The sequence below is a fragment of the Anaeromyxobacter sp. SG66 genome, from assembly GCF_022690805.1.
Lineage (GTDB): Bacteria > Myxococcota > Myxococcia > Myxococcales > Anaeromyxobacteraceae > Anaeromyxobacter > Anaeromyxobacter soli.
Genome location: NZ_JALCZC010000033.1, coordinates 1 through 46,347 on the forward strand (window position 1 = coordinate 1; position 46,347 = coordinate 46,347).

A 46,347-nucleotide genomic window follows, 5' to 3' on the forward strand; every position below is an offset into this window, starting at 1 on the left:
TCGAGCCACTCGAACGCGATCCGCAGCTGCGCCTCGACGCCCTCGCCGGCGGCGCGGGCGTAGCGCTCGAACCACTCGCGCGCCCGCGCGAGCTCTCCCGCCTGCGCCGCGAGCCTCCCCATCGCCGCGAGCGTCGCGGCGTCGTCCGGCTCCCGGCTCAGGATCGCGAGCCGGTCGTCGCGCGCCTCGCCCGGGCGGCCGAGGGCGTCGTGCGCCGCCGCGAGCAGGCGGAGGGACTCGAGCTCTCCCGGCTCGAGCTGCGCGGCACGGCGGAGGTGGCGCTCGGCGAGCCCCGCCTGGTCCCGGTCGAGCAGCGTCCGGCCGAGCTCGCGGAAACCCGCGCTCGCCTCCTCCGGCGCGCGCGCCGCGAGATCCTCGAGCGTGCGGGTGGCGGCCGCGTCGTCGCCGGTGTCGAGATACAGATCGGAGAGGACCCGCCACGGCGTCGGATCGACCTGCTCGCCGCGCGCCGCGAGCCCAGTCTCGACGCGGATGGCCTGGCGCAGGGCGAGCGTCGCCTCCTCGAGCCGGTCGCGCTCCACGGCGAGCCGCGCGAGGAGGACGTGCGCCTCGGAGGCGGCCCGGCCGGCGTCCCCTGCGCGCTCGACGGCCGCGCGCGCCTCGGTCTCGGCCGCGTCGAACCGCTCGAGCTCGAAGAGGGCGCCGGCGAGCGACACGCGCAGCTCCGGGCTCGCCGCGTCGTAGGCGACCGCGAGCGCCAGCGCGTCGGCCGCCCCCTGCGCGTCGCCGGCTCGCAGCCGCCGGTGTGCGTCCAGGTAGCAGGCGATGGCGCGCGCGGAGGCCCAGCGGCGCCCGCCGCCGTCGGAGCCCTCCGCTTGCCCGGCGCGGGGTGCCGTTTCGCCCGGGCCGGAGGCGGCGAACGCGGTCCCCGCGGTGCTCGCCAGGACGAGCACAGCGGCGACGAGGGCGGGGCGCGCGGCGGCGTTCATGACCGTGAGCAGGCGAGGGAGCGAGCGCTTCAGGAACGGGATCGAGCATAGCGACCCCCTTCCGGCGCATCAATCCGAGAGGGGGCGGCGCGGGGGGCGCCGGGTGCGGGTGGAGGTGGGCGAGCGCCCGCCATCGGCGCCGCGCTTCCCCGCCGGCGCGAGCGCGCTCGCGACGGCGCCCTCCAGCGCGCCGTCCGCGGGCGGAGCAGCCACGACCTCGGCACAGCCCGCCTCGCGCAGCGGCGCGAGCCAGTCGGGGTGCCCGACCGCCACGATCGGCGTCGCGCCGAGCTCGCGATCGGTGCGCAGGGAGCGCAGCACCTCGCCGCCGTCCGCCGCGGGCGCGTGGATGACGAACACGTCCGGCGTGAACCGCGCCGCGGCCGCGCCGGCGGCGAAGCCCGGCGACGCCTGGTCCACCGCGTAGCCGGCCGCCGCGAGCTGCCGCGCCGCGCCCTCGCGCGCCGGCCCGGGCTCGGCGATGACGAGCGCCTTGCGCCGGGCGTGCGCCGCGTCGTCGAGATCCGCAGGCAGCGGCATGCCGTGGCGGATCATGAACGTCGCGAGATCCTCGCGGGCGATGCGCCGGTGTCCACCCGGAGTGCGGTGCGCCTTGAGCCGGCGCGCCTTGATCCAGTTCACCACCGTGGGCAGCGAGACACCGAGGAGGCGGGCGGCCTCGAACGTCGTGTAGTAGCGGTTCATCGCGCCTCGAACATGGTAAGGACATCGACATGGCGCCGTCCGCTTACCTCATGGGCGCGGTCCAGATGACCTCCACCGCCGACCGGGCGCGGAACCTGGAGGTGGCGCTGCGTCTCGTCGAGGACGCGGCCGATCTGGGCGCGCGGCTCGTCGCCCTGCCAGAGAACTTCTCCTACATGGGCCCCGAAGAGGGGCGGATCGCCGGCGCCGAGCCGCTGGAGGGGCCCACGCTCGGCGCGCTCCGCGAGCTGGCCAGGCGGCGCGGGATCTTCGTCGTCGCCGGCTCCATCTCCGAGAAGGTGGACGACCCGCGACGCACGGCGAACACCTCGGCGCTCATCGCCGACGACGGCCAGATCGTCGCCGCGTACCGCAAGATCCACCTCTTCGACGTGAACATCCCCGACGGCGCACGCTACGCCGAGTCGGAGGGCGTCGTGCCGGGGGACAAGGTCGTCATCGCGCCCACGCCGCTCGGGCGGGTCGGCCTCACCATCTGCTACGACCTGCGCTTCCCGGAGCTGTACCGGAAGCTGGCGAGCCTCGGCGCGGAGGTGATCACCATCCCCGCGGCGTTCACGCTCTTCACCGGCAAGGATCACTGGGAGGTGCTCGTGCGCGCGCGCGCGATCGAGAACCTCGCCTACGTCATCGCGCCGGCGCAGGTGGGCCGCCACTCGGCGAACCGCCAGACCTTCGGGAACGCGATGATCGTCGACCCCTGGGGCGTCGTGCTCGCGCGCTGCCCGGACGGCGAGGGCGTGTGCGTCGCGCCGTTCCGGCGGGACCGGCTGGAGAAGGCGCGCCAGGAGCTGCCGGCGCTCAAGCACCGGAAGCTCTAGGTGCGGCGCACGAGGCCTGCCTGCGCCGGGCAGGCTCAACTTCAAAACACCAGCATCAGGCCGCCCTGCAGCGAGACGCCGTCGGTCGAGAGGTTCCAGCTCTTGCCGCTGCCGAAGTCGTCCACCTGGGCGCGGGTGACGTCGAAGAACAGGTACGTGTGGTTCACGCCCGTGTCGTTGTCGAGCTCGCGCGCGAGCCCGGGGTCGAAGGCGTCGAGGAGCAGCGCGGCGCCGCCCGTGACGGACCAGCCGTTCGTCGCACCCTTCTTGGACCAGTCGCCGGTGCCCCCCGTCACCCACCAGTTGTAGCGCTCGAAGGCCGCGCGCCCGTAGAACGACAGCGGCACGAAGCGGTAGTGCTCGGCGAGCCAGTCGAGGCGGAGCGTCACGGTCGCGCTGGTCGGGACGATGGCGAGGGTGGTCTTGTCCGGCGACGGGACGAGGACCGAGGTGCCGTCGGGGTTCGCCTGCTCGATGAGCCCCTTGCCGTTCTTCTGGAAGTACCCGGTCCGCAGCCCGACCTCGATCGCGCCGAGGTCGTTCGCGAAGATCGCCTTGGAGGCGCCGAGGCGGAACATCCAGCCGCTTCCGCCGCCGAGGATCCGCTCGTACGGCCCTGGCCTGGTCGCGAACTCCGAGTCGAGGTCGGGCGTGTAGGTGCCCGCGCCGATCTCGAACGAGCCCCACTTCGGGGAGCGGTCCTGCGCGGCGGCGGGCAGCGCGAGCGCCGCGAGGGCGAGGGCGAGGAGGAGCTTCGCGTTCACTTGCGCCTCCGGAACGCCAGCGCGAGCGCGGCGCCGAGGATGCCGAGCGCGCCGGCGGGGCCGCTCGCGCAGCCGCCCTGCTCCTGCCCGCCGCTCGAGTGGTAGTACTCCCAGAAGTCCTCCACCGGCTGCGGCGTCCCGGTCTTCGGCTCCGACGGCTGGCTCGCGTTGTCCGCCGAGGAGTAAGCAACCACGGTCACCTGGTACTCGACGAGGTTCGTGAGCCCGTCGATCCGGCCGCTGACCCGGCCGGTCTCGTCGAGGATCTTCCCGGACCAGTGATCCCGGGCGTCCTTCGTCGCGTCGGTCGCCACCGCGTGGATCTTGAAGTAGCTCGCGTCGGCCGCGCCGCCCGTGCCGTGATCCCACGAGACGCGCAACCCCTGCTCTCCCGGCTCGACCGTCACGTTGGCCGGGCTCGCGGGAGCCTTCAGGTCGAGCTTCATCGAGCCGTTCGCCGAGGCGCTCGCGTCGGTCTGGCCGGAGGGGACGAAGTGGACGCAGACGTAGATCGTGCGCGCCGTCGTCTCCGCGCAGGAGTAGCCCGTCGCGAGCACGAAGTCGGCGGTCCGGAAGTCGGCGCTCTGCGGGTTGGCGGTGGCGCTGATGTCCTCGCCGATCTGGGCCGCGCGCACGCTGTCCGCCGGGACGTCGCTCGTGTCGCAGAGCTTGACCGCGTTCGTGGTCGTGGAGGTCGGCGCGCGCGAGGACGCGTAGACGCGATAGGTCCCGCCCGCGACGCCGGTGGCCGCCACCGCCCACGAGAGGCTCACGGTCGTCGTGCTCGCGGGATCGCAGTCCGCGGAGCCGAGGAGGTTGTCGGGCGTGAACGTGACCGTGCCCGCCGTCTGGGCGCGGACCAGCGCGGGCAAGGCCAGCGCTGCGAGGAGGAGTGCTCGGCGCATGATGGGCGCCGATTCTGCAACCGGAGCGCCAGGGGGGCAAGGGAACGATCCCCCCCGACTCCCTCGCGATTTCCGGCTCGCTCGAGCCGCGCGGGCGCCGGCGGGGCGCCAAAATGGCAGCGCCCGCGCGGGCGGGCTGACAATTTGGCAGAGGCTAGAGGTGCTGCTCGGCGAGGACCCGCGCGATCTGCAGGGCGTTCGTGGCGGCGCCCTTGCGCGTGTTCTCGACGACCAGGAACAGGTCGAGCCCGCGCGCCTGCGAGCGGTCCTCGCGCAGGCGGCCCACCAGCACGGCGTCCTCGTTCGCCGCGAGCATCGGCATCGGGTAGATGCCCTCCCCCGGCGTGTCCACGACCTTCACGCCCGGCGCGGCCCGCAAGAGCTCCCGCGCCTCGCTCACCCCGAGCTTCTCGCGCGTCGTGACGTTCACCGCGACGGCCTCGCCGTAGAAGACCGGCACCCGCACCGCGGTCGCGGTCAGGCGCAGCTCGGGCGCGCCGAGGACGCGGCGGGCGTCGCGGACGATCCCCTCCTCCTCGTCGGTCGCGCCGCCCTCGCCGAAGGCGCCCACCTGCGGGATCAGGTTGAACGCGAGGCGGTGCGGGAAGCGCGCCGCGGGGTCCGGCTCCTTGAGGCCGAGCAGGTCCCGCGCCTCGCGCTCGAGCTCTGCGACGCCCGCGCGGCCGGCGCCGGAGGCCGGCTCGTACGTCGAGACGACGACCCGCTCGATCCCCGCGGCGCGGAGCGGCGCGAGCGCCAGCGCCACGGCCGTCGCGGTCGGGCCGGGCGTCGCCACCACGCCGCGTGCGCGGAAGGCGGCGATCGCCTCGGCGTTCAGCTCGGCGACGACGAGCGGCACCTCGCCGTCGGCGCGGAACGCGGGCGAGACGTCCACCACGGCGCAGCCCTCCGCCCACGCCCGCGGCGCCCACTCGCGCGCGACCTCGGCCCCGGCGCAGAAGAGCGCGACGTCGCAGCCGCGGAACGCGCCGTCCGCGAGCGGTGCGACGCGCAGGTCGTCGCCCTGGAACTCGACGAGCTCGCCCGCCGAGCGGGGCGAGGCGAACGGGCGGAGCGCCTTCACGGGGAGGTCGAGCTGGTCGAGCGCGTCGAGCGCGGCGCGCCCGACCTCGCCGGTGGCGCCGACGAGGGCGAGGGTCATGGGGAGCTTGGGCACGGCGGTTCTCCTGGGCGCGAGGTTCGGGATGCGGTCGAGGCGGGCGTCGGTGAGGTCGAGGTCGAGGGGGCTGCCCTCAGCTCCCGAGCAGCTCCCTGAGCGCGGCCTCGAGGGTCGGAAAGCGGAAGCGGTAGCCGAGCTCGAGCGCCTTGCGCGGCACCACCCGCTGGCTCCCGAGGACGGCCTCGGCGGCCTCGCCCACCGCGAGCCGCACGGCGACCTCCGGCGCGGCGAGGAAGCTCGGGCGTCCGAGCACCTTGCCGATCGCGCGCGCGAGGTCACGGTTGCGGACCGGCTCGGGCGCGCAGGCCGCGAGCGGCCCCTCGACGCGCGCGTCCTCGAGCGCGAAGCGCACGATCCCGACCTCGTCGGCGAGGTGGATCCAGGGCATCCAGAAGTCGCCCCTCCCGAGCGGCCCGCCCGCGAAGAGGCGGAACGGCCGGACGAGCTTCGGGAGCGCGCCGCCGGCGGGAGAGAGGACGATCCCGGTGCGCAGGAGCACGAGGCGCGCCCGCGCCGCGGCCGGCGTGGCGGCGGCCTCCCACTCGCGGCAGACGTCGGCGAGGAACCCCTCCCCGCCGGAAGAGCCCTCGTCGAGGAGCTCGTCCCCGCGCGAGCCGTACCACCCGACGGCGCTGCCGGAGACGAGCACCCGCGGCCCGCCCGCGCGCACGACGGCGGCGATGCGCTCCGTCGCGCGCACCCGGCTCTCGCGGATGCGCCGCTTCTTCGCGGCGGTCCAGCGCCCCTCGACGATGGGCTCGCCCGCGAGGTTCACGCAGGCGTCGCACGCCGCGAGCGCCTCCTCCCAGCCGCCTCCCTCCGCCGGATCGCCGGTGAGGACGCGCGTACCCGCCGGCAGGATCCGGTCGGCGCCGCGGCTGCGGGACAGCGCGGTGACCGCGTGCCCGGCCTCGAGGAGCGCGCCGCAGAGGGCGCGCCCGATGAGCCCCGTGGCGCCGGTGACGAAGACGTGCATGGTCAGGACAGGATCTGCGCGGCGACGTTCGCCCCCGGCACGTGCGACATGAAGTGCACGAGGGCGAGCAGCCCCGCCGCGAGCGCGGCGTAGCCGACGCCGAAGAGCGCCATCTCGAGCGGCCGGAGCGGCGCGGCCTTCGCGGCCTGCTCCATCCGCTGGAGGTCGCGCACGAAGAACGCCTCGGACGGCGAGCCGAGCGGCGGCCCCGCCACCGCGCGCAGGTAGCGGAACTGCGCGGGCCCGAAGCGCGCGCGCTCGGGCAGGAGCCGCAGCGCCCGCCCGCCCGCGCGCGCCTGCGCCTCCGCGACGAGCTCGAGCGCGCCGAGGAGCGCGATGATCCAGACGAGCTCGTAGCCGAGCGTCGTCCCCACCGCGACCGCGGCGCCGAGGCCCAGGATCGTGAGCGCGACCCCGAGGGTCGAGGAGAACGAGAACGCGAAGGCCTGCATGACGCGCCCGCCGTCGAGCGGGGCGATGGGGAGCAGGTTGAAGAGGTTGATCACCGCCCACCAGGTGGCCACGGCGGCGAACATGGGATCGCGCGTCCAGAGCCAGAGGGCGGCGGGGAGGAGGGCGAACAGGGAGCCCCACAGCGGCCCGTTCAGCGCGACGTACGCCTGCTGGCGGCGCGAGGTGAACGCGTCGTCGGTGACGGCGATCGCCCCGAGGAACGGCACGAAGTACATGCCGCGCACGCTCATGCCGGTCCTCCGCATCGCGTGGACGTGGCCGTACTCGTGGACGAAGAGCTGGACGAGGAGCGCCACCGCGAACTTCCAGGAGAAGAGGACGCCGTAGGTCGCCGCAGAGGCGGCCGCCCAGCCGAGGTTGGCGGTCTTCGCGGCCTTGGCGACCGTCCCGCCCAGCTTGCCGAGGAGGCCGAGCAGGCCCACCCGAGATCGCCGCTCTCCCGCGGCCGGCGCCCCGGTGGGCGCGGGCGCCGCCTCGACGACGGGCGGAGCGAGCAGGGCCGGCGGCAGGACGTGCCACGCCGGAGCGCGCTGGACCACGAGGGCGAGCAGGAGCGGGGCGTCGCGCAGGTCCTCGATCTCGACGTCGGCGCCGTCGAGCCCGCGCACCGCCTCGCACCCGCGCGCGCCGGCGAGGTCGGCGAACGCGAAGGAGCGGCCGCGCGCGTCCGCCACGATGGCGTAGGGCTGCCAGGAGCCGTCGGGGCGCGGGCTCCTCCCGAACCCGAGCCGCAGCTCCTCCCAGCGCGCCGAGAGCCCCGCGTCGCGGCCCTTCACCGCGAGGCCGCCGGCCGTCGCGACGACGCGCAGGCCGGTGAGCTGGCGGAAGGCGAGCGCGAGGGCGGCGGCGACCGCCCCGAACGCGAGCGAGAGCAGGAACGGCGCACCCGCGACGACGCCGAGGACGACGCCGCCGGCGGCGCCGGCGACGAGGGAGAGGAGGACGTTGCGCAGCGCGGGGCGAAAGACGGCGGCTTCCATGGGGGCGTCGGGCGTTTGGCCTTCGCGGCCTGTCGGGACCGGTCTGGGGCGGAGGTGGGAAGATAGCCGAGTCGGGGCGTCCGCGCTCGGCGCGCCGGCGCACCATAGGTCGCGCGCCGCAGGCGCAAGGAGCGAGGACGCCCGCCGCAGGCCGGGATCGTGCGCCGAGTCAGCGATCCGCGCCGGGGCCGAGCCCCTTCGGAAACTTCAGCTCCGCCTCGCTCGGGCGGACGTAGTGCGGCTCGAGCGCGAAGAGCGCCTGCGGGTCGAAGCTCGCGCCGGCGAGCCTCGGTCCGGCGAGCGCGGCGACCGCCGCGGCGGTGGGCGCCGCGATCGCGGTCTCGAGCCGCGCGAGGTGCCCCTCGAGCGCGGCGGCGTACGCCGCGTAGCCCTCGCCGAACGCGGCGGCGCCGGGCACCGTCGCGACGCGCTCGAGCAGCGCCGCCGGGGGAAGGGCCGCCTCGGGCAGCACCGCCTCCACCGCCCCGCCCGCCGCGCGGTAGAAGCCCGCGTAGACCTCGCCCTTCTTCGCGTCGAGGAGCGGCACGAGCACCTCGCCCGGGCGGGCGTCCGCCTCCGCCGCGAGCGCCATCGCCGCGAGGCTCGACACGCCCGCGATCGGGCGGCGGTTCGCGTAGGCGAGCCCCTTCCACGTGGCGAGGCCGATGCGGAGCCCGGTGAACGAGCCCGGCCCGATGCCGATGGCGAAGCCCTCCACGTCGGCGAGGCGGAGCCCCTCCGCGTCGAGGAGCGCGACGAGCGCCCCGGGGAGCCGCCCGCCGTGCCCGCCGGTCGCGCCGGGGGCGGGGCGCGCCGGCGCGTGCTCGGTGCGCTCGCAGCGGACGCGCGGCGCCGCGCCCGGGAGGACGTCCACGAGCGCGACGGAGAGCGTGAGCGTGGCGGTGTCGAGGGCGGCGACGAGCATGCCGCGCTTCTTACCCCACGAGCCGCACGATGTCGTTCTTGAACACGAAGAGCATGAGCGTGAAGAGCAGGACGATCCCCACGATGTTGGCGATCTCCCGCGCCCGGAGGGACAGCGGCCGCCGCGTGACGGCCTCGACGAGCGCCTGCGCGATGTGCCCGCCGTCGAGGACCGGGATCGGCAGGAGGTTCATGAGGCCGAGGTTCACGCTGATGAGGGCCATCTTGAAGAGGAACGACGCCCAGCCCTCCTGCGCCGCCTCGGAGGCGATGGAGAACAGCATGATCGGCCCGCCCACCGTCTTGAAGCTGATCTGGCCGGTGACGATCCGCTGGATGCCGAGCACGGTGAGGCGCACCACCTCGGAGAGCTGGCGCCACGCGAGCCCCGCCATCTCGACGGGGCCGCGCGAGAGCGGGACCTCGTCCACCACGAGCGCGCGCGCGTCCACGAGCGCCCGGCGATCGGGCTGGAACCCGAGCACGAGCCGCTCCTTCCGCTCCTTCGTGAGCTCGTCGACGTAGCTCTCCTTCGCGGGGACGAGCGTGGGGGTGCGGCCGTCGGCGAGGGTGAGCGCCACCGGCTTGCCCACCTGGAACTCGCGGGCGAGCGCGTTCACGTCGCGCATGAACGAGCGCACCGGCTTCCCGTTGATCGCGGCGATGGCGTCGCCGCGGCGCAGCCCGGCCTTGTCGGCGGGGCTGCCGGGGACCACCGCCGCCACGAACGTCGAGAGCGACGGGTCGGCGGGGAGGAACGCCGGGCGGCCGCCGGCGCAGGTGGGGACCGCGTCGAGCTTCACCGGATCGAAGGACGCGAGCGTCGCCCCGGGGAGCTTCTCCGCCCGCTCGCGGACGACCTCGAGCGACACGGGCTTGCACGCGGCGTCGCGGACCGCGTGCTCGAGCTCGCCGAGGTGGCGGACCTTCGTCCCGTTCACCGCGACCACCAGATCGAACGGCTCGAGCGGGCCGGCGGCGCCGGCCGTCGCGGGCGCCACCACCGCGGGGGCGTAGAACGCCGTCACGCCGATGACCCCGCGGCGCGTGGTCTCGATGGGGTTCGCCTCCTCGTCCGCGGCGGGCACGATGGTGACCGGCCCGACGGGAGCTCCGTCGCGCTCGACGCGGAACGTGAGCGGCTCCCCCGCGTGCGGCGACACGAGGTCGCGCAGGTCGCCGAAGTAGCGCACCGGCGCGGGCGCCGTGCCGGGCGCCTGGACGGAGAGGATCCGGTCCCCGGCGCGCAGCCCTGCCTCCGCGGCGGGCGAGCCGGGGGCCACGGTGCCGACCACCGGGCCCGCGGTGGGCTCGCCGTTCTGCCCGATCATGAGGGCGAAGTAGATGAGGCCGGGGAAGACGAGGTTCATCGCCGGCCCGGCGAACGCGATGAGGAGCCGCTTCCAGGGCGGCTGCTCGAGGAAGCCGCGGCCGCGATCCTCCGGCGCGAGCTCCTCGCTCGGATCGTCGCCCGCCATCTTCACGTAGCCGCCGAGCGGAAGGAGCGAGATGCGGTACTCGGTCTCGCCGCGCCTGAACCCGAACAGGCGGGTCCCGAACCCGATGGAGAAGCGGACGACCTTCACCCCGAGCGCCTTGGCCACGAGGAAGTGGCCCAGCTCGTGGACGAAGATGAGCCCGCCCAGCAGGAGGACGATCGATCCAGCTTTGAGGAGGAGATCCGGCATGTCACTCCCATCGTACCGGGCGGCCGGGCGATTCGCCCGGACCCGTGCCGAAACTTTGGTCGCCTTGATGGAGCCAGGAAGGCGCGGCGGGGGGCGCGGAGACGGCTAACCCCCCGCGCGGGCGACGCGCTTCTCCGCCTCGCGGCGCCCCCAGTCGCTCGCGGCGAGCGCCTGCTCGACGCTCCTGACGGGCTCGACGGCGTGGGCCTCGAGGACGGAGGCGCAGATGTCGGCGATGTCGGGAAAGCGGCACCGTCGGGTGAGGAACGCGGCGACCGCAGCCTCGTCCGCCCCGGACAGCACCGCGGGGGCGGTGCCGCCCAGCTCGAGGGCGCGGTACGCGAGCATGAACGCCGGGAAGCGCGCCGGGTCGGGCTGCTCGAAGGTCAGCTTGCCCAGGCGGGCGAGGTCGAGCGGCGGGAGGTCGAGTGGCAGCCGCTCCGGGTGGGTCATGGCGTAGCTGATGGGGCCGCGCATGTCCGACACGCCGAGCTGCGCGACCATCGAGCCGTCGATGTACTCCACCATCGAGTGCACTATCGACTCGGGGTGAACGACGATGTCGATGCGGCGCGGCTCCACGCCGAACAGCCAGCGCGCCTCGATCACCTCGAGCCCCTTGTTCATCAGGGTCGCCGAGTCGATGGTGATCTTGTCCCCCATCGACCAGTTCGGGTGCTTGAGCGCGCGCTCCGGGCCCACGTCGGCGAGCTCGGCGGCGGGCACCAGGCGGAGCGGACCGCCCGAGGCGGTGAGGATGAGGCGGCGCACCTCGCGCCGGTTGTGGCCGGCGAGCGACTGGTAGATGGCGCTGTGCTCGGAGTCCACCGGCAGGATGGGCACGCCGCGCGCCGCGGCGCGCGCGGTGAGCAGCTCGCCCGCGAGCACGAGCGACTCCTTGTTCGCGAGGCCGACCGGCTTCCCCGCCTCGATGGCCGCGGCGGTGGAGCGGAGGCCCGCGCCGCCGGAGATGGCCGCGAGCACGAAGTCCACGTCCGGGTGCGAGGCGACCGCGACCGCCCCCGCCTCGCCGACGAGCACCTCGGTGCCGGGCGGCGCGAGCTCGCGCACCTCGCGCGCGGCCGCCGCGTCCGCGACGGACACGAGCCGCGGGCGGAAGCGCCGGACCTGCTCGGCGAGCCGGGCCGCGTTGCGCCCCGCGGCGAGGCCGACCACCTGGAAGCGGTCGGGGAAACGGCCGACGACGTCGAGCGCCTGCACGCCGATGGAGCCGGTGGAGCCGAGGATCGCGACGCGCTTCACGGGGCGAATCTCTATCACGGGCAGGCGAGGCGCGACCGGACGGCCCTACCGGAGGTACGCCGCGCAGACGTACACCCACGGCGCGACGAACAGGAGCGCGTCGATGCGGTCGAGCAGCCCGCCGTGGCCTGGGATGATCTTGCCGGAGTCCTTCACCCCCGCCGCGCGCTTCACCATCGACTCGGCCAGGTCGCCGAGCGGTCCGAGCACCGCCCCGCCGATCCCCACCGCGATCGCCAGCCCCACCGGGAGCTCGTCCGACAGGAGGAGCGCGCGCGTGACGAGCGCGCCCACGACGCTGCCCACCGCCCCGCCGGCGAAGCCCTCCCACGTCTTCTTGGGCGAGATCCGCTCGAGCAGCTTGTGCCGGCCGAGCGCGTGCCCGGTGAAGTAGGCGAAGGTGTCGTTGCCCCACGTCACCACGAACGCGAGGATCACCCAGCCCACGTCGAACCGGAGCCGGAGCCCGACGAGCGAGGCGATGAGCACGCCGCAGTAGAGCCAGGAGAGCGTGACGATCGCGATCGCGCGCGGGATCTCCTCGAGCGGCGAGCGCCGGAAGAGGGAGAACACGAACAGGGAGACGGTCGCGCCAGCGAGCGCGAGCCCCGACCACCCGGGCAGCAGGTTGCCGCTCGGCTCCCACGCGGCGACGAACGGGATCGCGCCCGCGATCGCGACGCCGAACAGCTCGGTCGCGCCCACGGTGCCGAACATCACGACGAGCTCGTACGCCGCGATGGCGGCGGCGGCGCCGGCCAGCACCGCGAACGGGAAGCCGCCGACGTAGGTGAGCCACACCGCGAGCGGGAACAGCACCACCGCCGAGGCGACGCGGAGCACGAGGTTCTGCCGGTTCTTCTGGTCGAACGCGGGCATTCGCTAGGTGCGGGGGCCGAGCTGCGCGCCGGTGAGCCCGAAGCGGCGCTCGCGCCCCTGGAAATCCTCGATGGCGCGGAAGAGCTCGCGATCGCGGAAGTCCGGCCAGAGGACGTCCGAGAAGTGGAGCTCCGCGTAGGCGCACTGCCAGAGGAGGAAGTTCGAGATGCGCCGCTCCCCGCTCGTGCGAACGAGCAGATCGAGCTCCGGGAGGCCGGCGGTCCAGAGCGCCGCCTCGATGTCGTCCGCCTCGAGCGCCGCGCCCTTCGCCGCCGCGGCCCGGCGTGCGGCCTGCACGAGCTCCTGCCGGCCGCCGTAGGAGAGCGCGAGCGTGAGGGTCATCGCCGCGTTGCTGGCGGTCTCGGCGCGCACCACCGCGAGCTTCTCGCGCACGACGTCGGGCAGACGGTCCAGCTCGCCGATGGCGTTCAGCCGGATGCCGTTCGCCATCATCTCGCCGCGCTCGGACTCGAGGAACTCGGCGAGCAGCGACATGAGCGCCCCCACCTCCTCGTCCGGGCGCGCCCAGTTCTCGGCGCTGAAGGCGTAGAGGGTGAGCGCCTCGACGCCGATGCGCCGCGCGGCGCGCGTCACCGCCCGCACCGACTCGGAGCCCTCGCGGTGGCCGAGCACGCGCGGGAGTCCCCGCGCCTCCGCCCACCGCCCGTTCCCGTCCATGATGATGGCCACGTGGCGCGGCACGGGTCTCGCCCGCACGCGTGCCTCGAGCTCTTCGACGGGGGTCTCGCCGGTCACGCGCGGCTCATAGCACGGGTCGCCGGGCGGCCGCGAGCCCGAACGTCAGTCAGGGCGCGGGTTTGACCCATTCCGCGAGGGTTGGCGTATGCTCGATTCCCGTGCCCCCCCGCCGCGTCGGCCCGTACGAGATCCTGTCCGTCATCGGGCGCGGTGGGGTCGGGACGGTCTACCGCGGCCGGCACACCGGGACCGGTCACCTCGCCGCGGTCAAGGTGCTCGGCGGCGCCGCCGCGGCCGACCCGACCGCGGCCCGGAGGCTCGCGCGCGAGTACGAGGTGCTCCGCGCGCTCGATCACCCGAACGTCGTGCGGGTGTACGACGCGGGATTCTCCGAGGGGTGCTCGTACCTCGCGATGGAGCTCGTCCTGGGGCTCCACCTGCGCGCGTACCTCTCCCCCGCCCTCGACGCGCCCCCCACTCCGGCGCCGCCCGGCGACTCCGCCTCGGCCGCCGAATCCGACGACGAGACCGAGTCGGGCGCTTCCGGCCCCTTCCCCGACGCGCGCGCCGCCCTGGCCGCCATGCTCGACGAGCCCGCGACGGAGACGGATTGGCCCAACCCGGCCGATCCCTCGTCGAGCGGCGGGTGCGGGCTCGCGCCCCCCTCGCCGGAGCTCCTCGTCGCGCTCAACCGTCCGGGCCGCGTGGAGCGGCTCCGCTCCGCCCTGGCGCAGGTCGCGGACGCCCTCGCGTACGTGCACGGAGAAGGGCTCGTGCACCGGGACCTGAAGCCGACGAACGTCATGATCGACGACGCGCGGGTCGCCCGGCTCATGGACTTCGGGCTCGTGAAGACCGCGGCGGCCGACCCGGAGGAGGCGCTCACCGCGGTGGGCCGCGTGGTCGGCACGTACCGCTACATGTCTCCCGAGCAGGCTCAGGGCGAGCCGGTGGACGCGCGCAGCGACCTCTACAGCCTCGGCGTCATCCTGTTCGAGCTGCTCGCGGGTGTCCCGCCGTTCGTCTCGAGCGATCCCGTCGCGCTCTGGCGCGAGATCCTCCACGCGGCCCCCCCCGCGCTGCTCTGCGTGAACCCCGGCGCCGACCCGCGGCTCGCCCGGCTCGCGGAGCGCCTCCTCGAGAAGGACCCCGGCCGCCGGCCGCCGACGGCGGCAGAGGTCGCGCGGGAGCTCCGGGGTCGCTGACCGCCGGACGGGCCCCCTCGTTACCTCCACGCCCTCCGGGCGACCACTCCGGCGGCGCGCGGGCGGCGCGCGCCGGAGCTAGGGCCTTCGCGGCGGGCACGTGTCCGCGCGGAGATGCGGAGATGACGATGCGTGATCGTTCGCGGGCTGCGGGTGGCTTCGGGAGACGCAGGCTCCTCACGGCCGGGCTCGGCGCGCTCGGCGTGGCGGGCGTGGGCGGGGGACTCGGGGGTGCTGCGCGCGCGGCGGCGCCGCGCGGCGGCCGAGACGTGCTCGCCGCGCCGGTGGGCGGCTCGAGCGAGCCGTCGGCGATCCCGTGGCTCGACAAGAACGGCAGCCACAACCAGTCGCCCGGTCCCGGGATGGACCCGTCGAACATCTTCCACTTCAAGGGTCGCATCGCGCGCGCGAACGACTTCGAGGGCACGGGCAAGGACGGGCAAGGAAACCCGCTCGTGTGGGGCGCCCCCTCCACCGACTTCTCCTTCATCGACGCGACCTACTGGCCCACGACCCGGATCGAGCGCAGAGGCCTCTTCGCGCACCTCTGACTGACGCTGTTCCGGGGGTCGGCGACCCCCGCCAGCAAGGTGCACGACTTCCATCCCGCCATCCGGCCGAACGGGCTCTACTGGATCGCGGACGTCCCGCCCGGCGCGCTCGTCGTCTCCGGGGACGGGCGCAAGGCGACCCTGCGGCTCACCGGGCTCGCCGTCATCGACCAGCCGCGCTGGCCCGAGCCGGACGCCGACGCGCGCCGGGCGCGCCTCGACGTCACCGTCGTCTGGACGGCGACCGACGAGCCCGTCACCATCGACGACCCCGCGAAGCAGTTCCGGTTCAAGGGCTGGAAGGCCACGGCGCAGGCGGAGGCGCGCGTCGAGGTGCCGTCGCTCGGCTTCACCTGGCGCTCGGACCCGCTCGCCACCTCGCGCGCGAAGTTCGGCGTCATCGGCGAGGAGGCGAACGGGCGCTATTACGGCGCGTGATTTCGGCGGCGGGCCGGCGGCCCGTGTCGCACCTCGCGGTTCGCACGGCCGGGCGCCGAAGCGGCGCGGCGGCGCCGGGGAGGACGCCGCGCCCGTCGTACCCGCCGCGTATCCTCCGCTCCGCCGTGTCGGACCTCCCCGCCTCCGCGCTCGACTACGCCGCCGTGGTCTCCGAGTACTTCCTCGGGCTGCGCGGCGCGGGGCTCATGCTGTCGCCGCTCGACGAGGAGCTCGTCTGCGAGTGGGAGCGGCGCGGCATCCCGGTCGCCGTCGTCTGCCGGGGCATCCGCCGCGGGCTCGAGCAGCAGCAGGAGGGCGGCGCCCGGCCGCCTCGCTCGCTGCGGGCGCTCAGGCTCGCCGTCGACGACGAGTGGCGCGACTACCGCAGCGGCCGGGTGGGCGACGCGCCGCCGGGACCGGCGGGAGAGGAGCCGGTCGCCGCGTCACGCCTCCGCGCCGCGCGCACGCTCCTCACCGAGGCCGGACGTTCCGCGCCGCCCGCGCTGCGGGAGGGCTATCGCGCCGCGTGGCGCGCGCTCGAGCCGGCCCTGGCCCTGGCGGCGGCCGGCGAGACGTCCCCGCTCGCGCGGCTCGACGCCGCGCTGGCCGAAGCCGACGCCCGCATCCTCTCCGCCTGGCTCACCTCGCTCGAGCCGCCGGTGCGCGCGGCCCTGGGGCCCCGCGTGCGCCTGCTCGCCGGCCCGCGCACGCGTTCGGCGAGCCGCGCCGCCTATCGCGACGCGCTCCGGGCCCACGTCTCCGACGCGGCGCGGGCGGCGGGGGTCACGTGCCTCCGCGGTTCGGTGTAGACTCCCGCCCCCATGCCAGACCCCGGGACGACCTCCTGCTCCGACTGCGGCGGCGGCGGCTACGTCGTGGAGCAGGTGCTCGGGCAGCCCGCGCGGGCCCGGCGCTGCACGTGCCAGTCCGCCTGCCCTCGCTGCGGCGAGACCGGCTACACCCTCGTGCCGTCGGGCGGGTCGATGGTCGCGCAGGTCTGTTCGTGCCGGCACCTGGACGAGCGGATCGGGGTGTTCAACCAGATCGGCATCCCCGCCGCCGTCGCGAAGGCCTCGTTCGACGGGTTCAAGAGCTGGTCGCCGGACCACGCCAAGGCGAAGGCGGTCGCCGAGGACTTCGCGCGCAAGTTCCGCAAGGACGCGCCGACGAAAGGCTACCTCCTCTACGGTCGCCCGGGCGCGGGCAAGACGCACCTCCTCGTCGCGACGCTCCGCTACCTCGCGCTCGAGAAGGGCGTCGCCGGGCGGTACGTCGAGTTCATGCTGCTGCTCTCCGACATCCGCTCCGGCTTCGACGCGAACCGCGGCCACATGGAGATCCTGCGGCCGCTCCTCTCCGTCCCGGTGCTCGCCATCGACGAGCTCGGCAAGGAGCGCGGCACCGAGTGGGAGCGCTCGATGCTGGACGAGCTCATCAGCCGGCGCTTCAACTCCGGCCTCGCGACGCTGTTCGCGACGAACTACTTCCTCGAGGCGCGCGCCCCCGCCGAGGAGCCGGGGCGCGTCGTGCGCACCCGCTCGCCCGAGTTCCAGCGCGACGCCGAGGCGATGACGCTCGCCCAGCGGGTGGGCGATCGCATCTACTCGCGGCTCAACGAGATGTGCAGCTTCGTGAAGCTCGACCCCGGCCACGACCTCCGCAAGGACCGGCACGGCGCCGGGAGCGGCGGGTTCTGGGGGTCGTGAGGGGCGGAGGAGCCGCCGCGCGGCGCCCGCGCGAGGCCGCGCTCAGCCGATGAGCCGCCGGTGGAGCTCCCGCGCCGCGTCCGGCAGCGCGCGCGCGTCGCAGTAGGCCGTCACGCGCAGCGCGGAGGTGAAGAGCGCGCGGGCGGGCGCGCCGAGGCCGTCGAGCACGCCGGTGACCTCGCGCAGCACGCGATGCCCGGCGGAGAGTCCGGTGCCCACCACCGAGACCGCGCCGAGCCCCTCGTCCGCGATGTCGATCCCGGGCACGTCGGCGCGGAGCGCGCGCGCGAGGAGCTCCCAGTCGTGCACGTTCTCGAGCGCGAGGACGAGCCCGGCGCGCGCGCCCGGCATCGCGATCTCCGCGGCGACGGCGCCGCGCCCCTCGAGCCGCTCCAGCACGGCGGGGAGCGCGGCGGCGGGCAGGCCGAGGAGCGCGAGCTCCTTCTGCGTCGCGACGCCGGCGATCCGCTCCGGGTGCGTCCCGCCACGGACCACGGTCTCCTCCGCGCCGCCGAACGTCGAGCGGGCGTGGATGGCGATGCCCCGCTCCTTCGCGAACTCGACCGCCTGCGCGTTCAGCACCTTGGCGCCGGCCGCCGCGAGCTCCTGCATCTCGTCGTACGAGAGCGCGTCGAGCCGCCGCGCGGCGGGGACGACGCGCGGGTCCGCGGAGAACACCCCCGCGACGTCCGAGTAGATCTCGCAGTCGCCGCCGAGCGCCGCCGCGAGCGCGACCGCGGTCGTGTCCGAGCCGCCGCGGCCGAGCGTCGTCACCTCCTTGCGCGAGGAGACGCCCTGGAACCCGGCGACGATGACGACCTTGCCGCGGGCGAGCTCCTCCTGCACGCGGTAGGGCCGCACCTCGACGATGCGCGCGGAGGCGTGCGCGTCGGTGGTGAGGATGCCGGACTGGCTGCCGGTGAAGCTGATGGCGTCCACGCCCTGGTCCTGCAGCGCCATGGAGAGGAGCGCCATCGAGATGCGCTCGCCGGCCGTGAGGAGCATGTCGAGCTCGCGCCGGGGCGGCGCCGACGAGACCTGCTTCGCGAGCGCGAGGAGCTCGTCGGTCGTGTCGCCCATCGCGGAGACGACGACGCACACGTCCTTGCCCGCGCGCCGGGTCGCGGCGACCTTCGCGGCCACCTTGCGCATCTTCTCGACGTCGGCGACGGACGAGCCGCCGTACTTCTGCACGACCACCGGCATGGGGGACCTCCGGGCGCGAGAGCTTGCCCGCGGAGCGCCCGCCGGTAAAGGGCCGGCAGGGCGCAGGAGCGGCCGCTCGCCCGCCCGGGGCGGGGTGCGATATCTCTCGTGCTTCCGCACCCCCGGAGGCCGCGGGCTCCGGGCGGGCCGCGACGGAGGTTGACCCGACCCGAAGACCCTCTTATCTTCCGCCGTTCCGCCGTAACGGAAAGAAGGAAGAGCTAATGGCCCGCGTCACCGTCGAAGACTGCCTCCCCATGGTCGACAACCGCTTCGCGCTCGTGCTCCTCGCGACCAAGCGGACCCGTCAGCTGATGGCGGGCGCCCGGCCGCTCCAGGGCATGACGAAGAACAAGCCGCCCGTGCTCGCGCTCCGCGAGATCGCGACGGGCAAGGTGCGCTTCGACCGCTCGGTGAAGGACGCGCTCTCCGGCAAGTTCGACAAGGAGAAGTCGACGATCCCGGCCGGCCAGACGCGCACGCTGCGCTAGTCGCCTCCGCTCGCCCTCCGCAAGTCGGGGCGAGCAGGTCGCGGCGATCGCAAGCCGTCGCACCCCGCGGGCGCGCCTCACCGGCGCGCCCCGTTCGTTTCTGTGGCGCGAGGGTCTCGCCGCGCCGCCCCCCTCGTCACTGCGCCGTCCGCGCGCCCAGGTAATCGAGCTTCTCGCGCCCGCCGAGCCTGTAGCTCTGGCGCAGCTCGCGGAGGAGCCCCTCGATGTCGGCGTCCTCGACGAACCGGCCCTCGAGCCAGCGCGCGTAGCCGCCGCCCAGCCGGTTCGCCTCGCGGTAGCGCGCGAGCGCCTCGGGACCGAGGTGGGCGTGGTACCGGACGCGCTCGAAGAGGCGCCGGCGGAGCGCGCCGCTCGTCCGGCGGAGCCCGCGCCGCCACAGGTGCAGGAGCAGGACCGCGAACTTGTCCACCTCCGCCTGCGCCTCGAGCTCGAGGAGCGAGACCGGTCGCCCGGCCGCGGCGCGGGTGGCGAGGTAGACGAAGTGCGAGACGCCCTCGGCGGCGCAGGCGACGCGCGCGAGCGCGGCGCGCGCGACGAGGCGGGGGCGCCGGTGGTGCGGATCGGCCGCCGCGGCGGTCTCCATCACCGCGTCGTCGAGGTAGAGCCCCAGCGCGACCCCGTCGTCCTCCTCGAGGACGAGCAGCTCCTCCGGCGCCTCCGGTACCCGCCCCGCCGCCCTCGCCGCCTCGCGCCCGACGAGGAACGCGGCGACCCGCGGCGCCTCCACCGCGTAGATCGCCTCGAGCTCGCCCTGGAGGAACGCGAGGGTCCGCCCTGCCCGGCCGCGCGCCGCGCGCGTCACTGCGGCAGCTCCCCCTTGCCTCGCCGTGCGCCCGGCCCGGCGAAGAGCGCGACGCCTCGCTCGCGGAGCAGCTGCGCGACGCGCTCGGAGCGCGTCTGGAGGAAGCGCTCGTAGAGCCGCACGAGGCCGCGGTTCGAGCGGAGGTCCGAGAGCTCCGCGATCTCGGCGAAGAGATCCACGAACTGCTCGAACCGCCCGGAGAGCTCGCCGTAGAGCGCGTCGAGCCCCGGCCGACCGCGCTCGGTCTCGGCGAGGGCGGAGTACGCCCGCTCGCCCATGGCGATGTAGTAGTCGACGTCCACCGGCGAGCGCGCGAGCGAGTCGCCGAAGAAGCCCGAGACGAAGAGCGCGGTGTCTCCGAGGCGGCGCAGGTGCGCGGCGCGCGCGCGCCGGTCGGCCTGCAGCGCGCGGAGCAGGACGAGCGCGAGCGGCTCGGAGCGGACGGTCCCGTCCGCTTCCTCCACGAAGAGCCGCTCCGTCTCGAGGAACCGGGTGAGGAGATCGACGAGGTAGAACTCGGTGGCCTCCTGGATCTTGAGCCTGCGGGTCGAGAGCGTGTCCGCGACGAGCTCGCGGAACCATTCCTGCGCGGACTTGCCGACGAGGATCGACTGGCTCACGGTTGCCGGGCCCTCCTCTCGCCCCTCCACGAGGCGCCCTCCCCGACCGGCGGAGAGCGACCTCCTTCCAGAACGGTACGCTCTGCGATCTCCTGCGGCAAGCTGCCGCACTTGCGACGGATTTCCCGGGGGCCACGCCGCGTCGCGCCAGCTCGAGCAGCCTGGCCGGGCGACTGCCAGCCGCCGCCTCGGCACTCGATCGGGTCGACTGCCAGCCGCGGGCAAAAAAGGCGCCCGTTTTCGGGGCTTTCGCGATCCGCGGTGCTCGCTTGACACCTCGGGGGCGGTGATTAGGATCCGCCGCGCCGCTGGCAGTCGGTTGGGTCGAGTGCCAGCGGCGTGAACGACCTGCTCATCGTCCCGGCGCGGCGCGCCGGGATCACACCGGAGGCATCCATGACGAAGATCCGCCCGCTGCAGGACCGCATCATCGTGAAGCGCGTGCAGGAGGAGGAGAAGACGAAGGGCGGCATCATCATCCCCGACTCGGCGAAGGAGAAGCCGATCGAGGGCAAGGTGCTCGCCGTCGGCAACGGCAAGGTCCAGGAGGACGGCAAGGTCCGTCCGCTCGACGTGAAGGCCGGCGACCGCATCCTCTTCTCCAAGTACGCGGGCACCGAGATCAAGATCGACGGCGAGGAGCACCTCATCATGCGCGAGGACGACATCCTCGGCGTGATCGAGAGCTAGTCGCCCGCCTTCCCCTCTCAAGAAACGGAGCACATCAGAATGTCTGCCAAGGAAATCTGCTTCGACCAGAAGGCGCGCGACGCGATCCTCAAGGGGGTCAACACGCTCGCCGACGCCGTGAAGGTGACGCTCGGGCCCAAGGGCCGGAACGTGGTCATCGAGAAGAGCTTCGGCTCCCCGACCATCACGAAGGACGGCGTGACGGTCGCGAAGGAGATCGAGCTCGAGAACAAGTTCGAGAACATGGGCGCGCAGATGGTGAAGGAGGTCGCGTCGAAGACCTCCGACGTCGCCGGCGACGGCACCACCACCGCCACCGTGCTCGCCCAGGCGCTCTACCGCGAGGGCTCGAAGCTCGTCGCGGCCGGGCACAACCCGATGGACATCAAGCGCGGCATCGACAAGGCCGTCGAGATCATCGTGGGCGAGCTGAAGAAGCTCTCCAAGCCGACGAAGGACCAGAAGGAGATCGCCCAGGTCGGCATCATCTCCGCGAACGGCGACACGACCATCGGCAACATCATCGCCGAGGCCATGGAGAAGGTGGGCAAGGAGGGCGTCATCACCGTCGAGGAGGCGAAGGGCCTCGAGACGACGCTCGACGTGGTCGAGGGCATGCAGTTCGACCGCGGCTACCTCTCGCCGTACTTCGTGACGGACGCGGAGCGGATGGTCGCGAACCTCGAGGACGCGTACATCCTCATCCACGAGAAGAAGATCTCGAACATGAAGGATCTGCTCCCGCTGCTCGAGCAGATCGCGCGCTCGGGCAAGCCGCTCCTCATCGTGGCCGAGGAGGTCGAGGGTGAGGCGCTCGCGACGCTCGTCGTGAACAAGCTCCGCGGCACGCTGCACGTCGCGGCGGTGAAGGCGCCGGGCTTCGGCGACCGCCGCAAGGCGATGCTCGAGGACATCGCGATCCTCACCGGCGGCCACATGATCGCCGAGGAGCTCGGCCTCAAGCTCGAGCAGGTCACCCTGAAGGACCTCGGCCGCGCGAAGCGCATCTCGATCGACAAGGACAACACCACGATCGTCGACGGCGCCGGCCAGAAGGCCGACATCGAGGCGCGCGTGAAGACGATCCGCGCCCAGATCGAGGAGACCACCTCCGACTACGACCGCGAGAAGCTCCAGGAGCGGCTCGCGAAGCTCGTCGGCGGCGTCGCGGTGATCAACGTCGGCGCGGCCACCGAGACGGAGATGAAGGAGAAGAAGGCCCGCGTCGAGGACGCGCTGCACGCGACCCGCGCGGCCGTCGAGGAGGGCATCGTCCCCGGCGGCGGCGTGGCGTACCTGCGCGCCGTGAAGGCGCTCGAGGGCATGAAGGTGAGCGAGGGCGAGAAGTTCGGCCTCGACATCGTCCGCCGCGCCGTGGAGGAGCCGCTCCGCCAGATCGCCGGCAACGGCGGCTACGAGGCGTCCATCGTGGTGAACAAGGTGAAGGAGGCGAAGGAGGCCAACTTCGGCTTCAACGCCGCCTCGGGCGAGTACGAGGACCTCGTGAAGGCCGGCGTCATTGACCCGACCAAGGTCTCGCGCTCGGCGCTCCAGAACGCGGCCTCGGTCGCGTCCCTCATGCTCACCACCATGGCCCTCATCGCCGAGAAGCCGAAGGAGGAGGCCGCGGCCCCCGCCGGCGGCGGGATGGGCGGGATGGGCGGCATGGGCGGCATGGGCGGGATGATGTAGCTCGCCTCCCGCCGGCCCCGCGCCCGCCTCAGGGCGGCGCGGACCGCGGGAACGCTCGCAGGAATCGAAGGGCCGCCGGGAGACCGGCGGCCCTTTTTCTTTGGCATTTCCATTGGCGCCGCCAGGCGAGCGCGGTCGCGCTGCTCGCGCTGCTCGCGGTCTCCGCCCCTCGCCGGTCACGTCTACCGGGTTCGCGGGCGTGTCGGTCGAGGGTCTGCAGGTACTCCTACGCTCAGAGCGATCGACGCGACGGGTGTGGCGTTCGGCCGCGAGCCCATGACACCGCTCGTGTGCTGCACGATGCGGCATACAGCGCCGCGGGCAATTCGGGTCTTCCGGTGGACCACTGGTCGGGATTCGGGCCGCCCGGAGAACGAGCACCCGACCGAGTCCTTGTGTTTCACGGGAGTGTATCACGATGCGCGCACGCGAAGTGAAAGGCCGGATTCCCCTGGCCTCTCACTCTTGGAACCACCGGGGTCATCGATGCTCGCCGGGATGGTGGCGGCACAGCTGCTGTTCTTGACGCAGGGAGTCTGTGCCACCGGGAGTACGCGTACCTGCAAGCTCAGCGGCTGCGCCACTGCCGAGCAAGTCTGCCACCTGACGCGACGCCTCCGTGGTACCGGCCCCCACGGAGCTTAGAAGATGTTCAAGTCCGAGTGGAAAGGTTGGCTCATCATCACCTTTGCGCTTCCGGTTGTCGCCCTGGTTCTAGCCCTGCTTGTCGTGCTCGTCCTTCGGTTCGTCCATTAGCCGTGACTCGACATCCGTTGGTCCTGCCGTGGAAATGAAACTCAGGTGTACCCCAGCCACGCCATTGTGGGTTGGCGCGGGTGCGGCGCTACTTGGGATAGGGCTCACCGTCCTGCCGCGATACCGAAACGCCCTCGGCGTCGTGCGATCGGCAAGCGTTCTATCGATATCCGTTGGCCCGGCACTCGTCTGCGCACTGATGCACGTTGGCTGTGCAGTACTGGCAACAACGCGGCAACCCCCTCGAGGTCGCATCGTCGTGCTCTGCGGCGTCTACGACGTCATCGTCGGCGCGTTGATGTGGGTTCCATGGGCGGGGCTTTGGTTCAGTCTGTTCGCGCCGTTCAGCTTCGTGGCTTTCATCGCGGCGTACGGATCTCGCGGCGTCCAAGTACTGGGCTACATCGCAGCGGCCACGGCAACCTTCACGATTGGCATCTGGATCGTGGGGGTGCGGTACCAAGACATCGCTGACGCTTTTTGAGTCAGGACATCGCTGACAGTCGTGGCTGCTCGACTGTGGCGTGCCCTGGAAAGTTCAGCGAGCCATGAGCCAGAAGCTGGAGTTCGTCGAGAAGGCGACCAAGCCCGGCGCGAACATCTCGGCGCTGTGCGTCGAATACGGGATCTCGCGGCAATCCGGCCACAAGTGGTTGCGCCGCTACCGCGAGCAGGGGTACGCGGGTCTGGTCGAGCACAGTCGGCGTCCCGCCTCGAGCCCGCTCGCCACGGCGGAGGAGATCGTGGTCAGCATCGTCGAGCTCCGGGACAAGCATCCGAGCTACGGGCCGCAGAAGATCGCGCGCGTCCTGGCGAGGCGGCTCGGCCCGAGCACGCCCAGCGCGTCGACGGTCGCTCGGGTGCTTCGGCGCCTCGGGAAGATGAAGCGCAAGCGGTACCCGGTGAGGGTCTGGACCGTCGCCGGGCGTCCGCGTGTCGAGGTGAAGGGGCCGAACGACCTCTGGACCTTCGACTTCAAGGGCTGGTGGCGCGCACAGAACCGAGAGATTTGCGAGCCCTTGACCGTGCGCGACGCATTCAGCCGCAAGGTCCTCGCGGTGACGCTCGTGCCGAGCCGGCACACCATCCACGTGCGCCGTGCGCTGGAAGCCTTGTTTCGCAAGCACGGCGTGCCGCTCGCAATGCAGTGCGACAACGGAAGCCCGTTCGCCTGCTCGCGGGCGCGAGGAGGGATGACGCACCTCTCCGCCTGGCTCGTGTCGCTCGGAATCCGGCTCGTCCGCTCCCGCCCGGCGTCGCCGCAGGACAACGGCGGACACGAGCGGATGCACCGCGACCTCTCCGAGCTGGAGCTCAGGCCCGCCAAGAGCCGCAGAGCGCAGCAGCGCGACTGCGACCGCTGGATGGTCGACTTCAACGAGGTCCGCCCGCACGACGCGCTCGGCGGCAAGACGCCGTCGGAGGTCTACCGCGACTCGCCGCGGCGCTCGCTCGTACCGATGATCCCCAACTACTCCGGCGACTGGCAGACACGTCGGGTGAACCGCATGGGGATGGTGCGCATCGCCGGCGACTACGTGTTCCTCAGCACCGCCCTCATCGGACACATCGTCGGGCTCCGCCAGGAGAGCGAGCTGCTGTGGCGCGCCCGGTACTTCGACGTGGACCTGGGCACCCTCGAGATCGTCCCGTTCGACCACGCCCTCGCCCAGAACACGGTGATGCCACCTGTCACCTGGGTAAACACCGAGCAGCGGATTCGTCAGCGCGGGAGACAAGCCAAGATCCCGAGCAAAGTGTCAGCGATGTCTTGACTGGTTCCGGGTCGAGTCCGTTCGATTGCGCGAAACATCTGAACGCACTGTCGGATGAGCTGTTGAGCGCTCGCTGCCATCGGCGCGCTTTCTGTGGCGAGCGCGCCGAAGCCCACCAGGGCGCCTCCATCGCTCACCGTTCGGCGGGGCGAAACGGATGCTCTTCGGGGATTCCCTCGCCACTGTCCGACGAGATGTTTACTTCGTGACGACCGCGGGAACGCTCGCAGGCTCGAGGGGCTGCCGGGAAACCGGCAGCCCCTTTTCCTTTGGGCTTTCGAGCAGTTCGCGCCCGGCGCTCCCGCGCAGCCCCCCGGGGAGAACCCCTCCTCGCGGACCCCGCCTTTCGCGGCACCCGCTCGCCCTAGGGCGCGCACCATGGGGTCATGAAAAAGCGCATCGTCAGGACGAAGTGGGCGACCATCGAGCGGCCGGGCGACGTGGGCATGGACCTCCCTGCCGGCGTGACCGCGGCGCAGCTCAAGCCGACGGACTACCACCCGATGGAGATGGAGCAGGCGGAGCAGCCGACGCCGAAGGCGCGCGTGGCCGCGAAGGTGCGGCGCGCGCTGCACCACTCGCACCGGTAGTCACTCCCCGCCTCACGCGCGGCTCGCGCCCGTGCGACCTTCGCTGCATGGGCCGGCCGCGCGTGGACTTCAGCCCGGGTTTCGCGGCGCCACCTCTCCAGGGAACAGCGCGCCGGCGACGAGGGCGATCGCGGCCACGACGCGATCGAGGAACACGATCGCCGGCAATGCGAAGGCGAGCCCCAGCGCGAACGCCCACAGCCGCCGGTGCGCCGTCTCGAGCTGCGTCGCCACGAACACCGAGGCGCCGAACATCGCGAGCGTGAGCGTCCCGCCGACGAGCAGCGCCGCGGGCCAGCGCAGCCCCAGGAGCCGCAGCGCGCCGGAGATGGCGACGAGCCCCGCGACGTTCAGCAGATCGCGCCCCGTCCCCGCCCACCACGCGCGCTGCTCCTCGTCGCGCAAGCGGAGCCCGATCTCCTGCAGCAGCAGGAACGCGAGCACGGCGGCGAGGTAGGCCGCGACTGCGAGGGCGCGAGCCGCGCCCGCGGGCGGGACGATGGTCCACACGCCAGGACGTCTACCAGAACCCGCCGCCTCTTCGGACGGTCCCCGGACACCCGCCCCGGACGGCCGGGCAGGGTGGGGCACGGCGCGGGCACCCGCCCCCGGCGGACGCGCGCCCGCGCGGCCGGCCGTGCCCCTGCGCAGGCGGATTGAGCGGCCGCGCCCGGGGGTGGACGATCGAGCTGCGCTCGGGAGGTGCACCGTGAGCCATGCACACGAGCTCGCGCTCGCAGCCGTGCTGCTCGCCGCGGCGGCGTGCGGAGGAAACGGGAAGGACGGCGGCGGTCCCCCTCAGCCTGTGAGCTACGCCGTGCGCATCGCGCTCACCGGACCGGGCTCGGTTGACGTGACGGGCGACGCGGCCGGCAAGTGCCAGCGGACGTGCAGTCTCTCCGTGAAGGCTGGCGGACGGGTGGTCCTCACGCCGGTGCCGGACGCGGAGGCGTCGTTCGAGGGCTTCGGCGGCGCGTGCTCGGGGAGCGGGCCGTGCCCGCTGGAGGTGAACGCGGACGTGGACGTGACGGGGACGTTCGAGGCGACGCCGTCGCCGGCGAACGTGACGCTCACGATCGTGCGCGCGGGCGACGGGCAGGGCGAGGTCACGAGCGATCCCGCGGGCGTGAGCTGCGCCGCCTCCGCGTGCACCGGCGTCTTCGCGAGCGGGGCGACGGTGACGCTCACCGCGACGCCGGACGCCCGCTCGCGCTTCGAAGGATGGGAGGGCGGCGGGTGCAGCGGGACGACCACCTGCGCGCTCGTCCTCACGGCCGCGACGAGCGTCACCGCGCGCTTCGCGCTCGGGGCCCCGGGCACCTACGCGTTGAAGGTCCTCTCCCATCCGGACGGCACCCTCACCGCCGGGAGCGGCATCGACGCACGCGGCGACGTGGCGGGCACGCTCTTCGCCAGCGAGTGCTGCGAGTCGCAGGTGTTCGTCTACGACGCCGCGACCGATCGCGTGACCCTTCCGCTCCCCGACCACCGGGGCGCGCGAGGGGTGGTCATGAACGACGAGGGCATGCTCATCGTGTCCCTCGAGGACGGGAAGTACTACCGCTTCGAGGACGGCGCCGTGCTGTCCGCGCTCGGCGCGATGACCCCGCAGGCGCTGAACGTTCACGGCTGGGCGGCGGGCTGGATGGAGGCGGGGCCCGGCCCGCTCCACGCGGCGGTCGACGACGGGACGACGCTCCGGGATCTCGATCCGGGCGGCACCGCTGCCAGCACCGCGAGCGGCATCAACGCGGCGGGGATCGTCGTCGGGAGCCGTGAGGGCAAGGCGGTCGTGTTCGAGGCGGGCGGGCCCCGCGAGCTGCCGGTCCCCGCCGGCTCGGTGGCGCTGGACGTGAGCGACGACGGGAAGGTCGTGGGCGCGGCGAACCGCAGGTTCAAGTGGACGGAGCAGGCGTTCCTCGCCGAGCTCGCGAGCGGCGACGTCACGCTCGTCGATCGCCCGAGCGACGCCGCGGGCATCAGCCTCGACCGGATCAACCGGGCCGGCACCATCGCGGTCGGTCAGCTGTATTCGGGCTTCGGGACGGGGGACGGGTGCGTGTACCGGAACGGCAAGCTCGAGCGGCTCGGCGACCTCGTCGAGCTCCCCCCAGGCATGCGCATCCTCCACGTGGGAGGCGTGAACGACCGCGGACAGATCCTCCTCACGCTCGTCGACGGGCACGGCCGGACGTCGCCCGCCATCCTGACACCGCGCTGAGCCGCTCGCCGGCCGGGGTGAGGCTCAGCGCGCGCTGCGGTACATGAGCTCGACGAGCTCGTCGTACATCGCCTCGGCGTCCTCGCCCCCTGCGCGGATCGCGTTCGTCGCGCAGTGCTTCAGGTGGTTGCGCATGAGCTCGCGCCCCACGCCGCGGAGCGCCTCGTGGACGGAGGCGATCTGCGTGAGGATGTCGGCGCAGTAGCGCCCCTCCTCGACCATCTTCTGGAGCCCGCGCACCTGGCCCTCGATGCGCCGCAGGCGCTTGAGATTCGCGTCCTTCGTGGCGGGATCGACCGCGGCGGCCTTCCCGCCCGGCCCCACCTGCTCCGCCGCGCCGCACGGGCACTGCGCCTCCACGGCCACCGCCTCCTTCGCGCTCTTCGCCATGTCGTGCCTCACGCGCCCCTGAAGCGGCGCAGCCGCAGGCTGTTCGTGACCACGCTCACGCTGCTCATGGCCATCGCCGCGCTCGCCAGGATGGGCGAGAGCAGGAGCCCGATCGCGGGGTACAGCGCGCCCGCGGCGATGGGGATGCCGACCACGTTGTAGACGAACGCCCAGAAGAGGTTCTGCCGCATGGTCCGCATCGTGCGGCGCGACAGCGCGATGGCGTCCGCGACGGCGCGCAGGTCGGCGCGCATGAGCGTCACGTCCGACGCCTCGACGGCGACGTCCGTGCCGCTCCCCATGGCGATGCCGACCTCTGCCTTCGCGAGCGCCGGGGCGTCGTTGATGCCGTCTCCGACCATCGCGACGACCTTCCCGGCCGCCTGGAGCCGCTCCACCTCGGCGAGCTTCCCCTCGGGCAGGACGCCCGCGACGACGCGCGGGACGCCCGCCGCGCGGGCGACCGCCTCCGCGCTCCGGCGCGTGTCGCCGGTGAGCATCACCACCTCGAGCCCCATCCTGCGGAAGCGCGCGATCGCCTCGCGCGAGGTGGGCCGGATCGGATCCGCGACCGCGAGGAGCCCGGCCAGCGCGCCGTCCACCGCCGCGAACACCGTGGTGTGCCCGTCCGCGGCGTGCGACGCGGCGGCTTCCGAGAGCGGTGAGGTGTCCACGCCCTCGGCTGCGAGGAACGCCTCGTTCCCCACGATGACCCTACGGCCCTGGACCTCGCCGCGCGCGCCGCGGCCGGTTGCCGACTCGAAGCGCGTCGTCTCCAGCGCGGGGACCCCCGCGGCCGCCGCGTGCGCCGCGATGGCCGCCGCCAGGGGGTGCTCGCTCTGGCGCTCGACCGCCCCGACGAGCGCCAGCAGCCGATCCTCGGCGACCGCCGCACGCTCCGGCAGGACGACCCCCACCACGGCCGGCCTGCCCTCGGTGATGGTCCCGGTCTTGTCGAGCACGATCGTGTCGATCGCGTGCGCCCGCTCGAGGGCCTCGCCGCCCTTGATGAGCACGCCGAGCTCCGCGCCCTTGCCCGTCGCGACCATCACCGCCGTGGGCACCGCGAGCCCCATCGCGCAGGGGCAGGCGATGACCAGCACGGCCACCGCGGCCGCGAAGGCGCGCACCGCGGGCGCGGCGTCGGCGGCGACGAACCACACGACGAACGTCGCGATGGCGATCGAGAGCACCACCGGGACGAAGATCCCGCTGATGCGGTCCGCGAGCTTCTGGATCGGCGCGCGCGAGCCCTGCGCGTCGCGCATGAGCTTCACGATGCGCGCGAGGACGCTCTCCGCGCCCACCGCCGTCGCGCGGTAGCGGAACGCGCCGGTGCCGTTCACCGTCGCGCCGATGACCCGCGCGCCCGGTCCCTTCTCCACCGGCATGGGCTCGCCGGTGAGCATCGACTCGTCCACCGCGCTCGCGCCGGCGAGGACCTCCCCGTCCACCGGGATCCGCTCGCCCGGCCGCACCACCACGGTGTCGCCGTGCTCGACCTGCTCGACGGGCACGTCCACCTCGGCGCCGTCGCGCACGACGCGCGCGGTCTTCGGCTGGAGCTGCACGAGGGCGCGCAGCGCGGCGGAGGTCTGGCGCTTCGCGCGCGCCTCGAGGGTGTTGCCGACGAGGATGAGCGCGATGATGAGGACGACCGCCTCGTAGTAGACGTCGGGCGGGACGCCGCGCGCGAGGAAGAAACCGGGCGCGAGCGTGGCGATGACGGAGAGCAGGTAGGCGGCGCCGGTCCCGACCGCGACGAGCGTGTTCATGTCCGCCGAGTGGTGGCGGAACGCCGCCCAGGCGCGGGTGTAGAAGTGGCGCCCCGCCCAGGCCATCACGCCGGTCGTGAGGACGAGGAGCCCGAACGAGATCGCGCGCGGCGGGATGGCGTACAGCCACGGGAGCGCGCGCGAGAGCGTCGGATCGAGGACCCGCATGCTCCAGCGCATGAACGGATCGGCCGGCGCGCCGAGGCCGAGGTGCGCGTGCGTCGCCATGAGCGGCATCGACGCGACCATCGCGACGGCGCCGGCGGCGAGCGAGGCGAGGGCCTTGCCGCGGAGCTCGCGGAACTCGCGGACGCGCGCCTCGTCCTGCTCGGCGAGCGCGTCGCCGCCGGCGAGCGGGAGCGTCGCGCCGTAGCCGGTCGAGCGGACGCGCTCGAGGAGCGCCTCCGCGGAGGCCGCGCTCGGGTCGAAGGCGATCGTCGCCTCGGCCGTCATGAGGTTCACGTTCGCGTCGAGCACCCCCGGCGCGCTCGCGAGCGCCTTCTGCACGCGCGCCTGGCACGCGGCGCAGGTCATGCCCGAGACCTGGACCGTGAGGCGCGCTGGCGCGACCTTCAGCGTCGGGGCGCCGGCGCCGGCCTCGCCGGCGCGCGCCACCGTCCTCGTCGTGGCGTCCATGGTCATTCCTCCTCCACGACGAGGCTGCCGCGGAGCATGCCCATGCCGCAGGTGAACTCGTACGTCCCGGCGCGCTGCGCCGGCAGATCGACGCTGGTCCGCTGGTGGGCGGGGAGGAAGCGCCGGAGGCCGAGTTCCGGGATGACCACCTCCTCGGAGCAGCTCGAGTCCTCGCGGCGATCGAAGACGAGCCGCGCGGGCTGACCGGCCCGCAGCCGCACGCGCGCCGGCGAGTAGCCCCCCTCCACCCGGATCACCGCCTGCTGGACGCCCGTCGCGCCCACCTTGGCGGCGACCGCCGCCTTCCGCCGCTCGGCGAGGAAGAAGTACCAGTTCACCCAGCCGATCGCGGCCACGCCGCCCGCCACGACGGCCACCTCGCTCACGTCCATCTCCTGCCTCCGTTCGGCCGCCCGCGGATACCCCCGGGGCGTATGCCCGCCGATCCGGATCTAGATACCCCCCTCCCCTATGTCAAGCGAAAGCGAGCCTGGACGCCAGGCGGGCGCCTGGCCGCGCGGAGACCGCCGGGCTGGCCATGACGTGGCGAGGCACGGAACCGTCGCCGGCGAGCGCCCTGACGCACCGGTGAGCCGGCGCGGCGTCAGAGTTGGACGTGGAACCCCACGCCGGCGTAGCGGGTGGACTCGAGGAAGAACTGCCCGTACGGCGACGGCCCGTCGTAGTACTCACCGAGGAGGCTCCAGATCCGCGGCGGGTGCCCCTCGCTGCGCCACCAGGCCGCCTCCACGCCGGCGCGGACGCTGACGGCCGGCTTCCACTCCTGCTGCTCCGTGGACTTCACGTCCGCCGCCGCCACGAGCCGCAGCCCGCGCGTCGGGCCTGCCCGCACCTCCGCGCCGGCGTGGACCAGCTTCGGGTCGAGCGTGCTCGGCTTGCGGTTCACGAGGTACTCGCCGCCCGCGTAGACGCGGAGCGGCCCGAGCTCCTGCGACAGGACGAGCTCGACGGACTCGAACGCCAGGTTCACGCGCTGGATCTCGCTGTCGGCGCGGAGGAGCAGCTCGTCTCCGAGGTGGGAGCTCTGGTGGTAGACGCGGGCGCGCGCCGAGAAGCCGGCGTACCGGTACGTCAGCGGCAGGCCCACGAGGTAGTCCGCGTTCAGGAGGTCGTCGCTCGGGGAGTCGAGGTCGAATTGCGCGAACACGGCGGCCTCCAGCCCGAGCTGGAGCCCTTCGCCGGGACGGGGACCGCCGAGCCGGAAGAGCGCGAAGCCGTCGCCCACGCCGATCGAGCCGAGGTGCAGCGTCTGCTCGCTCGTCGGGAACTTGCCCCACAGATACGACACGAAGGAGCGGATCGCCTTCGGATCGGCGACGAGCGGACAGAAGACGTCCCCCTGCGGCAGCGGCACGAGCCCCTCCGCCTCGCCGGCGTGGACACCGGTTCCACAGCGGAGGATGTGGCCCTCGTCGGCCGAGGCCGTGGACGTGAGGGCGGCTGCAACGAGCGCCGCCACCGCGAGCGGCCGGCTACGTGAGGTCATCGCGTTCCTTCGGTGAGCGCCGCGGGCTTCCCCGGACGGCGCGGGCTCCACGTTACCGCGCGGCGCCCGCCCGCGTGCTCCCTGGGCGGGCCCCTGCTCCGTCAGGAGCCGCGTTCATTCGCCGCGGCCGCGTGGCGCCGACCTCCTCCCACAGCCCCGCCTGGCGCCCAGACCACGTCCCGCCCGGTCGCGTGATTAGCGTGAGGGCGATGAGGCCCTTCGACCGCCGCGCGGCGTGGCTCGCCACGGCGGCGCTCCTCGCCGGCGCCTGCCGCGCGAACCCGGAAGCGCGCGTCGCGCCGGCGCCACCCGCCGCCCTGGACGCGCGCCTCGAGGCGCAGACCGGGGCGCGGCTCGTCGCGGGGAACGAGCTCACGCCCATCGAGAACGGCGCCGTCTTCGACGCGATGGTGAAGGACATCGCGGCGGCGAGGCGTCACGTGCACATCGTGAGCTTCATCTGGCGCGGCGCGGAGGGCCCCTCGCGCCGCATCACCGACGCGCTGCTCCGGCGCGCGCGTGGGGTCGAGTGCCGCATCGTCGTCGACCCGTTCGGCTCGCTGAAGTTCGACGACGCGCAGCGGGACGCGCTGAGGCGGTCGGGCTGCGAGGTGGCAGCGCGCGAGCTACGAGGAGCTGCTCGCCGCAGGCGTGCGGATCTACGAGTACCAGCCGAGCATGATGCACGCGAAGACCGTGCTGGTGGACGACCGCTGGGTGGCGATCGGCTCGACCAACATGGACCCGCTGAGCTTCGACCGGCTCGAGGAGGGCTCGGTCGTGGCCGACTCGCCCGCGCTCGCCGGGCACCTCGAGCGCACGCTGCGCGCCGACCTCGCCCGCTCGAAGGAGATCACGCGCGAGGAGTGGTCGCGCCGCGACCCGGTCGTGGACGTGGCGCGCGACGCCGCGTCGCTCCGACGAGTGGCTCTAGGGCGGCGCGCCCGCTAGATGAACGCGCATGGAGAAGGTGAACCTCGGGGAGAAGCTCGCGCTCGTCGACGACTTCTGGCACCCGCGCGTCGTCGCGGAGCTGAACGGCCAGCACGTGAAGGTGGTGAAGCTCGCCGGGCCGTTCGTGTGGCACCAGCACGAGCGCGAGGACGAGCTGTTCCTCGTGGTCCGCGGCGAGCTGCGGATGGAGCTCCGCGATCGCTCCATCGAGCTGCGGGAGGGAGAGCTCCTCGTCGTCCCACGCGGCGTCGAGCACCGGCCGGTGGCGGAGCGCGAGGTCGAGGTGCTCCTGTTCGAGCCCGCCGGCACCCTGAACACCGGGAACGTCCGCGACGAGCGGACCGTCGACGCGCCGGAGCGCATCTGAGGCACGCGCGGCGCTCGCCGCCGCGCGACGGCCCGTACCCTGCAAAGTCCGGCGGCGACACCCGGCTCTACCCGGCACGCCGGGTGTCGCCCACCGGTATCCCCGGTTCTCCGCGCTAGAGGTCGGGGGAATCCTGCTCGCGGCGCGCAGCGCGTCGGCCTGCCGCCGTCGCGCGCGCCCGCCGAGGGCCGGGCGACGCGCTCGCGCGCTTCGCGCTCCGCGTCTTTCGTCGCGTGAGGACGTGTCGCACCGCCTCGCCGATCCCCGCGGGGCTCTCGCAGACGACCACGCCCGCCTCGCGGAGCGCCGCGATCTTGGCCGCGGCGGTCCCGCTCGAGCCCGAGATCACCGCGCCCGCGTGGCCCATCCGCCGCCCGGCGGGCGCGCTCCGCCCGGCGATGAAGCCGACGACGGGCTTCGTCACGTTCTTCCCGATGTAGCGCGCGGCCCACTCCTCGCCCGACCCGCCGATCTCGCCGATGAGGACGATGGCCTCGGTCTCCGGGTCGGCCTCGAAGCGCGAGAGGCAGTCCACGAAGTCGGTGCCGTTGACCGGATCGCCCCCGATGCCGACGGCGGTCGACTGGCCGAGGCCGAGGTCCGTGAGCTGCTTCACGGCCTCGTAGGTGAGGGTGCCCGAGCGCGAGACGATCCCGATGGGACCGGGCCGGTGGATGTGGCCGGGCATGATCCCGATCTTGCATTGCCCGGGCGTGATCACGCCGGGGCAGTTCGGGCCGAGGAGCCGGACCCCGGGGCGATCCTGCAGGAACCGCTTCACCGTCACCATGTCGAGGACCGGGATCCCCTCGGTGATGGCGGTGACGAGCGGGACGCCCGCGCCGGCGGCCTCCATGATCGCATCCGCCGCGAACGGCGGCGGGACGAAGATGACGCTCGCGTTCGCGCCGGTCTCGCGCACGGCGTCCGCGACCGTGTCGAAGATCGGGACGCGCTGCTCGAACCGGGTGCCGCCGCGCCCCGGCGTGACGCCGGCGACGACGCGCGTCCCGTAGCCGAGCATCTGCTCGGCGTGGAAGCTGCCCGCGGCGCCCGTGATCCCCTGCACCACGACCTTCGTGTTCCTGTCGACGAAGATGCTCACGATTCCTCCCGCTCGGTGAGTGCCCGGTGCCGTGTCACGCCGCCGCCCGCGCCGCCGCGACCGCCTTGCGGGCCGCGTCGGCGAGGTCGTCTGCAGGGATGATCTCGAGGTCGCTCTGCGCGAGGAGGCTCTTCCCGAGCTCGACGTTGGTGCCCTCGAGCCGCACCACGAGCGGGACCGAGAGCCCGACCTGCCGCGCCGCCGCGAGGATGCCCTTCGCGATGACGTCGCACTTCATGATGCCGCCGAAGATGTTGACGAGGACCACCCGGACGCCCGGGTCGGCGAGCAGGATCTTGAACGCCGCGGCCACCTTCGCCTCGGTCGCGCCGCCGCCCACGTCGAGGAAGTTCGCCGGCCGGCCGCCCGCGAGCTGGATCATGTCCATCGTGCCCATGGCCAGCCCGGCGCCGTTCACCATGCAGGCGATGTCGCCCTCGAGCGCGACGTAGGACAGATCGTGCTCCTTCGCCTCGAGCTCGCGCGCCTGCTCCTCGTCGGGGTCGCGGAGCGCCGCGAGGTCCGGGTGACGGTGGAGCGCGTTGTCGTCGAGCTCCAGCTTGGCGTCGAGCGCGACGAGCTCGCCCTCCGCCGTGACGACGAGGGGGTTCACCTCCACGAGCGAGGCGTCCGTCGCCGCGTAGGCGCGGTACAGGCCCGCGGCGAGCTGGACGAACCGGCCCGCGGCCTCGCCGTGGAGGCCCAGGCCGAACGCGAGGCTGCGGGCCTGGTTCGCCTGGAGGCCGGTGAGCGGATCGATCACCGCGCGCAGGATCTTCTCGGGGTGGAGCCGCGCGACCTCCTCGATCTCGACGCCACCCTCGGTGGACGCCATGACCGTGACGCGCCCGGTCTCGCGGTCGACGGTCATGCCGAGGTAGAGCTCGCGCTCGATCCGGCAGCCCTCCTCCACGTAGATCTTCCGGACCCGCTGGCCCGCGGGGCCGGTCTGGGCGGTGACGAGCACCATCCCGAGCATGGCCTCCGCGTGATCGCGCGCCTCGTCGGAGGAGCGCGCGAGCTTCACGCCGCCGGCCTTGCCGCGGCCCCCCGCGTGGATCTGCGCCTTGATCGCGCAGATCGGCGTCGCGAGCGCGCTCGCTGCCTCCTCGGCCTCGGCCGGCGACGTCGCGAGCTTCCCTCGCAGCACCGTCACCCCGAAGCCGCGCAGAAGCTCCTTCGCCTGGTACTCGTGGATCCTCACGGGTGGGGCTCCTCTCGCTGTCGTGCCGCCTGGGGCATACGAGAGCAATCGCTGCGCCATCGGGCGCATGCCTCGGCCCCTCCCTCCAACCCCCTGGAATGTCTCCGATCGCCTCCGCCGCACGCGGCGCCGCTGGCGTGGCGACCTCCGCTCGCGTACCGTTCTCGGGACACCGCGTCCCGGATTCGGCTCTCCGTCGCGGCGAGCGCACCCCGGCGACGCTGGAGGCCGCGTGCCCTTCCGCAGCGAGGAGAAGCCGGTCATCTGGGCCTTCAGCGCGAGCCGCCTGCGGCGCGTGCTCGAGAGCGCCGCCCCGATCTACGCCGACCGCGCCGAGGTGCGGGTGTTCGACCTCTCCTTCGAGGGCGCGCTGGAGACGGCGCGCAGCCTCACCGAGGCGGACGAGCGCGTGGACGCGTTCGTCGCCGCCGGCTCGAACGGCGCCTACCTGCGCGACCACGCCCCCGTGCCGGTCGCGCTCGTGGACGTCTCGACCACCGACGCGCTGCAGGCGCTCGCGCACGCGCGCACGCTCGGCCGCCGCGTGGGCATCGTGAACCACCGCCGCGTGCTCCCCGGCCTCGAGCGCTGGAAGGACCTCCTGCGCGGGGTCCAGATCGAGCAGCGCTCCTACGTCACCCCCGAGGAGGCCCGGGCCGCGGTCGCGGAGCTCGCGGCGCACGGGTTCGAGGTGGTGGTCGGCCCCGGCCCCGCCTGCGACGAGGCCGAGCGCGCCGGCCTCAGGTCGGTCCTCCTCTACTCGCTCGAGTGCGTCTGCGAGACGATCGAGCGCGCGATCGAGATGGCCCAGGTCGCGCGCGCGGAGCGCCGGCGGCGCGAGCAGCTCGCGGCCGTCATCGATCACATCGACGAGGCCGTCGTCGCGGTGGACGCGAGCGAGCGCATCGCGATCGTGAACCCCGGCTTCGAGCGGCTGCTCGCGGTGAGCGGCGCGGAGCTCCTGGGCAAGCGCCTCTCGAGCGTCGCGCCCGAGCTCTCCCTCTCCCGGGTCCTCGAGACGGGCGCGGCCGAGCTCCGCTCCTTCCAGAAGCTCGGCGCGCGCAGCCTGGTCGTGAGCCGCATCCCCGTGCGCGAGCGCGGCGTGCTCTCGGGCGCGGTGCTCACCTGCCAGGACTCGAGGACGCTCCTGCGCGTCGATCGCGATCTCCGCTCCGAGCTCCGCCCGCGGCGCTTCATCGCCCGCTACGAGCTCGCCGGGATCGTCGGGAGCTCGGCCGCCATCCGCACGGTGAGGGCGCTCGCCGAGCAGTACGCCGGCACGGAGGGGACCGTGCTCATCACCGGCGAGAGCGGCACCGGGAAGGAGATGGTCGCGCAGGGGATCCACAACGCGGGCCGCCGGCGCGACCACCCGTTCGTCGCGATCAACTGCGCCGCCTTCCCCGAGGCGCTGCTCGAGTCGGAGCTGTTCGGCTACGAGGAGGGCGCCTTCACCGGCTCGCGCCGCGGGGGGCGGGCCGGGCTGTTCGAGGCCGCCCACACCGGGACGATCTTCCTCGACGAGGTCGGCGACGTGCCCATCACCCTGCAGACCCGCCTCCTGCGCGTGCTCCAGGAGCGCCAGGTGCTGCGGCTCGGCAGCAACGACCCGACCCCCGTCGACGTCCGCGTCGTCGCCGCGACGAACCGGGATCTGAAGCGCGAGATCGGCCGGGGAGCGTTCCGCGAGGACCTCTACTACCGCCTCAACATCCTCCCCATCCCCATGCCGCCCTTGCGAGCCCGGAAGGACGACGTCGCACCCATCGCGGAGGCGCTCCTGCGCGACGGGCTCGCCCGCCACGGCGTGCCGGACGTGCTGCCGCGGGCGCTGGCGCTGCTCCTCCCGTGGCTCGAGGGCTACGCCTGGCCGGGCAACGTCCGCGAGCTCGAGAACGTGCTCGAGCGCGTGGCGGTGCTCTACGCGCACCGGGCCGCGGCGCCCGAGCGCGTCGGCCCGGACGAGCTCCGCGCCGTGCTCCCGGAGCTGTTCCAGCTCCCGGAGGCGCCGCCGGACGCCGATCTCCGCAGCGCGCGCGAGGCCCAGGAGACGGCGGTGATCCGGCGCGTCATCGGCGAGTGCGGCGGCAACGTGAACGAGGCCGCGAAGCGGCTCGGCGTGGGGCGCTCCACGCTCTACCGGAAGCTGAGGACGCCGAGCTGAGGACCTCCCCCATTCCCGTGGGCTATAGTCCGCCGCCATGAACTCGGGCATCGGGCGCGTGCTCCTCCGCTGGGCACCGGGCGCGACCATCGCGGCCACTTTCCTCGGGATGATGGCGCTCAGCTGGGGTAAGTGGCCCGACGTCCTCGTCGACTTCGGCCACGAGCTCTACGCGGCGTGGCGGCTCAGCGAGGGGCAGGCGCTCGGCCGGGACATCCAGTGGGGCGCGACCGGTCCCCTTTCACCGTATGTGAATGCCGCCGTCTTCCGGATCTTCGGCCCCGAGCTTCGCGCGCTCGTCGTGTTCAATCTCCTGCTGCTCGCGCTGTTGACGTGGCTGCTCTACTCGCTGATCCGCGCCCTCTCGGATGGCTCCACCGCGACCCTCGCGTGCGTCGCGTTCCTGTCGATCTTCGGGTTCGGCCAGTACGTCGGGATCGGCAACTACAACTACGTGACGCCGTACTCGCACGGCGTGACGCACGGGCTCATGCTGTCGCTCCTCGCGATCTGGCTGTTCCACCGGTTCGCGACGGGAGGGGATCGGCGCCACCTCGGCGCCGCGGGGATCGCGGTCGGGCTCGCCTTCCTGACCAAGCCCGAGCTCTTCGTCGCGTGCGTGGCCGCGGTGGGCGTCAGCTGGCTGGCGTTCGCGAGAGAAGTCCGGAGCACCCGCCGAGCCTTTCCTGCGCTCGCCGTGCTGCTCGGCGCTGCGTGCGTTCCGCCCGTGGTCGCGTTTGCGCTGCTGCTGCTGAAGCTGCCCGCGCGGGACGCGCTGCACGTGACGCTCGCGCCATGGGCCCTCATGGCGACGCCGCTCACGAAGACCCCCTTCTATCTCGCAGGCGTCGGGCTCGACGCGCCCGCCGTGAACCTCGCTGCCCTCGCGCGCTGGGCCGGTGGGTACGTGCTCGTCGCCGGGCTCGGGGTGGCCGCGGCGCTGGCGGCTCACCGGCTGCGCCTGTCATCCTTCGTGTGGAGCGTCGGCGCGTTCGCGCTCACCGTCGCCGGGCTCACCTCGCTCGTGCCGCCGTGGCACTGGTTAGACGTCGCCCGGCCGTTGCCGCTGTTCGTCCTCTTCGGCGCCGCCGCTTACGCCTGGCGGGCGTTCAGGGGGCCACCCGGCGAGGCGCGGACGAGCGCGTCATCGCTCGGGTTCGCGCTCGCGACGTTCGCGCTCGCGCTGCTCGGGAAGATGCTCCTGAACGCCCGCATCATCCACTACGGGTTCGCCCTCGCGATGCCGGCGTCGCTGCTCGCGATCGTCTGGTTCACGTGGTCAGCCCCGAAGCTCCTCGAGAGCCGAGGACTGCGTGGCGGCGTGTTCCGCGGCGTGGCGACGGGGTTCCTCGCCGTGATCGCCCTCGCGTACGTCCAGCGGGCGTCGAACCTGTTCGCCACGAAGAAGGTCCAGGTCGGTACGGGCGCGAGCGCCTTCGTCGCGGACGACCGCGGCCTCTTCGTGGCCGAGATGGTGCGGCGGATCGAGCAACGCGCCGCCCCCGGCGACACGCTCGCGGTGATCCCCGAGGGCGTGATGATCAACTTCCTTACCCATCACAGCAGCCCGTCGCCGTACCTGACCTACCTGCCGGACGCGATCGCCGCTTTCGGGGAGGCGGCGATGCTCGAGGCGCTACGCCACGCTCCGCCGGACCTCGTGCTCGTCGTGTCGCGCGACGCGTCGGAGCATGGCGCCCGGACCTTCGGGATCGATTACGCGGGAGACACCTTGCAGTGGCTCCGCCAGAACTACGCTCCCCTGACGGTCGTCGGCGGCTCGCCCTTCAACCCCGACCAGTACGGGATGATGCTCCTCGCGCGGACTTTGCCGTCGCGCTCCGCGCGCGCGGGTCCGTAGCCTGTACGCGAGGGCGGCGCGCGCCCCGCCGGTCACGGAGATGCGCTCTCGTGGGCGAGCCGCTGCGCCTCCTCGCGCTCGGGCGGCTCGCCCGGATGCGAGGCGTACCAGATGCCCAGGGCGATCACGATGACGAACAGGACCCAGATCGGCCCGCGCGGCTCGCCGTCCTCGGTCACGCGACGCTCCCGCCGCAGGGGCGAAGCACGCTGACGGCGGCTGTGAGGGGGGCGCTCACGCGGCGAGCGTACCCCTCGGCGGGCCCGCGTGAAACGCGGCGTCCTGGCGCAGGCCGTCCGGCTCCGCCGGCGAGCCGGCGCCGCGGCTCACCAGCCCGGCTTCACGTTGTAGCCCCAGCCGCGGATGTCCCAGGACTCGCTCGTGATGTACGGGACGAAGCCCTGCGCCGAGATGGCGTCGTACAGCTCGCGCGCCCGGTCGCTGGACGGATCCGCGTACTCCGCGACGAAGACCGGGACGCCGCGCTCCTTCAGCGCCTTCATCTGCTGGAACTGCGGCCCCCAGTACCACGGGTCCTCCCACGGCCGGAGATACGCGGCGGGGTAGCTCGAGGTGGAGAAGAGGCCCTCGGTCTCCATCCCGTGGACGTACTGCGGATACGCGAGCGCGAACTCGAACCCCTGGTTGAAGATGAACTTCATGTCCGGGTGCTGGTCGAGGATCCGCTGCATCACCGAGGCGATGGCGTCGTTCACGTCCGCGCGCGTCTTGCCGGGCGGCACGTCGGGAGTTGCCGCGTCCCACTTGATGCCGCGCGAGCCCGTGCGATACGCCTCGTCCGAACGCCGGACGAGCCAGTCCTGCCACGAGGGATGCGTCACGTCGACGAGCTCCAGTCCCCAGTCGCCGTTCGTCCGCAGGATGTCGCCGCTGTAGCCGGACGCGGCGCGCAGCTGACCGTCCAGCTCGGCCAGGTTGACGTACGCGAACGGGCGCACCCCCGCGTTCGCGAGGACCTCGTTCGTCTGCGTGTCGCCCGGGTAGCCGGTCTCGAACCACTCGAAGCCCGCCCGCGCGACCGCCTCGGCCGGCAACCCGCCGCGGGCCCAGCCTCCGAACGACGGCATCGGCGAGTCGTCGCCGCGAAACTTCGTGACCGCGCTCTGAGCGCGGCCGTCGCCAGGAGCGCCGGCGTCGGCGGCCGCGGTGGTCTCGCACGGGGCAGCGGTGCCGCCGCACGACGAGGGGGCGCCGCCACCGCCACCGCCGCAGGCCGTGGCGAGCGAGATGAGCGAGGCGAGGGAGAGCGCTGCGGTGAGGCGTTCCTTGCGAATCAGTGTGGGCTCCTTCCGTTCCTGGTTCCGCGGCGAGAACGGGAGGCCCACCGACCGCATTTCCTGCGGACAGGTAGTCAGCGGTGAGCAGAGGAAGGGGCCGGTGATCCGTATGCCCCCGTTTGCCTACTGGAGCGCACTTGGCAGCCCGATGCCCACACGCAGCTCGGTCGCTCGTTATTTTTCAGCTGGGACTGAGAAAGAGCTGCACGGCTCGCGCCTGGGCCCGCGAGCGAGCATGCGCCCGGAGCCGCACCCTCACCGCGGGCGCCGTCACGCCCCTGGTCATTTCGGGTACGCGCGCGCCCGAGGCTTCGAGCGAGCGCTCGGAATGAAGGTCGAGCGCGGGCTGCGCGTGTGGGAACGAATGGCCGCCGAGGCTCTACGGAGGGGACGCCGGAGCAATCCGGCAGATCCCCCTCGACGCCGTCCATCGGAAAAGAAAATGCCGGAGCCGCCCTGTAAGCCGAGTTCTGTCCCGCGGGTCTCCCCGCGGCGGCGAACATTCCTCTAGGACGCGCGTTGCCGCGCGCCTCCAGCGGGCCATACCCGGAGGCGAAGACCGGGCCAGTCGCCTCCCTATTTGCCCTTGCACCGGGTGGGGTTTGCCATGCCGCGCCGGTCACCCGGCGCGCGGTGCGCTCTTACCGCACCGTTTCACCCTTGCCACGCACGCCTCGCGGCGCCGTTCGGCGGTCTGTTCTCTGTGGCACTTTCCTGCGGGTCGCCCCGACCGGTCGTTAACCGGCACCCTGCCCTGTGGTGCTCGGACTTTCCTCGGCGGCCCCCGTTCCTGCGAGGCCGACGCGTTCGCCCGAGCGGCTCCAGCGAGACCCGTGTAACACGCGAGATGGGTGGCGGCAACGCGAGCCCCCGCGCGGCGGTGCGGCGGACGAGCGGGCGGGGACCGCCGCCCGCTCGAACCTGGCCCTCGAGCTCGCCGCACCAGCGGGGCTTGACGGCTGCCGAATGTCTCCGATATATCGACGACACACGACGAGCTGTCGCTCGAATGGAGGCGCTCATGTTCGGTCCATGGTCGTTTCGGCGGTTCCACCACGATCCCGAGTCCTGCTTCGCCGGCGGAGGCCGCGGCCGGCACCACCGCCATCGCGGCGGCCATCACGGGCACGGCGGCGACGGCCCGGGGCCGGGCGGCGGCGACAACCCGTGGGGCGGGAATCCGTTCGGCGGGAACCCCTGGTCCTTCTTCTTCCGCGGCCGGAAGACCCGGCGCGGCGACGTGCGCGCCGCCATCCTCGCGCTCCTCTCGGAGCAGCCCCGCAACGGCTACCAGATCATGCAGGAGCTGGAGCAGCGCAGCGGCGGGGTGTGGCGTCCGAGCCCGGGCTCCGTTTACCCGGCGCTCCAGCTGCTCCAGGACGAGGACCTCGTGAAGGCGGAGGAGAGCGGCGGAGGTCGCGTCTTCCAGCTCACGGAGCACGGCCGGGCGTACGTGAAGGAGCACGCCGAGGACGTCGCGGCGCCGTGGGAGGCCGCCCGCGCCGCCGCCGGCGAGGATCTCCCCGAGCTCCTGGGCCTCGCCCATCAGGTCGGCGTGGCCGCGGCGCAGGTGGCCCACGCCGGAACTCCCGCCCACGTCGCCGAGGCGCGCAAGGTGCTCCAGGACGCGCGCCGCGCCCTCTACCGGATCCTCGCGGAGGACGCGCCCGAGCACGGGCGGTGACCGCACGGGCGAGGTCGCTGGCCCACCGGCGTCACCTGCGCATCGCCACCGGCACCCCGCGCTTCGGGCACAGCTCCTCGACCGGACAGCGCGAGCACGCCGGCCGCCGCGCGTCGCAGGTCCGCCGCCCGTGCCACACGAAGAGCTGGTGCGCCTCGCCCCAGCGCTCCTCCGGCACGAGCGCCATGAGGTCCTGCTCCACCTTGGACGGGTCCGCCTGGCGGGTGAGCCCGAGCCTCCGCGCCACGCGGCCGACGTGCGTGTCCACCGGGAACGCGTGCGCGGCGCCGAGGTGCACGAGCACGACGCCCGCGGTCTTGCGCCCGACGCCCGGCAGCGCCTCGAGCGCCTCGCGCGTTCGCGGCACGCGCCCGCCGTGCTCGGCGGCGATGGCCGCCATCGCGGCGACGATCGCCTTCGCCTTGTTGCGGTAGAGCCCGAGGCTGCGGATGAACGGCCAGAGCTCCTCGGGCGCGGCGGCGGCGTAGTCCGGCGCGGTGCGGTAGCGCGCGAAGAGCGCGGGCGTCGCGCGGTTCACGCCTGCGTCTGTGCTCTGCGCCGACAGGATCACCGAGACGAGCAGCTCGAGGTCGTTCCCGAACTCGAGCGCGATGCGCACGTCCGGCATGGCGCGGGCCAGCCGGTCGACGATCTCCACCGCGCGGGCGCGCTTCCCGGCGGCAGGGGGCCGCCTCCTCGTGGGTGTCGGCATCGCGCGCGGATGCTAGCACCGCCCGCGATGGTCGCGGCGCCGCGCCGGCACCGGGCGAGGCGTGGCCCACGGCGCTGGATGAGCCGCCTCCGGGCTTCCAGCACGAGCCCGTCTGGTTCCGGCGCGTCGCCCGCCTGGCCGGGCGCGCTCCCGCCTCCACCGAGCGCTCGGGGTGCGGTGAGCCGGAACGCGATCCCGAAAATCCCGCCTCCTCGCGGCGCCGGAGTTAGGCTCCCCTGCCCATGACCCCCATCGATCTCCGGTCCGACACCGTCACCCGGCCGACCCCCGCCATGCGCGAGGCGATGGCCCGCGCCGACGTCGGCGACGACGTCTACGGCGAGGATCCCACCGTGAACCTCCTCCAGGAGGAGGTCGCGGGGCTCCTCGGCAAGGAGGCGGCGCTCTTCGTCCCCTCCGGGACGATGGCGAACCAGGTCTCGCTCGGCGTCCTCACCCGGCCCGGCGACGAGATCGTCTGCGACGCGGGCGCCCACTGCATCTCGTTCGAGAGCGGCGCGCTCGCGGCGCTGTGGGGCGTCCAGGCGCGGACGATCGCGGCGGAGCGCGGGCTCCTCGAGCCGGCCGCGGTCGAGGCGGCGATCCGGCCCGCCGGCGACGTCTACCCCCGCACCCGCGTCGTCGCCCTCGAGAACACGCACAACCGCGGCGGCGGCGCGATCTACCCGCTCGAGCGCGTGCGCGCCCTCGGCGAGCTCGCCCGCGCGGGCGGGCTCTCCCTGCACCTCGACGGCGCGCGTCTGTGGAACGCGTGCGCCGCGACCGGGGTCGCGCCGGCGGACTACGCGCGCGAGGCGACCACCGTCTCGGTGTGCCTCTCGAAGGGGCTCGGTGCGCCCGCGGGGTCACTCGTGGCCGGCGCGCGCGAGCTCGTCGCCGAGGCGCGCCGGCTGCGGAAGCGGCTCGGCGGCGGGATGCGCCAGGCCGGGATCCTCGCCGCGGCCGGGCTGCACGCGCTCCGCCACCACCGCGCGCGGCTCCCCGAGGATCACGCGAACGCCCGCCACCTCGCGGACGGCCTCACGGAGCTCGGCGGGCTCCTGCCCCTGCCGGTCGAGACGAACCTCGTCTTCGTCGCGTTCACCGGCCGGAGCGCCGCCGAGCTCTCCGCGCGCCTCGCGCGCGAGGGCGTCCTCGCGAACCCGGAGGGCTCGCGGCCCGACCTGCTGCGCCTCGTCACGCACATGGACGTCTCGCGCGCCGACGTGGACGAGGCGCTCGTCCGCATCGGCCGCGTGCTGCGCGGCGCGTGACGGGCCGCGAAGGCGAGGCGCGGGAGGGCGCGTGGTAGCATCCGCGGCGCGTGCTCCGCGCCCTCGCGATCGCCCTCGTCGCCGCCGCGCTCGCATGTGGCCGCGCGCCCGCGCGGAAGATGACGTTCGCGGACGCAGGCTTCACGGCCGGCCGGCCGGGGGGCGACGACGCCGGGAGCGCGCAGGAGCCGGAGGAGCCGCCCCCGCCGCCCGTGGACGTCCCCGCGCCCGAGTCCATCGCGAGCGAGGCGCCCGAGGGTCCGCCCATCGACGGCACGCTGCTCCGCTTCGCGGCCCAGGCGCGCGATCGCCGCGCGACGCGCCCCGCGGGCCGCGGCTTCCCCGAGGACGCGGACCGCGCGTGGCGGGGGCTCGTGGCGGAGCTCGACGCGTACCTCGGCCGGGCGCTGCCGCAGACGCCGCTCCTCGAGCTCGTGCGCGCGCGCGTCACCGTCGAGGCGGAGTGGGACTACGACGTGCGCCACTACGGCCCGCCGCCGCGGGACCTCGCCGCGCTGGTGGCCTCGCGTGCGGCGCGCTTCGGCACCCGCATCGCCACCGCCCGCGCGCTCGGCCTCGGCCTGTTCGCGCGCACGAGGCCGCCGCTCCTGCGCTGGCCGGTGGAGCAGGCGGGCATCTCGAGCGTCTTCGGGATGCGCACGCACCCCCTGGACGGCCAGCGCCGGATGCACTTCGGCGTCGATCTCGCCGCCGACGCCGGCCGCGTCGTGGCCGCCGCGGCGAAGGGGTTCGTGGTGCGCGCCGGCTGGATGGGCGGCTACGGCCTCATGGTGGAGGTCCACCACGCCGGCGGGCTCACGACGCGCTACGGCCACCTCGCCGCCCTGCTGTGCGCGCCGGGCGACGCGGTCGAGCCGGGGGGACCGCTCGGCGTGGTCGGCCGGACTGGCCGCGCGACCGGACCGCACCTGCACTTCGAGGTCTGGCGCGGCGGCGAGCCGTCGGATCCGCTCGCGTGGCTCGGGGTCGTCCCCGCGTCGGGCGCCGGCTTCGGCCACCCCGCGGCCCGCCGCTGACGGAGCCAAAAAGCGAGCGCCCCGCGAGCTGCGCGCGGGGCGCCCGGTTCCCACACCCTCCCCCGAGGACCTTGCTCCACCGGGGCGCGGCGGATGACGCTCTCGTGTATCAATGAGGGGCACGCGGGGTCAAATCCCCCCGCCTTCACATGGAGTCCCGATGTCCGCGTTCCTGGCGGTCACCCTCCCGCTCGCGCTCGCGGCGACCCTCGACGTCCCGGCCGGCGCCGATCTCGCCGCCGCGCTCGCGCGGGCCCGCCCGGGCGACGTGGTGCGGCTCGCCGCCGGCGAGCACCGCGGCGGCATCGACCTGCCCGCCGGCGTCCGGCTCGAGGGCGCCGGCGCGGGTCGCACGCGCGTCGTCGCGCCGGAGGGGGAGGACGCGC

46 protein-coding genes and 1 other RNA gene are annotated in these 46,347 nt (G+C 73.7%); 21 read left to right on the forward strand and 26 right to left on the reverse strand.

Annotation, left to right across the window (positions count from 1 at the left end; translation table 11 throughout):
- Positions 1–950 (reverse strand): tetratricopeptide repeat protein (locus MNZ39_RS11440; RefSeq protein WP_374202548.1); only part of this gene is annotated, 950 nt, incomplete at its 3' end.
- Positions 951–1,019: 69 nt separating this feature from the next.
- On the reverse strand, positions 1,020–1,655 hold the full coding sequence (locus tag MNZ39_RS11445) for an excisionase family DNA-binding protein (RefSeq protein WP_242338506.1): 636 nt from the start codon (positions 1,653–1,655) through the stop codon (positions 1,020–1,022).
- Positions 1,656–1,684: 29 nt separating this feature from the next.
- Here MNZ39_RS11445 and MNZ39_RS11450 point away from each other — a divergent pair, with 29 nt between their 5' ends.
- A complete protein-coding gene (locus MNZ39_RS11450; protein ID WP_242338507.1) occupies positions 1,685–2,497 on the forward strand; it encodes a carbon-nitrogen hydrolase family protein in 813 nt (270 codons plus the stop codon).
- Positions 2,498–2,538: 41 nt separating this feature from the next.
- Here the strand turns inward: MNZ39_RS11450 and MNZ39_RS11455 are convergent, their stop codons facing one another.
- The 10 genes from MNZ39_RS11455 to uppS form a co-directional block, all read right to left on the reverse strand.
- Positions 2,539–3,261, reverse strand: a complete 723-nt coding sequence (locus MNZ39_RS11455) for an MXAN_2562 family outer membrane beta-barrel protein (RefSeq protein WP_242338509.1) — start codon at positions 3,259–3,261, stop codon at positions 2,539–2,541.
- Entirely contained in the window at positions 3,258–4,166 is a 909-nt protein-coding gene (locus MNZ39_RS11460; protein WP_242338511.1) for a fibronectin type III domain-containing protein, read from the reverse strand. The genes MNZ39_RS11455 and MNZ39_RS11460 overlap by 4 nt, the downstream gene beginning before the upstream one ends.
- Before the next feature lie 154 nt (positions 4,167–4,320).
- A complete protein-coding gene (locus tag MNZ39_RS11465) occupies positions 4,321–5,343 on the reverse strand; it encodes an aspartate-semialdehyde dehydrogenase (protein WP_242338513.1) in 1,023 nt (340 codons plus the stop codon).
- A 76-nt stretch (positions 5,344–5,419) separates the two neighbouring features.
- Positions 5,420–6,322, reverse strand: coding sequence for a TIGR01777 family oxidoreductase (locus MNZ39_RS11470; protein WP_242338515.1), 903 nt, complete (start codon positions 6,320–6,322; stop codon positions 5,420–5,422).
- A 2-nt stretch (positions 6,323–6,324) separates the two neighbouring features.
- On the reverse strand, positions 6,325–7,776 hold the full coding sequence (locus MNZ39_RS11475; protein ID WP_242338517.1) for a site-2 protease family protein: 1,452 nt from the start codon (positions 7,774–7,776) through the stop codon (positions 6,325–6,327).
- Between the two features lie 169 nt (positions 7,777–7,945).
- Positions 7,946–8,701, reverse strand: a complete 756-nt coding sequence (tsaB, locus tag MNZ39_RS11480; RefSeq protein ID WP_242338519.1) for a tRNA (adenosine(37)-N6)-threonylcarbamoyltransferase complex dimerization subunit type 1 TsaB — start codon at positions 8,699–8,701, stop codon at positions 7,946–7,948.
- A gap of 10 nt (positions 8,702–8,711) precedes the next feature.
- A complete protein-coding gene (rseP, locus tag MNZ39_RS11485) occupies positions 8,712–10,388 on the reverse strand; it encodes an RIP metalloprotease RseP (protein ID WP_242338521.1) in 1,677 nt (558 codons plus the stop codon).
- A gap of 105 nt (positions 10,389–10,493) precedes the next feature.
- Positions 10,494–11,651 (reverse strand): 1-deoxy-D-xylulose-5-phosphate reductoisomerase, encoded by a 1,158-nt coding sequence (locus MNZ39_RS11490; RefSeq protein ID WP_242338522.1) that lies wholly within the window; start codon positions 11,649–11,651, stop codon positions 10,494–10,496.
- A 45-nt stretch (positions 11,652–11,696) separates the two neighbouring features.
- Positions 11,697–12,530, reverse strand: a complete 834-nt coding sequence (locus tag MNZ39_RS11495; protein WP_242338525.1) for a phosphatidate cytidylyltransferase — start codon at positions 12,528–12,530, stop codon at positions 11,697–11,699.
- A gap of 3 nt (positions 12,531–12,533) precedes the next feature.
- Positions 12,534–13,286 carry a polyprenyl diphosphate synthase gene (uppS, locus tag MNZ39_RS11500; protein WP_308197062.1) on the reverse strand — a complete coding sequence of 251 codons (753 nt, stop codon included), beginning with the start codon at positions 13,284–13,286 and terminating at the stop codon, positions 12,534–12,536.
- 101 nt (positions 13,287–13,387) lie between these two features.
- Between uppS and MNZ39_RS11505 the strand changes: the two genes are divergently transcribed.
- From MNZ39_RS11505 to MNZ39_RS11525, 5 genes are all read left to right on the forward strand, one after another.
- Positions 13,388–14,434, forward strand: coding sequence for a serine/threonine-protein kinase (locus tag MNZ39_RS11505; protein ID WP_242338527.1), 1,047 nt, complete (start codon positions 13,388–13,390; stop codon positions 14,432–14,434).
- Positions 14,435–14,562: 128 nt separating this feature from the next.
- Positions 14,563–14,985, forward strand: a complete 423-nt coding sequence (locus MNZ39_RS11510) for a hypothetical protein (RefSeq protein ID WP_242338529.1) — start codon at positions 14,563–14,565, stop codon at positions 14,983–14,985.
- A 39-nt stretch (positions 14,986–15,024) separates the two neighbouring features.
- On the forward strand, positions 15,025–15,423 hold the full coding sequence (locus tag MNZ39_RS11515; RefSeq protein WP_242338531.1) for a hypothetical protein: 399 nt from the start codon (positions 15,025–15,027) through the stop codon (positions 15,421–15,423).
- A 125-nt stretch (positions 15,424–15,548) separates the two neighbouring features.
- Entirely contained in the window at positions 15,549–16,232 is a 684-nt protein-coding gene (locus MNZ39_RS11520; RefSeq protein ID WP_242338533.1) for a hypothetical protein, read from the forward strand.
- A gap of 12 nt (positions 16,233–16,244) precedes the next feature.
- Complete coding sequence (locus MNZ39_RS11525; RefSeq protein WP_242338534.1) at positions 16,245–17,129, forward strand: ATP-binding protein; 885 nt, start codon at positions 16,245–16,247, stop codon at positions 17,127–17,129.
- A 42-nt stretch (positions 17,130–17,171) separates the two neighbouring features.
- Here MNZ39_RS11525 and MNZ39_RS11530 read toward each other — a convergent pair whose 3' ends face one another.
- Positions 17,172–18,335 (reverse strand): aspartate kinase, encoded by a 1,164-nt coding sequence (locus tag MNZ39_RS11530; RefSeq protein WP_242338537.1) that lies wholly within the window; start codon positions 18,333–18,335, stop codon positions 17,172–17,174.
- Positions 18,336–18,559: 224 nt separating this feature from the next.
- Here MNZ39_RS11530 and rpoZ point away from each other — a divergent pair, with 224 nt between their 5' ends.
- Complete coding sequence (gene rpoZ / locus MNZ39_RS11535) at positions 18,560–18,826, forward strand: DNA-directed RNA polymerase subunit omega (protein ID WP_242338539.1); 267 nt, start codon at positions 18,560–18,562, stop codon at positions 18,824–18,826.
- Positions 18,827–18,962: 136 nt separating this feature from the next.
- On the opposite strand, the gene MNZ39_RS11540 is transcribed toward rpoZ, so the two are convergent.
- Both MNZ39_RS11540 and MNZ39_RS11545 read right to left on the reverse strand, forming a co-directional pair.
- Positions 18,963–19,649, reverse strand: a complete 687-nt coding sequence (locus MNZ39_RS11540; protein ID WP_242338541.1) for a hypothetical protein — start codon at positions 19,647–19,649, stop codon at positions 18,963–18,965.
- Complete coding sequence (locus MNZ39_RS11545; RefSeq protein ID WP_242338542.1) at positions 19,646–20,269, reverse strand: hypothetical protein; 624 nt, start codon at positions 20,267–20,269, stop codon at positions 19,646–19,648. Before MNZ39_RS11545 ends, MNZ39_RS11540 begins: the two co-directional genes overlap by 4 nt.
- Before the next feature lie 396 nt (positions 20,270–20,665).
- Here MNZ39_RS11545 and groES point away from each other — a divergent pair, with 396 nt between their 5' ends.
- From groES to MNZ39_RS11570, 5 genes are all read left to right on the forward strand, one after another.
- Entirely contained in the window at positions 20,666–20,959 is a 294-nt protein-coding gene (gene groES / locus MNZ39_RS11550) for a co-chaperone GroES (protein ID WP_242338544.1), read from the forward strand.
- A gap of 39 nt (positions 20,960–20,998) precedes the next feature.
- The gene (gene groL / locus MNZ39_RS11555) at positions 20,999–22,651 is read left to right on the forward strand and encodes a chaperonin GroEL (RefSeq protein ID WP_242338546.1); all 1,653 of its coding nucleotides are present in this window, start codon (positions 20,999–21,001) and stop codon (positions 22,649–22,651) included.
- A gap of 1,015 nt (positions 22,652–23,666) precedes the next feature.
- Positions 23,667–23,891 carry a hypothetical protein gene (locus MNZ39_RS11560; protein ID WP_242338548.1) on the forward strand — a complete coding sequence of 75 codons (225 nt, stop codon included), beginning with the start codon at positions 23,667–23,669 and terminating at the stop codon, positions 23,889–23,891.
- Between the two features lie 64 nt (positions 23,892–23,955).
- Positions 23,956–25,182: an IS481 family transposase gene (locus tag MNZ39_RS11565; protein ID WP_242338550.1), complete on the forward strand. Its 1,227-nt coding sequence runs from the start codon at positions 23,956–23,958 to the stop codon at positions 25,180–25,182.
- Between the two features lie 386 nt (positions 25,183–25,568).
- Complete coding sequence (locus MNZ39_RS11570; protein WP_242338551.1) at positions 25,569–25,772, forward strand: hypothetical protein; 204 nt, start codon at positions 25,569–25,571, stop codon at positions 25,770–25,772.
- Positions 25,773–25,841: 69 nt separating this feature from the next.
- On the opposite strand, the gene MNZ39_RS11575 is transcribed toward MNZ39_RS11570, so the two are convergent.
- Positions 25,842–26,282, reverse strand: coding sequence for a hypothetical protein (locus MNZ39_RS11575; RefSeq protein WP_242338553.1), 441 nt, complete (start codon positions 26,280–26,282; stop codon positions 25,842–25,844).
- A 199-nt stretch (positions 26,283–26,481) separates the two neighbouring features.
- Between MNZ39_RS11575 and MNZ39_RS11580 the strand changes: the two genes are divergently transcribed.
- Positions 26,482–27,993 (forward strand): hypothetical protein, encoded by a 1,512-nt coding sequence (locus MNZ39_RS11580; RefSeq protein ID WP_242338555.1) that lies wholly within the window; start codon positions 26,482–26,484, stop codon positions 27,991–27,993.
- A gap of 24 nt (positions 27,994–28,017) precedes the next feature.
- On the opposite strand, the gene MNZ39_RS11585 is transcribed toward MNZ39_RS11580, so the two are convergent.
- The 4 genes from MNZ39_RS11585 to MNZ39_RS11600 all read right to left on the reverse strand — a co-directional run bounded on the left by MNZ39_RS11585 (position 28,018) and on the right by MNZ39_RS11600 (position 32,301).
- Entirely contained in the window at positions 28,018–28,383 is a 366-nt protein-coding gene (locus tag MNZ39_RS11585) for a metal-sensitive transcriptional regulator (RefSeq protein ID WP_242338557.1), read from the reverse strand.
- An 8-nt stretch (positions 28,384–28,391) separates the two neighbouring features.
- The gene (locus tag MNZ39_RS11590) at positions 28,392–30,794 is read right to left on the reverse strand and encodes a heavy metal translocating P-type ATPase (protein ID WP_255821425.1); all 2,403 of its coding nucleotides are present in this window, start codon (positions 30,792–30,794) and stop codon (positions 28,392–28,394) included.
- Between the two features lie 2 nt (positions 30,795–30,796).
- Positions 30,797–31,186, reverse strand: a complete 390-nt coding sequence (locus tag MNZ39_RS11595; RefSeq protein ID WP_242338558.1) for a cupredoxin domain-containing protein — start codon at positions 31,184–31,186, stop codon at positions 30,797–30,799.
- Positions 31,187–31,398: 212 nt separating this feature from the next.
- A complete protein-coding gene (locus tag MNZ39_RS11600; protein WP_242338560.1) occupies positions 31,399–32,301 on the reverse strand; it encodes a DUF1207 domain-containing protein in 903 nt (300 codons plus the stop codon).
- Positions 32,302–32,952: 651 nt separating this feature from the next.
- On the opposite strand from MNZ39_RS11600, the gene MNZ39_RS11605 reads away from it, so the two are divergent.
- Together MNZ39_RS11605 and MNZ39_RS11610 are read left to right on the forward strand one after the other, a co-directional pair.
- Complete coding sequence (locus tag MNZ39_RS11605) at positions 32,953–33,252, forward strand: phospholipase D-like domain-containing protein (protein ID WP_242338561.1); 300 nt, start codon at positions 32,953–32,955, stop codon at positions 33,250–33,252.
- A gap of 10 nt (positions 33,253–33,262) precedes the next feature.
- Positions 33,263–33,622: a cupin domain-containing protein gene (locus tag MNZ39_RS11610; RefSeq protein WP_242338563.1), complete on the forward strand. Its 360-nt coding sequence runs from the start codon at positions 33,263–33,265 to the stop codon at positions 33,620–33,622.
- Positions 33,623–33,737: 115 nt separating this feature from the next.
- On the opposite strand, the gene sucD is transcribed toward MNZ39_RS11610, so the two are convergent.
- Both sucD and sucC read right to left on the reverse strand, forming a co-directional pair.
- The gene (gene sucD / locus MNZ39_RS11615; protein ID WP_242338565.1) at positions 33,738–34,727 is read right to left on the reverse strand and encodes a succinate--CoA ligase subunit alpha; all 990 of its coding nucleotides are present in this window, start codon (positions 34,725–34,727) and stop codon (positions 33,738–33,740) included.
- 34 nt (positions 34,728–34,761) lie between these two features.
- A complete protein-coding gene (gene sucC / locus MNZ39_RS11620; RefSeq protein WP_242338567.1) occupies positions 34,762–35,931 on the reverse strand; it encodes an ADP-forming succinate--CoA ligase subunit beta in 1,170 nt (389 codons plus the stop codon).
- Between the two features lie 232 nt (positions 35,932–36,163).
- On the opposite strand from sucC, the gene prpR reads away from it, so the two are divergent.
- Positions 36,164–38,095: a propionate catabolism operon regulatory protein PrpR gene (gene prpR / locus MNZ39_RS11625; RefSeq protein ID WP_242338569.1), complete on the forward strand. Its 1,932-nt coding sequence runs from the start codon at positions 36,164–36,166 to the stop codon at positions 38,093–38,095.
- A gap of 37 nt (positions 38,096–38,132) precedes the next feature.
- Complete coding sequence (locus MNZ39_RS11630) at positions 38,133–39,956, forward strand: glycosyltransferase family 39 protein (RefSeq protein WP_242338571.1); 1,824 nt, start codon at positions 38,133–38,135, stop codon at positions 39,954–39,956.
- Positions 39,957–39,988: 32 nt separating this feature from the next.
- Here MNZ39_RS11630 and MNZ39_RS11635 read toward each other — a convergent pair whose 3' ends face one another.
- The 3 genes from MNZ39_RS11635 to rnpB all read right to left on the reverse strand — a co-directional run bounded on the left by MNZ39_RS11635 (position 39,989) and on the right by rnpB (position 42,077).
- Complete coding sequence (locus MNZ39_RS11635; RefSeq protein WP_242338573.1) at positions 39,989–40,135, reverse strand: hypothetical protein; 147 nt, start codon at positions 40,133–40,135, stop codon at positions 39,989–39,991.
- Positions 40,136–40,282: 147 nt separating this feature from the next.
- Positions 40,283–41,044: an endo alpha-1,4 polygalactosaminidase gene (locus MNZ39_RS11640; protein ID WP_242338575.1), complete on the reverse strand. Its 762-nt coding sequence runs from the start codon at positions 41,042–41,044 to the stop codon at positions 40,283–40,285.
- A 653-nt stretch (positions 41,045–41,697) separates the two neighbouring features.
- Positions 41,698–42,077, reverse strand: an RNA gene (gene rnpB / locus MNZ39_RS11645) — RNase P RNA component class A.
- 186 nt (positions 42,078–42,263) lie between these two features.
- Between rnpB and MNZ39_RS11650 the strand changes: the two genes are divergently transcribed.
- Entirely contained in the window at positions 42,264–42,938 is a 675-nt protein-coding gene (locus MNZ39_RS11650; protein ID WP_242338577.1) for a PadR family transcriptional regulator, read from the forward strand.
- Between the two features lie 31 nt (positions 42,939–42,969).
- Here the strand turns inward: MNZ39_RS11650 and nth are convergent, their stop codons facing one another.
- Positions 42,970–43,650, reverse strand: a complete 681-nt coding sequence (gene nth / locus MNZ39_RS11655) for an endonuclease III (RefSeq protein ID WP_242338579.1) — start codon at positions 43,648–43,650, stop codon at positions 42,970–42,972.
- Between the two features lie 242 nt (positions 43,651–43,892).
- Here nth and MNZ39_RS11660 point away from each other — a divergent pair, with 242 nt between their 5' ends.
- The 3 genes from MNZ39_RS11660 to MNZ39_RS11670 all read left to right on the forward strand — a co-directional run.
- The gene (locus MNZ39_RS11660; RefSeq protein ID WP_242338581.1) at positions 43,893–44,924 is read left to right on the forward strand and encodes a low specificity L-threonine aldolase; all 1,032 of its coding nucleotides are present in this window, start codon (positions 43,893–43,895) and stop codon (positions 44,922–44,924) included.
- A 50-nt stretch (positions 44,925–44,974) separates the two neighbouring features.
- Positions 44,975–45,961: a M23 family metallopeptidase gene (locus tag MNZ39_RS24930; protein ID WP_242338582.1), complete on the forward strand. Its 987-nt coding sequence runs from the start codon at positions 44,975–44,977 to the stop codon at positions 45,959–45,961.
- Between the two features lie 160 nt (positions 45,962–46,121).
- Positions 46,122–46,347 (forward strand): hypothetical protein (locus MNZ39_RS11670; RefSeq protein WP_242338584.1); only part of this gene is annotated, 226 nt, incomplete at its 3' end.

Excerpts from the sequence above, each read along its gene's own strand:
- MNZ39_RS11530 (WP_242338537.1), bottom strand. The coding sequence starts at position 18,335 with ATGCCGGTGGTCGTGCAGAAGTACGGCGGCTCGTCCGTCGCCGACGTC.
- MNZ39_RS11525 (WP_242338534.1), top strand. The coding sequence starts at position 16,245 with ATGCCAGACCCCGGGACGACCTCCTGCTCCGACTGCGGCGGCGGCGGC.
- MNZ39_RS11585 (WP_242338557.1), bottom strand. The coding sequence starts at position 28,383 with ATGGCGAAGAGCGCGAAGGAGGCGGTGGCCGTGGAGGCGCAGTGCCCG.
- MNZ39_RS11595 (WP_242338558.1), bottom strand. The coding sequence starts at position 31,186 with ATGGACGTGAGCGAGGTGGCCGTCGTGGCGGGCGGCGTGGCCGCGATC.
- MNZ39_RS11600 (WP_242338560.1), bottom strand. The coding sequence starts at position 32,301 with ATGACCTCACGTAGCCGGCCGCTCGCGGTGGCGGCGCTCGTTGCAGCC.
- MNZ39_RS11565 (WP_242338550.1), top strand. The coding sequence starts at position 23,956 with ATGAGCCAGAAGCTGGAGTTCGTCGAGAAGGCGACCAAGCCCGGCGCG.
- nth (WP_242338579.1), bottom strand. The coding sequence starts at position 43,650 with ATGCCGACACCCACGAGGAGGCGGCCCCCTGCCGCCGGGAAGCGCGCC.
- MNZ39_RS11590 (WP_255821425.1), bottom strand. The coding sequence starts at position 30,794 with ATGGACGCCACGACGAGGACGGTGGCGCGCGCCGGCGAGGCCGGCGCC.
- MNZ39_RS11475 (WP_242338517.1), bottom strand. The coding sequence starts at position 7,776 with ATGGAAGCCGCCGTCTTTCGCCCCGCGCTGCGCAACGTCCTCCTCTCC.
- MNZ39_RS11460 (WP_242338511.1), bottom strand. The coding sequence starts at position 4,166 with ATGCGCCGAGCACTCCTCCTCGCAGCGCTGGCCTTGCCCGCGCTGGTC.
- MNZ39_RS11470 (WP_242338515.1), bottom strand. The coding sequence starts at position 6,322 with ATGCACGTCTTCGTCACCGGCGCCACGGGGCTCATCGGGCGCGCCCTC.
- rseP (WP_242338521.1), bottom strand. The coding sequence starts at position 10,388 with ATGCCGGATCTCCTCCTCAAAGCTGGATCGATCGTCCTCCTGCTGGGC.
- MNZ39_RS11610 (WP_242338563.1), top strand. The coding sequence starts at position 33,263 with ATGGAGAAGGTGAACCTCGGGGAGAAGCTCGCGCTCGTCGACGACTTC.
- MNZ39_RS11640 (WP_242338575.1), bottom strand. The coding sequence starts at position 41,044 with ATGCCGTCGTTCGGAGGCTGGGCCCGCGGCGGGTTGCCGGCCGAGGCG.
- MNZ39_RS11450 (WP_242338507.1), top strand. The coding sequence starts at position 1,685 with ATGGCGCCGTCCGCTTACCTCATGGGCGCGGTCCAGATGACCTCCACC.
- tsaB (WP_242338519.1), bottom strand. The coding sequence starts at position 8,701 with ATGCTCGTCGCCGCCCTCGACACCGCCACGCTCACGCTCTCCGTCGCG.
- groL (WP_242338546.1), top strand. The coding sequence starts at position 20,999 with ATGTCTGCCAAGGAAATCTGCTTCGACCAGAAGGCGCGCGACGCGATC.
- MNZ39_RS11445 (WP_242338506.1), bottom strand. The coding sequence starts at position 1,655 with ATGAACCGCTACTACACGACGTTCGAGGCCGCCCGCCTCCTCGGTGTC.
- MNZ39_RS11650 (WP_242338577.1), top strand. The coding sequence starts at position 42,264 with ATGGAGGCGCTCATGTTCGGTCCATGGTCGTTTCGGCGGTTCCACCAC.
- MNZ39_RS11510 (WP_242338529.1), top strand. The coding sequence starts at position 14,563 with ATGCGTGATCGTTCGCGGGCTGCGGGTGGCTTCGGGAGACGCAGGCTC.
- rpoZ (WP_242338539.1), top strand. The coding sequence starts at position 18,560 with ATGGCCCGCGTCACCGTCGAAGACTGCCTCCCCATGGTCGACAACCGC.
- MNZ39_RS11570 (WP_242338551.1), top strand. The coding sequence starts at position 25,569 with ATGAAAAAGCGCATCGTCAGGACGAAGTGGGCGACCATCGAGCGGCCG.
- groES (WP_242338544.1), top strand. The coding sequence starts at position 20,666 with ATGACGAAGATCCGCCCGCTGCAGGACCGCATCATCGTGAAGCGCGTG.
- MNZ39_RS11660 (WP_242338581.1), top strand. The coding sequence starts at position 43,893 with ATGACCCCCATCGATCTCCGGTCCGACACCGTCACCCGGCCGACCCCC.
- MNZ39_RS11630 (WP_242338571.1), top strand. The coding sequence starts at position 38,133 with ATGAACTCGGGCATCGGGCGCGTGCTCCTCCGCTGGGCACCGGGCGCG.
- MNZ39_RS11495 (WP_242338525.1), bottom strand. The coding sequence starts at position 12,530 with ATGCCCGCGTTCGACCAGAAGAACCGGCAGAACCTCGTGCTCCGCGTC.